Origin of the sequence: Burkholderia sp. Ac-20365, assembly GCF_017104715.1 — a bacterium.
In the GTDB taxonomy this organism is placed as follows: domain Bacteria; phylum Pseudomonadota; class Gammaproteobacteria; order Burkholderiales; family Burkholderiaceae; genus Paraburkholderia.
This window is the reverse complement of record NZ_JAAGPI010000018.1, coordinates 56896-112790: the sequence shown is the minus strand read 5'-3', so window position 1 is coordinate 112790 and position 55895 is coordinate 56896. Positions and strand designations below refer to the sequence as shown.

58 protein-coding genes and 1 riboswitch (2 of these 59 only partly in view) are annotated in these 55895 nt (G+C 61.0%); of the genes, 23 read left to right on the top strand and 35 right to left on the bottom strand.

The annotated features are described in order from the left end of the window. Positions 1–117 carry the end of a (2Fe-2S)-binding protein gene (locus G3O01_RS26745; protein WP_205809641.1) on the top strand. It extends 345 nt beyond the left edge of the window, so the window shows 117 of its 462 coding nt (coding positions 346–462); its start codon lies beyond the left edge, outside the window; it ends in the stop codon at positions 115–117. A gap of 25 nt (positions 118–142) precedes the next feature. On the opposite strand, the gene G3O01_RS26740 is transcribed toward G3O01_RS26745, so the two are convergent. Continuing rightward, complete coding sequence (locus tag G3O01_RS26740; RefSeq protein ID WP_205809640.1) at positions 143–499, bottom strand: BON domain-containing protein; 357 nt, start codon at positions 497–499, stop codon at positions 143–145. 232 nt (positions 500–731) lie between these two features. Between G3O01_RS26740 and G3O01_RS26735 the strand changes: the two genes are divergently transcribed. Next, the gene (locus G3O01_RS26735; RefSeq protein WP_205809639.1) at positions 732–1904 is read left to right on the top strand and encodes a 4-hydroxybenzoate 3-monooxygenase; all 1173 of its coding nucleotides are present in this window, start codon (positions 732–734) and stop codon (positions 1902–1904) included. A gap of 10 nt (positions 1905–1914) precedes the next feature. On the opposite strand, the gene G3O01_RS26730 is transcribed toward G3O01_RS26735, so the two are convergent. Then, complete coding sequence (locus G3O01_RS26730) at positions 1915–2808, bottom strand: helix-turn-helix domain-containing protein (protein WP_205809638.1); 894 nt, start codon at positions 2806–2808, stop codon at positions 1915–1917. A gap of 145 nt (positions 2809–2953) precedes the next feature. On the opposite strand from G3O01_RS26730, the gene G3O01_RS26725 reads away from it, so the two are divergent. The 4 genes from G3O01_RS26725 (at position 2954) to G3O01_RS26710 (ending at position 7348) form a co-directional block, all read left to right on the top strand. Next, positions 2954–3784, top strand: coding sequence for an SDR family oxidoreductase (locus G3O01_RS26725; protein ID WP_205809637.1), 831 nt, complete (start codon positions 2954–2956; stop codon positions 3782–3784). Positions 3785–3817: 33 nt separating this feature from the next. Then, positions 3818–5566 (top strand): FAD-dependent oxidoreductase, encoded by a 1749-nt coding sequence (locus G3O01_RS26720; RefSeq protein WP_205809636.1) that lies wholly within the window; start codon positions 3818–3820, stop codon positions 5564–5566. 11 nt (positions 5567–5577) lie between these two features. Continuing rightward, positions 5578–5916, top strand: coding sequence for an NIPSNAP family protein (locus G3O01_RS26715; protein ID WP_205809635.1), 339 nt, complete (start codon positions 5578–5580; stop codon positions 5914–5916). A gap of 67 nt (positions 5917–5983) precedes the next feature. Continuing rightward, complete coding sequence (locus G3O01_RS26710) at positions 5984–7348, top strand: aromatic acid/H+ symport family MFS transporter (RefSeq protein WP_205809634.1); 1365 nt, start codon at positions 5984–5986, stop codon at positions 7346–7348. 10 nt (positions 7349–7358) lie between these two features. On the opposite strand, the gene G3O01_RS26705 is transcribed toward G3O01_RS26710, so the two are convergent. The 7 genes from G3O01_RS26705 to G3O01_RS26675 are packed head-to-tail and all read right to left on the bottom strand — an operon-like array spanning position 7359 to position 14172. Continuing rightward, positions 7359–8126 (bottom strand): ABC transporter ATP-binding protein, encoded by a 768-nt coding sequence (locus G3O01_RS26705; RefSeq protein ID WP_205809633.1) that lies wholly within the window; start codon positions 8124–8126, stop codon positions 7359–7361. Then, the gene (locus tag G3O01_RS26700; RefSeq protein WP_205809632.1) at positions 8123–9004 is read right to left on the bottom strand and encodes an ABC transporter ATP-binding protein; all 882 of its coding nucleotides are present in this window, start codon (positions 9002–9004) and stop codon (positions 8123–8125) included. Before G3O01_RS26700 ends, G3O01_RS26705 begins: the two co-directional genes overlap by 4 nt. A 1-nt stretch (position 9005) precedes the next feature. Further along, positions 9006–9920, bottom strand: coding sequence for a nickel transporter permease (gene nikC / locus G3O01_RS26695; protein ID WP_205809631.1), 915 nt, complete (start codon positions 9918–9920; stop codon positions 9006–9008). 58 nt (positions 9921–9978) lie between these two features. After that, a complete protein-coding gene (locus G3O01_RS26690; protein ID WP_205809630.1) occupies positions 9979–11049 on the bottom strand; it encodes an ABC transporter permease in 1071 nt (356 codons plus the stop codon). Between the two features lie 8 nt (positions 11050–11057). Next, on the bottom strand, positions 11058–12665 hold the full coding sequence (locus G3O01_RS26685; protein ID WP_205809629.1) for an ABC transporter substrate-binding protein: 1608 nt from the start codon (positions 12663–12665) through the stop codon (positions 11058–11060). Between the two features lie 56 nt (positions 12666–12721). Then, positions 12722–13288 carry a D-alanyl-D-alanine dipeptidase gene (ddpX, locus tag G3O01_RS26680; RefSeq protein ID WP_205809628.1) on the bottom strand — a complete coding sequence of 189 codons (567 nt, stop codon included), beginning with the start codon at positions 13286–13288 and terminating at the stop codon, positions 12722–12724. Positions 13289–13293: 5 nt separating this feature from the next. After that, positions 13294–14172, bottom strand: coding sequence for a MurR/RpiR family transcriptional regulator (locus G3O01_RS26675; RefSeq protein WP_205809627.1), 879 nt, complete (start codon positions 14170–14172; stop codon positions 13294–13296). A gap of 373 nt (positions 14173–14545) precedes the next feature. Between G3O01_RS26675 and G3O01_RS26670 the strand changes: the two genes are divergently transcribed. Then, complete coding sequence (locus G3O01_RS26670) at positions 14546–15979, top strand: catalase (RefSeq protein ID WP_205809626.1); 1434 nt, start codon at positions 14546–14548, stop codon at positions 15977–15979. 694 nt (positions 15980–16673) lie between these two features. Here the strand turns inward: G3O01_RS26670 and G3O01_RS26665 are convergent. The 3 genes from G3O01_RS26665 to G3O01_RS26655 form a co-directional block, all read right to left on the bottom strand. Beyond that, positions 16674–16925, bottom strand: a complete 252-nt coding sequence (locus G3O01_RS26665) for a hypothetical protein (RefSeq protein ID WP_205809625.1) — start codon at positions 16923–16925, stop codon at positions 16674–16676. Further along, positions 16870–17796: a LysR family transcriptional regulator gene (locus G3O01_RS26660; RefSeq protein ID WP_205809624.1), complete on the bottom strand. Its 927-nt coding sequence runs from the start codon at positions 17794–17796 to the stop codon at positions 16870–16872. The genes G3O01_RS26665 and G3O01_RS26660 overlap by 56 nt, the downstream gene beginning before the upstream one ends. A gap of 94 nt (positions 17797–17890) precedes the next feature. After that, a complete protein-coding gene (locus G3O01_RS26655; RefSeq protein ID WP_205809623.1) occupies positions 17891–18379 on the bottom strand; it encodes a GAF domain-containing protein in 489 nt (162 codons plus the stop codon). Between the two features lie 187 nt (positions 18380–18566). Between G3O01_RS26655 and G3O01_RS26650 the strand changes: the two genes are divergently transcribed. Further along, on the top strand, positions 18567–19658 hold the full coding sequence (locus G3O01_RS26650) for a linear amide C-N hydrolase (protein ID WP_205809622.1): 1092 nt from the start codon (positions 18567–18569) through the stop codon (positions 19656–19658). Between the two features lie 17 nt (positions 19659–19675). On the opposite strand, the gene G3O01_RS26645 is transcribed toward G3O01_RS26650, so the two are convergent. Next, positions 19676–20347, bottom strand: a complete 672-nt coding sequence (locus tag G3O01_RS26645) for a nitroreductase (RefSeq protein WP_205809621.1) — start codon at positions 20345–20347, stop codon at positions 19676–19678. A 161-nt stretch (positions 20348–20508) separates the two neighbouring features. On the opposite strand from G3O01_RS26645, the gene G3O01_RS26640 reads away from it, so the two are divergent. Then, the gene (locus G3O01_RS26640) at positions 20509–21141 is read left to right on the top strand and encodes a hypothetical protein (protein ID WP_241024291.1); all 633 of its coding nucleotides are present in this window, start codon (positions 20509–20511) and stop codon (positions 21139–21141) included. An 839-nt stretch (positions 21142–21980) separates the two neighbouring features. Here the strand turns inward: G3O01_RS26640 and G3O01_RS26635 are convergent. Further along, on the bottom strand, positions 21981–22733 hold the full coding sequence (locus G3O01_RS26635; RefSeq protein ID WP_205809619.1) for a sulfite exporter TauE/SafE family protein: 753 nt from the start codon (positions 22731–22733) through the stop codon (positions 21981–21983). A gap of 75 nt (positions 22734–22808) precedes the next feature. Between G3O01_RS26635 and G3O01_RS26630 the strand changes: the two genes are divergently transcribed. Then, positions 22809–23711: a LysR family transcriptional regulator gene (locus tag G3O01_RS26630; protein WP_205809618.1), complete on the top strand. Its 903-nt coding sequence runs from the start codon at positions 22809–22811 to the stop codon at positions 23709–23711. On the opposite strand, the gene G3O01_RS26625 is transcribed toward G3O01_RS26630, so the two are convergent. From G3O01_RS26625 to G3O01_RS26615, 3 genes are all read right to left on the bottom strand, one after another. Then, positions 23708–24331, bottom strand: coding sequence for a lytic transglycosylase domain-containing protein (locus G3O01_RS26625; RefSeq protein WP_241024282.1), 624 nt, complete (start codon positions 24329–24331; stop codon positions 23708–23710). The genes G3O01_RS26630 and G3O01_RS26625 overlap by 4 nt on opposite strands. Before the next feature lie 117 nt (positions 24332–24448). Beyond that, positions 24449–26014 carry a phospholipase D family protein gene (locus G3O01_RS26620; RefSeq protein ID WP_205809617.1) on the bottom strand — a complete coding sequence of 522 codons (1566 nt, stop codon included), beginning with the start codon at positions 26012–26014 and terminating at the stop codon, positions 24449–24451. Between the two features lie 93 nt (positions 26015–26107). Beyond that, positions 26108–26578: a response regulator gene (locus tag G3O01_RS26615; protein ID WP_205809616.1), complete on the bottom strand. Its 471-nt coding sequence runs from the start codon at positions 26576–26578 to the stop codon at positions 26108–26110. Positions 26579–26879: 301 nt separating this feature from the next. Here G3O01_RS26615 and G3O01_RS26610 point away from each other — a divergent pair, with 301 nt between their 5' ends. Continuing rightward, positions 26880–27101 (top strand): hypothetical protein, encoded by a 222-nt coding sequence (locus G3O01_RS26610; RefSeq protein ID WP_205809615.1) that lies wholly within the window; start codon positions 26880–26882, stop codon positions 27099–27101. Positions 27102–27189: 88 nt separating this feature from the next. On the opposite strand, the gene G3O01_RS26605 is transcribed toward G3O01_RS26610, so the two are convergent. Then, positions 27190–27486 (bottom strand): hypothetical protein, encoded by a 297-nt coding sequence (locus G3O01_RS26605; RefSeq protein WP_205809676.1) that lies wholly within the window; start codon positions 27484–27486, stop codon positions 27190–27192. Here G3O01_RS26605 and G3O01_RS26600 point away from each other — a divergent pair. Continuing rightward, positions 27449–29011 carry a methyl-accepting chemotaxis protein gene (locus tag G3O01_RS26600; protein WP_205809614.1) on the top strand — a complete coding sequence of 521 codons (1563 nt, stop codon included), beginning with the start codon at positions 27449–27451 and terminating at the stop codon, positions 29009–29011. The genes G3O01_RS26605 and G3O01_RS26600 overlap by 38 nt on opposite strands. Positions 29012–29432: 421 nt before the next feature. After that, positions 29433–29687: a hypothetical protein gene (locus G3O01_RS26595; protein ID WP_205809613.1), complete on the top strand. Its 255-nt coding sequence runs from the start codon at positions 29433–29435 to the stop codon at positions 29685–29687. A 32-nt stretch (positions 29688–29719) separates the two neighbouring features. Here the strand turns inward: G3O01_RS26595 and G3O01_RS26590 are convergent, their stop codons facing one another. After that, on the bottom strand, positions 29720–30616 hold the full coding sequence (locus G3O01_RS26590; protein WP_205809612.1) for a hypothetical protein: 897 nt from the start codon (positions 30614–30616) through the stop codon (positions 29720–29722). A 212-nt stretch (positions 30617–30828) separates the two neighbouring features. Between G3O01_RS26590 and G3O01_RS26585 the strand changes: the two genes are divergently transcribed. The 3 genes from G3O01_RS26585 (at position 30829) to G3O01_RS26575 (ending at position 32763) form a co-directional block, all read left to right on the top strand. Continuing rightward, complete coding sequence (locus G3O01_RS26585; protein WP_205809611.1) at positions 30829–31362, top strand: carboxymuconolactone decarboxylase family protein; 534 nt, start codon at positions 30829–30831, stop codon at positions 31360–31362. A 199-nt stretch (positions 31363–31561) separates the two neighbouring features. Then, positions 31562–31966, top strand: coding sequence for an FKBP-type peptidyl-prolyl cis-trans isomerase (locus G3O01_RS26580; RefSeq protein ID WP_205809610.1), 405 nt, complete (start codon positions 31562–31564; stop codon positions 31964–31966). Positions 31967–32268: 302 nt separating this feature from the next. Continuing rightward, positions 32269–32763 carry a protein tyrosine phosphatase gene (locus G3O01_RS26575; protein WP_205809609.1) on the top strand — a complete coding sequence of 165 codons (495 nt, stop codon included), beginning with the start codon at positions 32269–32271 and terminating at the stop codon, positions 32761–32763. A 113-nt stretch (positions 32764–32876) separates the two neighbouring features. On the opposite strand, the gene G3O01_RS26570 is transcribed toward G3O01_RS26575, so the two are convergent. The 5 genes from G3O01_RS26570 to G3O01_RS26550 all read right to left on the bottom strand — a co-directional run bounded on the left by G3O01_RS26570 (position 32877) and on the right by G3O01_RS26550 (position 36474). After that, a complete protein-coding gene (locus tag G3O01_RS26570; RefSeq protein WP_205809608.1) occupies positions 32877–33077 on the bottom strand; it encodes a DUF3562 domain-containing protein in 201 nt (66 codons plus the stop codon). Positions 33078–33606: 529 nt separating this feature from the next. Next, a complete protein-coding gene (locus G3O01_RS26565) occupies positions 33607–34215 on the bottom strand; it encodes a T6SS effector amidase Tae4 family protein (RefSeq protein ID WP_205809607.1) in 609 nt (202 codons plus the stop codon). Continuing rightward, a complete protein-coding gene (locus G3O01_RS26560) occupies positions 34215–34742 on the bottom strand; it encodes a PAAR domain-containing protein (RefSeq protein ID WP_205809606.1) in 528 nt (175 codons plus the stop codon). Before G3O01_RS26560 ends, G3O01_RS26565 begins: the two co-directional genes overlap by 1 nt. A 927-nt stretch (positions 34743–35669) precedes the next feature. Then, entirely contained in the window at positions 35670–36002 is a 333-nt protein-coding gene (locus G3O01_RS26555) for a hypothetical protein (RefSeq protein WP_205809605.1), read from the bottom strand. 52 nt (positions 36003–36054) lie between these two features. Continuing rightward, positions 36055–36474 (bottom strand): secondary thiamine-phosphate synthase enzyme YjbQ, encoded by a 420-nt coding sequence (locus G3O01_RS26550; RefSeq protein WP_205809604.1) that lies wholly within the window; start codon positions 36472–36474, stop codon positions 36055–36057. A 139-nt stretch (positions 36475–36613) separates the two neighbouring features. On the opposite strand from G3O01_RS26550, the gene G3O01_RS26545 reads away from it, so the two are divergent. Beyond that, complete coding sequence (locus G3O01_RS26545) at positions 36614–36880, top strand: cupin (RefSeq protein ID WP_205809603.1); 267 nt, start codon at positions 36614–36616, stop codon at positions 36878–36880. A 122-nt stretch (positions 36881–37002) separates the two neighbouring features. Further along, on the top strand, positions 37003–37866 hold the full coding sequence (locus tag G3O01_RS26540) for an oxidoreductase (protein WP_205809602.1): 864 nt from the start codon (positions 37003–37005) through the stop codon (positions 37864–37866). Positions 37867–37869: 3 nt separating this feature from the next. Here G3O01_RS26540 and G3O01_RS26535 read toward each other — a convergent pair whose 3' ends face one another. Next, positions 37870–38544: an antibiotic biosynthesis monooxygenase gene (locus G3O01_RS26535; protein ID WP_205809601.1), complete on the bottom strand. Its 675-nt coding sequence runs from the start codon at positions 38542–38544 to the stop codon at positions 37870–37872. A 24-nt stretch (positions 38545–38568) separates the two neighbouring features. Continuing rightward, on the bottom strand, positions 38569–38961 hold the full coding sequence (locus G3O01_RS26530) for a Rid family hydrolase (RefSeq protein WP_205809600.1): 393 nt from the start codon (positions 38959–38961) through the stop codon (positions 38569–38571). A gap of 202 nt (positions 38962–39163) precedes the next feature. On the opposite strand from G3O01_RS26530, the gene G3O01_RS26525 reads away from it, so the two are divergent. Together G3O01_RS26525 and G3O01_RS26520 are read left to right on the top strand one after the other, a co-directional pair. Next, entirely contained in the window at positions 39164–39640 is a 477-nt protein-coding gene (locus tag G3O01_RS26525; protein ID WP_205809599.1) for a glycine zipper 2TM domain-containing protein, read from the top strand. A 42-nt stretch (positions 39641–39682) separates the two neighbouring features. Continuing rightward, positions 39683–40093 (top strand): hypothetical protein, encoded by a 411-nt coding sequence (locus tag G3O01_RS26520; RefSeq protein ID WP_205809598.1) that lies wholly within the window; start codon positions 39683–39685, stop codon positions 40091–40093. Between the two features lie 4 nt (positions 40094–40097). Here G3O01_RS26520 and atzF read toward each other — a convergent pair whose 3' ends face one another. The 8 genes from atzF to G3O01_RS26480 form a co-directional block, all read right to left on the bottom strand. Next, the gene (atzF, locus tag G3O01_RS26515) at positions 40098–41900 is read right to left on the bottom strand and encodes an allophanate hydrolase (RefSeq protein ID WP_205809597.1); all 1803 of its coding nucleotides are present in this window, start codon (positions 41898–41900) and stop codon (positions 40098–40100) included. A 37-nt stretch (positions 41901–41937) separates the two neighbouring features. Beyond that, positions 41938–45552: an urea carboxylase gene (gene uca, locus G3O01_RS26510; protein WP_205809596.1), complete on the bottom strand. Its 3615-nt coding sequence runs from the start codon at positions 45550–45552 to the stop codon at positions 41938–41940. Positions 45553–45732: 180 nt separating this feature from the next. Next, positions 45733–46377, bottom strand: a complete 645-nt coding sequence (locus G3O01_RS26505) for an urea amidolyase associated protein UAAP2 (protein ID WP_205809595.1) — start codon at positions 46375–46377, stop codon at positions 45733–45735. A 14-nt stretch (positions 46378–46391) separates the two neighbouring features. Further along, complete coding sequence (locus G3O01_RS26500) at positions 46392–47099, bottom strand: urea amidolyase associated protein UAAP1 (protein ID WP_205809594.1); 708 nt, start codon at positions 47097–47099, stop codon at positions 46392–46394. Positions 47100–47119: 20 nt separating this feature from the next. Continuing rightward, a complete protein-coding gene (locus G3O01_RS26495; protein ID WP_205809593.1) occupies positions 47120–47893 on the bottom strand; it encodes an ABC transporter ATP-binding protein in 774 nt (257 codons plus the stop codon). Continuing rightward, positions 47890–48705 (bottom strand): ABC transporter permease subunit, encoded by an 816-nt coding sequence (locus G3O01_RS26490; protein ID WP_109479632.1) that lies wholly within the window; start codon positions 48703–48705, stop codon positions 47890–47892. Before G3O01_RS26490 ends, G3O01_RS26495 begins: the two co-directional genes overlap by 4 nt. A 28-nt stretch (positions 48706–48733) precedes the next feature. Next, positions 48734–49801 carry a putative urea ABC transporter substrate-binding protein gene (locus tag G3O01_RS26485; protein WP_205809592.1) on the bottom strand — a complete coding sequence of 356 codons (1068 nt, stop codon included), beginning with the start codon at positions 49799–49801 and terminating at the stop codon, positions 48734–48736. 57 nt (positions 49802–49858) lie between these two features. Next, a riboswitch (guanidine-I (ykkC/yxkD leader) is annotated at positions 49859–49969 on the bottom strand. A 180-nt stretch (positions 49970–50149) separates the two neighbouring features. After that, complete coding sequence (locus G3O01_RS26480; RefSeq protein WP_205809591.1) at positions 50150–51106, bottom strand: LysR family transcriptional regulator; 957 nt, start codon at positions 51104–51106, stop codon at positions 50150–50152. Positions 51107–51294: 188 nt separating this feature from the next. Between G3O01_RS26480 and G3O01_RS26475 the strand changes: the two genes are divergently transcribed. From G3O01_RS26475 to G3O01_RS26465, 3 genes are read left to right on the top strand one after another with little or no spacing between them, the layout of a single operon-like run. Then, positions 51295–52602: an MFS transporter gene (locus G3O01_RS26475; RefSeq protein WP_205809590.1), complete on the top strand. Its 1308-nt coding sequence runs from the start codon at positions 51295–51297 to the stop codon at positions 52600–52602. A gap of 32 nt (positions 52603–52634) precedes the next feature. Beyond that, positions 52635–53891, top strand: coding sequence for a Zn-dependent hydrolase (locus G3O01_RS26470; protein WP_205809589.1), 1257 nt, complete (start codon positions 52635–52637; stop codon positions 53889–53891). 13 nt (positions 53892–53904) lie between these two features. Then, on the top strand, positions 53905–54927 hold the full coding sequence (locus G3O01_RS26465; protein WP_205809588.1) for a histone deacetylase family protein: 1023 nt from the start codon (positions 53905–53907) through the stop codon (positions 54925–54927). A gap of 70 nt (positions 54928–54997) precedes the next feature. On the opposite strand, the gene G3O01_RS26460 is transcribed toward G3O01_RS26465, so the two are convergent. After that, positions 54998–55895, bottom strand: partial view of a porin gene (locus tag G3O01_RS26460; RefSeq protein ID WP_205809587.1) — the 3' portion only. The gene runs 296 nt beyond the window's last position; the window shows 898 of its 1194 coding nt (coding positions 297–1194); its start codon lies off the right edge, out of view; the stop codon is at positions 54998–55000.

Genomic DNA, 55895 nt, shown 5'->3' with positions numbered 1-55895 from the left:
ACGCCGAGCGTGAAAGAAATAGACTGCGCGTTGCACGGCATCATTTGCCGCTGCGGCACGTATCCGCGTATCAGGCAGGCGATTCTCGAAGCGACGGGGCAAGTCAGACATACGTGAACTCACCCCGTCTCACGATCAACCGCTAGTTATTTCCATGCGAGTACAACGTCAGTTTGTTGCTGACGGAAGTCACGCCCGCCACGCCTTTCGCCACTTCCGTTGCCTGCGGAATCTGCGATCCGTCTGGGACACTGCCCGATAACACCACTGCGCCGCCGCGCGCTTTCACGAACACATTCGATACATTGAAGCCAGGCGCCTTCGACAAGGCCTTGCGCACATCGCGGCCGAGCTTCTTGTCGGCGGGTGTTGCTTTCTTCGAAGCCGGGGCGGGACTGGACGCCATCGACATCGAATCGCTGGCTTGCGCGTACACGTTCGACGTCAGCGTGACGCAGCCGATGACGGCGAGCAGCTTCAGGGCGTTGCGGATCTTCATGATGGCTTTTCTCCTTGTTTGCTAGCGAGGCCGCACCGGGACCGCTCAGTAAAGATAGCCAACATTCTGCTTCCACCAAAGTTGCGTTTGCTTTGTTAGGGAAAACCCGCAATCTTCTATTATCCAAAATCGAGATAACGCTTATTCACGTTATTGCGTTGCTCGATAGAGGCGCCGACGGCACACTTTGACCCACATCAAAGAAACGCACCACGCATTAATGGAGACACCTATGCGTACTCAAGTCGGCATCATTGGCGCCGGTCCTGCCGGACTGCTTCTTTCCCATCTTCTCCATCTGCAAGGTATCGATTCGGTCGTGCTCGAATCGCGCAGCCGCGAGCAGATCGAATCGACGATACGCGCCGGCGTGCTCGAACAGGGGACGATGGATCTGCTCACCGAAACGGGCGTGGGCGAGCGGATGAAAGCAGAAGGCGCGCTGCATCACGGGTTCGAACTCGCATTCGAAGGCAAGCGCCGCCGTATCGATCTCACCGACCTCACGGGTAAAGCGATCACTGTGTACGCGCAGCACGAAGTCATCAAGGATCTCGTTGCGGCGCGCGTGGCAGCGCAAGGTGCGTTGCATTTCGAAGTGTCGGATGTCTCGGTGCACGACGTTGACGGCACGACGCCGGCTATCCGCTATCGCCATCAAGGCGAGGCGCACGAATTGCAATGCGATTTCATCATTGGCTGCGACGGTTCTCAGGGCATTGCGCGCAATGCAATTCCTGAAGCACTGCGCCGCGATTATCAACGTGTCTATCCGTTTGGCTGGTTCGGCATTCTGGTGGAAGCGCCGCCTTCGTCGGATGAACTGATCTATGCGCGCCATGAGCGCGGCTTCGCGCTTGTCAGCACCCGTTCGCCGAATGTGCAGCGTATGTACTTCCAGTGCGATCCGAAGGACAACGTCGACAACTGGTCCGACGACCGTATCTGGGCGGAAATGCACGCACGTGTCGATTCGGATGACGGACACAAAGTCGTTGAAGGCAAGATCTTCCAGAAGAACATTGTCGGCATGCGCAGTGCCGTGTCGACAACCATGCAGCATGGCCGTCTGTTCCTGGCTGGCGACGCCGCGCACATCGTGCCGCCGACGGGTGCGAAAGGCCTGAATCTGGCCGTCTCCGACGTGCGGATTCTCTCCGAAGCATTGCGCGCGTTCTACAAGGAAGACCGCGACGATCTGCTCGCCAGCTATAGCGAAACGGCGCTCAAGCGCATCTGGCGCGCAGAACATTTCTCGTACTGGATGACGCGCATGATGCACCGTCTCGACGACGCATCGCGGTTCGAGCAGCAATTGCAGGTCGCGGAACTCGAGCATGTGACGACGTCGCGCAGCGCGGCGATTTCGATGGCCGAGAACTACGTCGGCGCTGTAGCGGTGTAATCAGCCGCGTTCAGTTCAAGGACAGATCGGTGTGCGCGGCGGCCTGAAATTCTTTCGGCGTCGCGCCCGTCTGCTTGCGAAAATAGCGGCTGAAATACGCCGCATCCTCGAAACCGAGCGCGTGCGCGATCTGCTTGATGGTCAAACCTGAATAGACGAGATCGCGCTGCGCTTCGCGTATCAGATGTTCATTCACTAGCGACATCGGCGAATGGCCGAGTTCGTCGCGGCAAATGCGGCTCAATTGGGCCGTCGTAATGCCGAGCTTTTCCGCGTAAAACTCGACTGGCCGATGCTCGCGGAAATGCGCGGCAACCAGTTCGCGAAAGCGCTTGATCTGTCCGCTGCGACGATCGGCAACGGCGCTCGTTGCGGGCATTGCCGCTGCGTCGCTTAATCTCGCCACTTGCACGAAAAGTGCAATCATCAACGACATGCCCGCGGCAATATGGCCGCGTGCATTGCCACGGTATTCCTGTTCGAGCAGCGCGAAGAGCGGCATCAATATGTCGTTGCCCGCTGATGCCTTCACGGGTATCACGGCGGCGCGCTGAAACACAGGCAAAAGACCCGGCGATATCGCCTTTGAAATCGTCTCCAGCGCCCGCTGCGCAGCCGTAATCACCAGCCCGTCGATATCGGGCGAAAACACGAATCCATGTACGGTTTGCGCGGGCAACACGACCACGCAGGGCGGTGAGAGCGTGTGCTTTTCGCTTTCGATCACCACATGCCCGCCGCCGCTGCGAATGTACAGGACCTGCAGCAGCGCATCGTGCCGGTGCGCTGCGATATGGAAGTCATTGGGCTGGCTGCGCTCGGCAATCCACTCGAAATTGAACGCGTCGAACCACGGCGGTCGCGCCGATTCGCCGTACAGATCGTAGTTAGGGATTTTCCTCATGCCGTTGCCTCCGCCGTGTACGAATTGTCCTGCGATGCGTGCCGTTTGTCCAATTTCAACGCACGGCGTGTCCCTATACTTTTCTCCATGAATCGTGCAGTCCGTTTCCGGGTGCACTGATAAAAATCGATACATGGAGATTGGGATGACTAAGCAATACAACGCTGAATGGCTTGCCTTGGATGGCAAGGTGTGCGTGGTGACAGGCGCAGCAGGCGGCATTGGCAGCGCAATCGCGAAAGTACTCGGCGAAGGCGGCGCGCGGGTCGCATTGCTCGACCGTGAAGCGGGAAAGTGTGAAGACCTCGCGCAGACACTCAGCGCAAACGGCATCGAAGCCTATGCATTCGCTTGCGATATCGGCGATCAGAAGAGTGTCGAGACGACAGCGGCGCGCGTTGAAGAAAAGTTCGGCGCGGTGGATGTGCTCGTCAACAACGCCGGTCTGCTGCGGCCTGGCGGCATCGAAGAGATTGCACTCGATGCATGGAACGCGATGCTGCAGGTCAATCTCACCGGCTACATGCTGTGCTCGCAGGCATTTGGCCGCGCGATGTTGCGCAAGGGCGCGGGCAGCATCGTGCATGTCGCGTCGGTGGCTGCGCATCATCCGCAGACCTGGAGCGGCGCGTACAGCCCAGGCAAGGCTGCCGTCACGATGCTGTCGAAGCAGATTGCGGCTGAATGGGGACCGCGCGGCGTGCGCAGTAACGCAGTGTGTCCAGGCATGATCCGCACGCCGTTGTCGGCATCGTTCTATGCACAAGGCGATGTCGAGCAGCGCCGCAGCGCGATGACGGCGAGCCGGCGTATTGGCGAACCCATCGATATCGCGGAAGTGGTCGCCTTTCTCGCAAGCCCGCGCGCAGGGTATGTGAACGGCACGGAAGTCGTCGTCGACGGCGGACTGGAATGCATGTTGATGGATCTCGTGCCGCGCCCCGGTTACGACGCAAAGACGAACCCGGCGCGCTGAAGACAAAACGACATCTGGCAGGAGACAAAGATCATGGATTCCAGAACGCATTCCCTCACATGCGATGTGCTTGTCATAGGCTCAGGGGCAGGCGGATTATCGACGGCCATCACTGCGCGCAAGCACGGTCTCGATGTCGTCGTGATCGAAAAGGAAGCGTATTTCGGCGGCACGACGGCCTATTCGGGCGGCGTGCTGTGGATTCCCGGCAACCGGCATGCGCGCGCGAACGGTGTAACCGATACGCGCGAAGCGGCGAAGACCTATATGCGCAACGAAACCGGCGCGTGCTTCGACGAAGCAGCGGTCGATGCATTTCTCGAAACCGGCCCGCATATGCTCGACTTCTTCGAGCGCGAAACGGAAGTGAAATTCGTGCCGACGCTGTATCCCGACTATCACCCTGACGCGCCAGGCGGTGTCGATATTGGCCGCTCTGTCGTCGCTGCGCCTTTTGACGCTCGCGCGCTTGGTGACGACATAACGCGTTTGCGTCCGCCGCTGAAGACGATCACGTTCATCGGCATGATGTTCAATTCGTCGAATGCCGACCTCAAGCATTTCTTCAACGCGACGCGCTCGGTAACGTCCGCTGTTTATGTGGCGAAGCGTCTCGCGAGCCATCTGAAGGATCTTGCGCTGTATAGACGCGGCGTGCAGATCACGAGCGGCAACGCGCTCGCCGCGCGGCTCGCGAAATCAGCGCTCTCGCTGGGTATTCCGATTCACACGAGTACGGCGGCGCGAGAACTCACTATGTCCGAAAAGCGCGTGACAGGCGCAATCGTTAATGGCCCGCAAGGCGAGACGCGCATTACCGCGCGACGAGGTGTGGTGCTTGCATGCGGCGGCTTCTCGCATGATGTCGCTCGCATCGCCAAAGCGTATCCCCATGTGAAGCGCGGCGGCGAGCATTGCTCACCGGTGCCGAAGGGCAATACGGGCGACGGCGCGCGCATGGCCGAAAGCGTCGGCGCTCAGGTGCCGATCCGTTATCCGCAGCCTGCCGCATGGATGCCCGTCTCGCGCGTGCCGATGCGCGACGGTACGACTGGCGTGTTTCCGCATCTGCTGGATCGCTACAAGCCAGGCATTATCGGCGTGACGCGCAAGGGCAAGCGCTTTACGAATGAAGCGAATTCATATCACGACGTCGGCGCGGCCATGATCGAAGCATGCCGCGATGAAAAAGAAACGGCGATGTGGCTGATCTGCGATCACGCGACCATCCGCAAATATGGGCTGGGGTACGCGAAGCCGGCGCCCGTGCCCTTAGGGCCTTTGCTGCGTAACGGCTATCTCGTCAAAGGGCGCACGCTTGCCGAACTCGCGCAGCGCGCGGGCATCGACGCGAATGCGCTCGAAGCCACCGTGCGCAACTACAACGAAGGTGCGGTACGTGGTGAAGATCGCGAGTTCGGACGCGGTTCGACATCGTTCAATCGCTATCTCGCCGATCCCGAACGCAAACCCAATCCGTGCGTCGCGCCTGTCGGCGACGGCCCTTACTACGCGCTCAAAGTCGTAATGGGCGATCTGGGCACCTTCGACGGCATCACGACGGCTGTCACGGGGGAAGTGCTGGATTCGAACGGTGGCTTTATCGACGGACTGTACGCAGTCGGCAACGACCGCGCGAGTGTGATGGGCGGGAACTACCCGGGCGCGGGCATTACGCTCGGCCCAATCATGACCTTCGGCTACATCACCGGCCAGCGGCTTGCGGGCATCGATGGTAATGCGGCAAGCGTGAATAACAGGCGTCAATCGGAAACGGTTTAAAGGAAAGCACCATGAGCAGCAGCAAGCTTTTTGTCGATCATCGTATCTATACGATCCGGCCGCGCGGTATGACCGAGTTCATCGAAGTATTCGATCGACTCGCGATGCCAATTCAATTGAAGTACCTCGGTGCGCCTGTCGGCTTCTATATGAGCGATATCGGCGCGTTGAATCAGGTCGTGCATCTGTGGGGCTACGAGAGCATTGGCGATTACGACCAGCGCCGCACCGCACGCGATGCGGACCCCGAATGGCCCGCGTATCTGCAGGCGTCGGCGCATCTGATTGTTGCGCAGGAAAGCAGGATCATCCGGCGCGTCGAATTCAGGAGCCTCACGGCGCTGCGATAACAAAACAACACGCGGCGACATCACAAACGTGCGCGAGAGGCAGCAGGCGCGCTCAAGGAGACATGCAATGCACCAGCCAGAATCGACAGTCGATGTGCAGGCGTTCATCGACAGTCAACGTTTTTCGCCTTTTCAATGGACGATCCTCGTCCTCTGTTTTCTGGTCGTCGCGGCCGATGGCTTCGACACGGCCGCAGTCGGTTTCATCGCGCCTTCGCTCGTGCAGGATTGGGGCGTGGCGCGCGCGGCGCTCGGGCCGGTGATGAGTGCGGCACTCGTCGGGCTCGGCATCGGTGCGTTGGGTGCGGGGCCGCTTGCCGACCGCGTCGGGCGCAAAGCGGTGCTGGTGCTGTCGGTGTTTTTCTTCGGGCTGTGGAGTCTGGCTGCCGCACGCGCGACGTCGATTGAATCGCTGACAGCGTTGCGCTTCATGACGGGACTTGGACTCGGCGCCGCAATGCCGAATGCCGTGACGTTGGTGTCGGAATATGCGCCGGCTCGCATTCGCGCTGTAGCGGTTAATGCGATGTTCTGCGGCTTTTCATGCGGACTTGCGATTGGTGGCTTTGCGTCGGCGTGGCTGATTCCGCACCTCGGCTGGCAAAGCGTGCTCGTTGCGGGTGGCGTCGGGCCGATTGTGCTGACGGCGGTGCTTATTCTTCTCTTGCCCGAGTCGGCGCAATTCATGGTGACGCGAAAGCGTGGCGATGCGCGTGTCGCACGAGTTCTTTCTCGCATTGAAAAAGACAAGAGCCTCGATGCGTGCAGGTTCGTGACGGCCGGGCAATCGGTCGAACATCGCGGGTCGGCGCTTCGTGTGGTGCTGTCAGCGCGGTATCGATTCGGCACGTTGATGTTGTGGCTCGCGTATTTCATGGGGCTGTTGATCTACTATCTGCTGACCAACTGGCTGCCTACGCTTTTCAAGGACACGGGTTTTTCAGGGCAGAACGCCGCGTTGATGACGTCACTGTTTCCGCTTGGCGGCGTGCTCGGCAATCTGAGCGTCGGCTGGCTGATGGACCGCTTCAAGGCGAATCGCGTGATTGCGTGCACGTATGTCGTCGCGGCTGCGCTGGTGATGCTCGTGGGTCGTGGGCTTGGTCATCAGGTGTGGCTCGGCACGCTGATCTTTCTGACGGGCACAGTTGTTACGTCGGCTGTCACGTCGATGTCCGCGCTGGCAGCAAGCTTCTATCCGACACAAGGACGCGCAACGGGCGTCGCATGGATGCTTGGCATTGGGCGTATCGGCGGCGTGGCGGGCGCGCTGGTCGGCGCTGCGTTGATGGGCTTGGGCTGGCAGTTTGGATCCGTGTTCAGCCTGCTCGCCGTGCCTGCGGTGATCGCAGCGGTCGGTGTCTTTGCAACGGCGAGACGTCCTCAAGCTTCAGTCATTGAAGGCGCTGAATGGTCGCCTGCAGTGGAGTGAAGCGCCATACTCACTGAGCGATATCGACGCCCATCGCATCAACCGCTTTGCGTCGATATCCACTCGTCGCGAGCAGCAGGCTGCGCGAATACTCATTCTCCACCTGCTGCGCGCGAATACGCTCGACATCGAGTTCTTCGACAATCTCGCCATTGCGCATGATCGCCACGCGCGAGCACAAAAATCCGACCACGGCGAGATTGTGGCTGACGAGAATCATCGTCAGATTGCGCTCCTGATGCAGGCGCTTCAACAGATTCAGTATTTCGGCCTGTACCGAGACGTCGAGTGCAGAGGTTGGCTCATCGAGCAGCAGTACCAGCGGTTCGACGATCAACGCGCGCGCAATCGCCACACGTTGCCGCTGCCCGCCCGATAGCTGGTGCGGATAACGAAAGCGAAACGATGCATTCAGTCCGACTTCGCGCAACGCATTGACGATGCGCTCTTCGTGTTCGTCGATACCGTTGATGCGCAAAGGCTCGCGCAAGGTTTGATCGACGGTGAAGCGCGGATGCAGCGAGCCATACGGATCCTGAAACACCATTTGCACATCGCGTCGTCGCGTCGATTCAGCTTGCTGCGCGATACGCATCGAACCTTGCGCAATCGGCGTGAGACCACTCAACGCACGCAAGATGGTCGACTTGCCGGAACCCGATTCGCCGACGAGTCCGAATACCTCGCCCTGCGCGACATGAAAACTTGCGTTGCGCACCGCGTCGACGGCGCCTGCTGCCGTCTTGAAGCGCACGGTAACTGCATCGACATCGATCATGCGGACGCTCCTTGCACCTCGTTGAGCCACGCGGGATCTCGCGATAGCACAGGCAATTCAGCCGGCGGATTGACGAGCGGCGGATTCGCAGCGAGCAACCCGCGCGTGTACGGATGCTGCGCATGAACCAGATCGCGCGCCGCACAGGTTTCGACCACGCGCCCCGCATACATCACCACGACGCGGTCGCAGAACGACATCACGAGCGGCAGATCGTGGCTGATAAAGATGAGGCCAGTATCATGTTTCGCGATCATCTCATCGAGCACGGCGAGCACCTGCATCGACACCAGTACGTCGAGCGCGCTGGTCGGTTCGTCGGCGATCAGGAGACGCGGCCCCGTCGATACCATCATCGCGATCATCACGCGTTGGCCCATGCCGCCGGAAAGCTCATGCGGATAGGAATCGGCGACGCGTTCGGGATTGCGGATGTGGACGGCTTCGAGCGCGGCGATGATCTTCTCGCGCATCGCACGCTTGCCCAGTTTCGGGTCGTGCAGCGCAAACGCTTCGCGCATCTGCTGCGCGACGGTCATCACCGGGTTCAGCGAGTATTTCGGGTCCTGCAGGATCATGCCCATCTGCTGGCCGCACAGACGCCGACGCCTGTCGGCGCGCATGGTAAGCAGATCGTTGCCGTCGAAGCGCATCGTCTTCGCGCTGCAATGCGCGGCAGGCGGCAACAGGCCGAGCAACGCGCGGCCCGTCAGCGATTTGCCCGATCCCGATTCGCCGACGATGCCAAGCCGCTCGCCCTTGTTCAGCGTCAGCGAGAGACCGCGCACCGCCTCGTTCATCGTGCCGTCGTGCGTGCGGAACGCAATACGCAGATCGTCGATCTCGCACAGTGCGGGTGTCGTATCGTGCGTGCTCATGTCAGTCTCCATGACGCGGATCGAAGACGTCGCGCAAGCCGTCGCCGAGCAGATTGAACGCGAGGCTCACGAGCAGAATCGCGATGCCCGGAATGGTGGCGACCCACCACGAGTCGAGCAGTACGTTGCGGCCCGATGCGACCATGAAGCCCCATTCGGGACTAGGTGGTTGTGCGCCGAGGCCGAGAAAACCCAGGCCCGCGACGGTCAGGATGATGCCCGCCATATCGAGCGTCGCGCGCACGATCACCGACGACGAACACAGCGGCACGATATAGCGCAGCAGAATGCGTGCGTTCGATGCGCCTTGCAGCCGCGCGACATGAATGAAGTCCGCCTGCACCAGTCGCAGCGTTTCTGCGCGCGCGAGTCGCGCATAGGCGGGCCATGCGGTGATCGAAATGGCGATTACCGCATTGAATACACCCGGGCCGAGCGCAGCGGCAAAGGCGAGCGCAAGCACGATCTTCGGAAACGCGAGCGCGATATCGGTGATGCGCATCAGCACATTGTCGATCCAGCCGCCGAAAAAGCCCGCCATCGTGCCGATCAACAGCCCGATCGGAACGACGACCACCACGACGAGTATCGCAATCGACAGCGTGAGTCGTGAACCATAGATGATGCGCGAGAGAATATCGCGGCCCAATTGATCGGTGCCGAGCCAATGCGATACCGAACCCGGCGGCAGCAGGCGATCCGACAGAACCTGCCGCAGCGGATCATGTGGCGCAATCCACGGCCCGATGATCGCGACGATCACCAGCAGCACGAGAATCAGAAAGCCGAACACCGACAGCGGATTGCCCTTGAAGCGCCGCCAGCGCCGATACGCGAGGCCAAGCGCCGCCTGCTTGCGCGATGCGGGCGTGTCGGTCAGCAGCCATTCCTTCCAGGTAGGACGCGGGGCGTTCATCGGCCAGTCCTGCGTCGAACGGTCAACAGGGTGTCGCACGTAGGAAGTCTCCGTTGCATCAGCGGGCGCGCGGATCGAACACGCGATAGAGCGCGTCGGTCAGCAGATTCAACGCAATGAAGGTGATGCCGATCACGAGCGTGCTGCCGAGCACGGCGTTCATATCGGCGTTCAACAAGGCACCCGTCAGATACGAGCCGATGCCGGGCCACGCGAAGACGATCTCCGTCAACACCGAGCCTTCGAGCAAAAAGCTGTACGACAGCGCGATCACGGTAAGCAACGGCACCGCGATATTGCCGAATGCATGCACCCAGATCACGCGCCGCTCGGACAAACCTTTCGCTCGCGCCGTGGTGATGTACTCCTGATTCAGCTGATCGAGCATGAACGAGCGCGTCATCCGGCTCAGATACGCAACCGAGTAGTAGCCGAGTATCGCGGCGGGCAACGCGATATGCGAGAACGCGTTGAAAAACACATCCCATTCACCCGCAATCAGCGAATCGATCAGCAGGCTGCCTGTTTTCGTATCGACCATCCCGTCGAATACGGGGTCGAGTCTTCCTGGTCCCGATACCCAATGCAGCTTCGCATAGAACAGCAGCAAGCCCATCAGCCCGAGCCAGAACACAGGCACCGAACTGCCGATCAAACCGATAAAGCGCGCGACGTGATCGATCCAGCGGTTGTGCTTCACCGCTGCGACCACGCCGAGCGGCACGCCGATCAATATGCCGATGATGGTCGACAGCGTGGCGAGTTCGAGCGTTGCAGGGAACACGCGCTTGATGTCGTCGATCACCGGGTTGGCGGTCAGCAGCGACACGCCGAGATCGCCATGCAACACCGCGCTCACATAGATGAAGAACTGCTCGGCGAGCGGCTTGTCGAGGCCGAGCTGGAGGCGCGCGGCCGCATATGCACTTGCCGATGCGCGGTCGCCGAGTATCGCGAGCACGGGATCGATGGGCACCTTGCGGCCGATCACGAAGGTCACGGCGAGCAGCCCCGTGAACGTGATCGCGAGCGTGAGCGCCCAGCGCAGCACGCGCAGCGTCCAGAGCACGCTCGCGCTGTGGGCCGACGCTGCGCGAACCCGGTCGATGGGAGTGAGCGGTGTCGACATGCCGGCCGTTATTGCTTCTTCACGTGCAGATACGACACGAGGTCATTGATCGGACCGACTTCGAGGCCCGACACACCCGGACGCATCGCCACTTGCGACACCTGCTGGAACATGATGACGAACGGCGACTTCGCGAGCATTTCCTTCTGCATGGTTTGATAGAGCTGCGCGCGTTTGGTCGGCGACGACTCGGCGAGAGCCGCGTTGGTCTCTTTCGTCAGCTCTGGAATGTCCCACGAATTACGCCATGCAAGCATCTTGTACGAAGACTTGTCGGAGTTGTCGGGATTCCACGCGTAACCTTGCGCATTGCTGTGCGGGTCGATGTAATCCGCCGACCATTCGCCGATATAGATATCGTGCTGGCGCGCGCGGTACTTCGCGAGCGTCTGCTTGTTGTCGCCCGGAATGATCTCGACCTTGATGCCGCCTTGCGCGAGATTGGCCTGCACCGCTTGCGCGATTTCGTTGTACGGATACGCGCTGCGCACATCCATCGTCACGTTGAAGCCGTTCGGCAAGCCAGCTTTGGCGAGCAGTGCTTTGGCCTTAGCGACATCCTGGTGATACGGATTGCTGTTCAGCGCGCCGAGAAAGCCTTCAGGCAGGAACGTCTGATGCACCTTGAAGGTGTTCTTCGTCACGTTCTTCTGAATGCCGTCGTAATCGATCAACCACTTCATCGCTTCCTGCACTTCAGGCTTCGCGAGATTCGGGTTCTTCACGTTGAGGCCGAGATAGAGCAGCGTCGCTTGCGGCACGGCCGTTACGCTCGCCTTGTTGCCCTTCGTGAGCGCGGTGAGATCGTCGGGGCTGAGATTGCGCGCGACGTCCGCGTCACCGTTTTCGAGCAGCAGGCGCTGGCTTGCGGCTTCGGGCACGTGGCGCATGACGATGCGCTTCATCGCGAGCGGCATGCGATAAGCGTCGTACTTTTGCAGAATGATGCTTTCGTTAGCGGTCCATTTGACGAGCTTGTATGCGCCGGAGCCGGCCTCGTTCGTACGCAGCCATTCGTTGCCGAAGTCATTGCCCTTTTGATGCGACATCAGCAGCGTCTTGTCGAGCACGGAAGCGGGCCACGCACCCAGCACGTTGAGCACGAAAGTCGGCGCGTACTTCTGGTCGGTCGTGATGCTGACGGTCGAATCGTCGATCTTCTTGACGTTCTGCAGCGCGTTGTCCTTCGTCAAGCCGATGCCTTGCAGCACGGCAGCCGCGCCCTTGTCGAGCAGCACGCAACGCTGGATGGACCACGCGACATCATCGGCCGTCAGCGAATTGCCGGAGTGGAACTTGAGGCCGGGGCGAATCTTGAACGTGAATGTGAGTCCATCGGGACTGACCGTCCACGATTGCGCGACGTCGCCGTTGAATTTCGACGGATCTTTCAGGTCGACGCGCACGAGACGGTCGTACGTGTTCGCCACGTATTCTTCGGGCACCAGTTCGTACACTTCGCCTGGATCGAGCGTCGAGAATTCGTCGAGCGTGGTGGCAATCACCAGCATGTCTTTCGGCGTGGCCGCCAATGCGGTGCTTGTTGTCGTCATCGTAAGCGTCAGGGCCGAAACCACGGCCACTGCCGCTAGCGCATTGCGCAAAACCAGATTCATACTCGCTCCGTATCGAGAGGGAACATGCGTGGAAAGGCTGCAAAAAAGGGGTGAAACTACATCAGCTTCAATGGACCACTGTCGTTGTTATCGATGACAGGCAATGCGCGCGAGCCGGGAATTTCGTAATGCCACCACTCGCTCGCGATATGCGTGAAGCCGGACGCGTGCATGATGCCGAGCAGCAGCAACCGGTTTCGCTGCACATGCTGCGGCAACCCTTGATGGAAGTGCTCCGACTCCTTGACCATTGCGTCGAAGCCCGTGCCCATGTCGAGTTCATCACCGTTGCTGTCGATCAAGGTCAGATCGATCGCCGTGCCGCGGCTGTGATTCGAGCCGCGCCCGAGTTCGGCGATAAAGGTCGGATCGGGCAGAAAGTCCCACAGTACCTTTTGCGCTTGCGGCGGGCGATACGCATCAAAAATGCGCAGCTTCATGCCGATGCTCGCCGCGAGTTCGACAGCCTTGCGCAGGCCTGCTTCGGCGGGTGCGAGCAGCAGGCAGTGCGCTTCCTTATAGATAGGCTTGCCGGTGAAGTTATTGGCAGTCGCATAGGCGAGATCGAGTTCGACGCCATGCGTTTGCGGAGTGATATGAATCAGTTGTGGGGTATCGGTCATGAGAATCAGAGGTCGAATTGATCGAGTTCGCGCTGCAACTCTCGGTTGCGCGCAACGCGTTCGTCGATGGCCGGACCCAGCCTTTCGACAATCGAAGTCAGCAAAAGATTGAACAGGCACGTGAGCGGCGCAAGCGAATCCCAGAACTGGCCCACATCCGTTTTCACCTGAATCAGGTCGCACGGGAATTCGCGCGCCCATGGGCAATAGAGATCGGTGACGAGTGCAAAAGGCAGGCCGCGCCGCGTCGCCGCTTCACAATAGCGCCGGGCAATGCGCGAATAGGCGCGCGTGTCGGTGACAATCAGATACGGCGACGCGAATTCCGAATTGAGCGAATCGACATACGAGCCGGACATGCCGTCAGAGTAGAACACGCGCGGGCGCAGGTACTCCAGATAGCTATAGAACGCATTGGAAATGCCGCGCGTGGATTGAATGCCGAGAATGAAGACGGCATCCGCTTCGGCAATGCGTTGCGCAATGCGCGCGAAGGTCTCGCCTTGCGCCAGTTGATACACGTAACGGATTGCATCGACTTCGAGATCGAGCGAACTGGCAGCGGGCGGTTCGCACGCATCGGCGCCATTGGCTGTGTCGTCTTCGCGTTCGCTGCGATAGGCATCGAGCCGGTCGGTGATAAACCACGGACGCGATTGCGCACCGCGCAACTCGCGCTTCAGATCGTCGAGATTGCGATAACCGACGCTGCGCAGAAAGCGCCCCACCGAAATGCCGCTCGTGCCCGTCTGCTGCGCGATCTGGTCCGCCGTTTCCAGCCCGAGGCGCTCGAGATTCGCCAGCATATAGCTGGCGATGCGCTTCGCCGTGGGCGTGAGCGTCGCAAAGCTTGCTTCGACTGTGTGGGCGAACGCGGTGGACATCGAATGTCGTTCCGAATCTTCTTCGTTAGTTATCTGTCATTGGCCGGCAATCTGGTATGTATATGACAAGGACAATAAAGCAGGCGCTAACTTAATTTTTTTATCGGATTTGGCAAATCCATAGTGCGTAAGTAAGCGCCTCCCCCTTGTCTGCTCGCTTCTACGAATGGCGCTAAGATCGCCTGCGCAGTAGCCGGACCGCGCGCGTGGGTCACCGCGCGGCCTTTCATTTCGACGGCATCCCCGTCCCGATTTCGCCTCTGGCGATAGCGGTGGCACCCGATATTGGTTGCTGCCGCAATCGCTGGAAATCCCACAGTACGAATCCGGCGGCGCGTCCCCGGAGCTTCCCCTAAGTGTTGGAGGGCTAGACGTGAACAAACTGACGACTGCTTTTGGCGCACCCGTTGTAGACAATCAGAACATCCAGACGGCAGGCCCGCGCGGTCCCGCGTTGTTGCAGGACGTGTGGTTCCTCGAGAAGCTCGCGCACTTCGACCGCGAAGTGATTCCCGAGCGCCGCATGCACGCGAAAGGCTCGGGCGCCTTCGGCACGTTCACGGTCACGCATGACATTTCGAAGTACACGCGCGCGAAGATCTTTTCGCAGATCGGCAAGAAGACGGAACTGTTCGCGCGGTTCTCGACGGTGGCGGGCGAGCGCGGTGCAGCCGATGCCGAGCGCGACATTCGCGGCTTCGCGGTCAAGTTCTATACGGACGAAGGCAACTGGGATCTCGTCGGCAACAATACGCCGGTGTTCTTCCTGCGCGATCCGCTGAAGTTCCCGGACCTGAACCACGCGATCAAGCGCGACCCGCGTTCGGGCCTGCGCAGCGCCGAGAGCAACTGGGACTTCTGGACGCAACTGCCTGAAGCGCTGCATCAGGTGACGATCGTGATGAGCGATCGCGGCATTCCGAAGTCATTCCGTCATATGCACGGTTTCGGCAGCCATACGTTCAGCTTTATCAATGCAGATAAGGAACGCTTCTGGGTGAAGTTCCATCTGCACACGCAGCAGGGCATCGAGAACCTGAGCGATGCGGAAGCCACGGCGCTCGTCGGTGTGGATCGCGAGAGTTCGCACCGCGACCTGTACGAATCGATCGAGCGTACCGAGTTCCCGAAGTGGACGATGTTCGTGCAGGTGATGCCGGAGGCGGACGCGTCGAAGACGCCGTACAACCCGTTCGATCTGACCAAGGTGTGGCCGAAGAAGGACTATCCGCTTATCGAAGTGGGTGTGATGGAGTTGAACCGCAACGCGGATAATCATTTTGCCGATGTCGAGCAGTCTGCGTTCAATCCCGCCAATGTGGTGCCGGGCATCAGCTTTTCGCCGGACAAGATGCTGCAAGGCCGGCTGTTCTCGTATGGCGATGCGCAGCGCTACCGTTTGGGTGTGAATCACAGCCTGATTCCTGTGAATGCACCGCGGTGCCCGACACACAGCTATCATCGCGATGGCTTTATGCGTGTGGATGGCAATATGGGCGGTGCGACGCCTTACAACCCCAATACGCGGGGCGAATGGCTTGATCAGCCGGATTTCAGTGAGCCGCCGCTGTCGGTTGAAGGTGCTGCGGATCACTGGAATCATCGTGTCGATGATGATTACTTTTCGCAGCCTGGGGCGTTGTTCCGGTTGATGTCGCCGGCGCAGCAGCAGACGCTGTTCGATAATACCGCCCGTGCTTTGGCGGGGGTGTCGGAGCCGATTCGCAAGCTGCATATCGAGCATTGTGGTAAGGCTGATCCTGCATATGGGAAAGGTGTTGCGGCGGCGCTGGAGTCCATCCGCTGAGGGTGTTTTGATTGGCTGACGCCGGTGTGGGTGAGCCCCGAGGGCTCGGGTTTTTATGGTCTTCGGGGTTTTTTGCTTTTTGCTTTTTGCTTTTTGCTTTTTGCTTTTTGCTTTTTTGGTTTTGCTTTCGCTGGCATCCGCGTGATGTTTTGCCTGATTCACGCGTCGCCCCTGTGCGGGGCGGCACTTACTTTCTTTGCCGCCGCAAAGAAAGTAAGCAAAGAAAGCGGGCTAACACCGCCCGCTCTCGACCACCGCCTGAGGGCCCCCAACGGTTCCTCCACTTCAAACGGCGCACTGCTTTTCACTGCCCGTTGCCAACGCCTTAAATAGGCGCCTCACCCACTTCAATCACCCGTAGCGCAGCCAGCGGCAGCGACTGGTTACGGCCGCCCAGGTGGCAAACTGTGTGTAGGTCGTAGTGCTTCCCACCTCAGCGCTCTTACGACACCGATCGTGCTTTTCAGTCCGGAGTGAAGTGCATACGCCGCGACAGGCTACACACAGTTTGCCGCTATAGAACGTGGGAGAGTTGGTCGCGCGTGTGGCGACGCGGGCGTGCGACGCGGGTGAGGCGTTCAATAAGAGCGTTGGCAACGGGCAGTAAAGGGCAGGTTGCCGTTTGAAGTGGAGGACCCGTTGGGGGCCCTCAGGCGGAAACAAGAACTGGCGGTGTTCAGCGGCTTTCTTTTGCCTACTTTTCTTTGCCGCGGCAAAGAAAAGTAGGTGCCGCCCCGCACAGGGGCGACGCCTGAAGCACCAGTAACAAAACGCGGATGCCGGCACAAACCAAAAACCCAAAACCAAAACCAAAACCAAAACCAAAACCAAAACCAAAACCAAAACCAAAACCAAAACCAAAACCAAAACCAAAACCAAAACCAAAACGGCTATTCAGACCGCGCCAGCGAAGAATCAAACTGCGCCCAATCAATAGCGCATTCATCAACAAACCACGCTATCCGTGCCTGACAAAAATCCAGATAAGCCCTCACAATCGCGGAAGGATGCCGATGCGACGGATACAGCAAATTCACCTGTTGATCCGGCAACGGATACGCCGCCAGCAACGGCACGAGCCGCCCTTGCCGTATCGGCTGCGCCGCAAGAAAAGGCGGAATCTCGGTAACGAACTCGCCTTTCAGCGCGCGATAACGCAGTTGCGTATAGTCGTTAGTCGTCAACACGACGGGCGGTTCGACGGTAGTCTTGCCAAGCTGCCATGTGCCACCGTCGTTGGGCGCGCGGGTCCAGAGCGCACACGGAAAGCGCGTCAGATCGGCCGGCTCCTGCGGCACGCCGAACCGCTTGATCAATTGCGGACTCGCAACCAGCACATGACGGTACGTCAACATGCGCCGTGCAACCATCGCTTCGTGCGCGATCGCGCCCACACGCAATGCCACGTCGATACCTTCTTCGATCAGATCAACGCGACGCTCCGTCGTGTACACATGCACGCGGATGTCCGGATAGAGACGCTGGAAATCGTGCAGCAGATCCCACCAGGTTTCGAATGCTGGCGGCAGCGACAGCCGTAGCCGGCCTTTGAGCATCGCCTGATCGCTGACGACGGCTTCTTCGCCCTTCTCCAGTATCTCGACGCCGAGACTCGCGTGCTCGTAAAGCCGCGTGCCGGCGTCGGTGAGACGCGTGCCGCGCGCGGAGCGCTCCAGCAGTTGCACGTTGAGCTGCTTTTCCAGCTCGCGAATGCGCCGGCTGACGGTGGCGAGCGGGACGCCCATCCGGCTCGCCGCATTCACGAGGCTGCCCGTCTGGACGACGCTGACAAAGATGCGGACATCGTTGAGATCCAACGCGTTTCACCCGCTAAAGACGATGTGATCGCGATCATAGACCAAACGCCTGCCACTGTGGAGGCGGGCGGAACCCGATAGGGTCAGTCTGCGCTCAGCCCAGCGACGCGATAAACACCCTGGCGACTTCTTCCAGCCCGACACGGTCTTCGTCGTCGAAACGCGCCAGCACCGGGCTGTCGATATCGAGTACGCCGACCAGTTCGCCATTCGCCTTTTGCAGCGGAATCACGATCTCCGAGCGCGATGCCGAATCGCATGCGATATGACCGGGGAATGCGTCGACGTCGGGCACGACCTGCGTTTCGCGTGTTTCAGCGGCGCGTCCGCACACGCCGCGGCCCAATGCGATGCGCACGCACGCGGGCTTGCCCTGAAACGGACCGACGACGAGTTCGCCGTCGAGCGCGAAGTAGAAGCCCGCCCAGTTCAGTTGCGGCAGGCTGTGATAGATCAGCGCCGACAGGTTGGCCGCATTGGCGATCTGATTCGATTCGCCTTCGAGAAGCGAGCGCGCCTGCGACGCCAGTTCCTGATAGAACTCTGCCTTGGGCAGCGCGGTATTGATGGTGGCTTCGAACATCGGTTGCACTCACATGAGCTTCGGGGAAACCACGATTTTCGCATCAATGCGCAAAACGCGGCGGCAGCCTGCTTTTATGCATGCGCTTTCATTCATCGCGGTACAGAATACGAAGGCTGCATGTTCGATCGTCGTAACAGTCGTATTGGCAACATGAACGGCCCGGCGCGGGCCAAAAGGAAAGCTGATGCGTACACCGTTTGCGAAGTTCTCCATCGCGCTCGTCGCTTTTACCGCGCTTTTCATTGCGCTGACAGCCGATGCGTGCACGCGCGCGCTCTATGTCGGCGACGGCAATCTGGTCATTACGGGCCGTTCGATGGATTGGTCCGAAGACATGATGTCGAACCTGTGGGTGTTTCCCGCAGGCATCGAGCGCGATGGGCGCGCGGGGCCGCGCTCGCCGCGCTGGAAGGCGAAGTACGGCAGCGTGATCGTGTCGGGCTATGAAATTGGCAGCGTCGACGGCATGAACGAGCGCGGACTGGTGGCGAACGCGCTGTATCTGGCGGAAACGGATTACGGCAAGCCCGACGCCGCCCGGCCGCCGATGTCGATCAGCCTCTGGGCGCAATACGCGCTCGACAACTTCGCGACGGTCGCAGAAGCCGTCGACGTGTTCGGCAAGGAGCCGTTCCAGATCATTGCGCCGCCATTGCCGAACGGCAAGCCGCTGACCATCCACCTGTCGCTTTCCGACTCGACCGGCGACTCCGCCATTCTCGAGTATCTGGACGGCAAGCTCGTGATCCATCACGGCAAGTCGTACAGGATCATGACCAACTCGCCCATCTACAGCGAGCAGCTTGCGCTGGATACGTACTGGCGCGGCGTCGGCGGCCTGACCTTTTTGCCCGGCACCAATCGCGCGGCCGACCGCTTCGTGCGTGCGTCGTTCCTGCTCGACGCGATTCCGAAGCAGCTCGATCCGAACTACATTGTCGGCGTGCCGAACCGGTCGTATGCGTATCAGGCCGTGGCGGGCGTGATGAGCGTGATGCGCTCCGTCAGCGTGCCGCTCGGCATCAGCACGCCCGACCAGCCGAATCTTTCATCGACGATCTGGCGCACGGTCTCCGATCAGAAGAACCTGATCTACTACTTCGATTCGTCGACGCGTCCCGACACGTTCTGGATCGACCTGCACAAGCTGAATCTGAAACCGGGGGCGCCCGTGCTCAAGCTCACCATCGACAAAGGCCAGGTCTATTCCGGCGAAGTGTCGGGCCAGTTCGTGCCGACGCCGTCGTTCAAATTCATGCCGGCAATGGCGCCGTGAGCGCGTTGCGCTGGCGCCTAGATGCCGATGAACTCCGCGAAGTCGTCCAGTGGCGTGCGCTGCGCGCGCCACTGGTTGATCGCGGCATTCCTGTCTTCGTAGCCGATCGCCATGCCGCTGAACAGCATGCGTTCGTCGGGCAGATCGAGAAACGTGCTGACGGTTTGCGGATATTGCGCCCAGCATTCCTGCGCGCAGCTATGCAGGCCTTCTTCGCGCAACAGCAGCATGACCGTCTGCATGAACATGCCGAGATCGGCCCATTGCGGCGGGCCCATGCGCCGGTCGACAGTGCAAAAGAGCGCGAGCGGCGCGTCGAAGAACGTGAAGTTGCGCGCGAACTGCGCGAGGCGTGCGGGCCGGTTCTCACGCGCAATGCCGATGCTGCGGTAGAGATCCTCGCCGACCTGAAAGCGCCGCTCGCGATATGGCGAATGCAGGCTGGGCGGATAGACGTTGTACTCCATCTCTTCGCCGTCCGGAGCGGCCTCGATGCGTTCGCTCATCAGGTGCTTGAGACGCGCGAGCGCGTCGCCGCCCACAACGTGGATATGCCACGGTTGCAGATTGCCGCCCGAGGGCGAGCGCGCGGCTGTGGCGAGCACACGGCGGATCGCGTCGGGCGGGACGGGCGTGGGCAGAAACTGACGGACGGATTTGCGGCTCGAGACGGCTTCACTGACGTTCACGCGGTGCTCCTCGAAGGCGTTGCGCTGTGTGTGCGCAGAGTCGTGCGTATATCGGCAAAAGCCGATGATACAGTCGGCGCGCTAAAGCTTCTGTAAGACTTGCCGTTAATGCGGGCGAAATCAGAACGACCACATAAAACGGGGAGCCGCATTTGAATACGATGAAGCTGGCCACATCTCTCGCGGCGTTTGCCGCGTTTGCAGCGCTATCCGGCTGCGTTACCAGCGAGCAGCAGATTTCCGCTGCGCCTACGAGGCCGAGGCCGCAGCCCGCCGTGGTCGCGGTGCAACCGCCGCCGCCTGCCGTGGTCGTGCGCACGCCTGCGCCGCCGCCCGCACCACCTGTCTATGTGTCTGCACCGAGCGATGTCTACATCGCGGGCGTGGTGGATCGCGACGTGGTGTTCGTTGGCGGCAGCACGTATCTCTGGGTGGTTGGCCCGGACGGGAAGCGTCATCGTCACTTTTACGCGCGTGGCGACCGCCGCGCCGAAGTGTTCCGCCGACGCGAGCATTTGCGCGCCGAGATGGCGCATCGTGGGGGGCATCCGCCCGTTCATGCGATGGTGCCGCCGCGGCGCGATGAGCATCGGCCGCCACCGCATGGCGGGCGTCCTGCGTACGCGCGTGATGTGCATCGGCCGGAGCATCATGATGGGCCGCCTGCGCGGCACGCGGAACGGCCGGCGCGCGTTGCCGAACAGCGTGGGCATATGTCAGCGCCGCACGATCAGCGGCATCCGCCGCGGGTTAATGAGGCGCAGCAGCCGCAGGGGGGGCACGCTGGCGCGTGAGGTTTGGTTTTTGGTTTTTGGTTTTGGGTTTTGGGTTTTGGGTTTTGGTTTTGGTTTTGGTTTGTCTTGCGACGCTGGTTTGGTTTGCTAGTGTTTTCGCAGGCATCCGCGCTTTGCTTTCGTGATTCAAGCGTCGCCCCTGTGCGGGGCGGCACCTACTTTTCTTTGCCGCGGCAAAGAAAAGTAGGCAAAAGAAAGCCGCTGAACACCGCCAGTTCTTGACCACCGCCTGAGGGCCCCCAACGGTTCCTCCACTTCACACGGCAACCTGCCTTTCCCTGCCCGTTGCCAACGCTCTTATTGAGCGCCTCACCCGCTCCACACACGCGCGTCGCCACGTGCGCGATCAAATCTCCCACGTTCTATAGCGGCAAACTGTGTGTAGCCTGTCGCGGCGTATGCACTTCACTCCGGACTGAAAAGCACGATCGGTGTCGTAGGAACGCTGAGGTGTGGAGCACTACGACCTACACACAGTTTGCCACCTGGGCGGCATAAACCATTCGCTGCCGCTAGCTGCGCTACGGATGATTGAAGTGGGTGAGGCACCGGTTCAACGCGTTGGCAACGGGCATCAAACGGAGCGGTTGCCATGTGAAGGAGAGGAACTGTTGGGGGCCCTCAGGCGGTGGTCGAGAGCGGGCGGTGCTAGCCCGCTTTCTTTGCTTACTTTCTTTGCGGCGGCAAAGAAAGTAAGTGCCGCCCCGCACAGGGGCGACGCTTGAACAACGAAAACATCACGCGGATGCCAGCGACAACACAAGCAATCCAAACCAAGCGTCGCAAGACAAAACCAAAACCAAAACCAAAACCAAAGAAAGCGCCACAAAAACACATCCCTACCGCATATACGCCCGCCAAAAAAACGCAACCGTGATACAGGCGGTCACAAACAACGTGCCGTAACGAATCACAGGCGCAGGCATCCGCCGCCCCAACACCGCACCACCATACCCACCAAGCGTCGCACCGACCAGCATCACAACCGTCTCAGGCCAATGCACCGCATGTGCAACCACAAAAGTCACAACGGCCATCGTATTAGCCGCACTCACCAGCAGCGTGCGCGGCGCATTGAGCAGTTTCAGCTCGCGGCTGTCGAGCAATCCCCACACCGCCATCATCATGATGCCGACCGCGCCGCCGAAATAACCGCCATACACGCCGAGTCCGAACTGCACGATAAGCACAGCCGCCTGCCCAATATGCCAGCGCTGGCGCATCCATTCGCCAAAGCGGCGGCCAAACGCAAGCGCGAGCGTGGCGATCAGCAGCAGCCAGGGCACCACGATATCGAAGGTCTTCGACGGCGTGAGCAACAACAAAAACGCGCCGCATACGCCGCCAATGAGCGTCGTAACCAGCAGCGCGCGCAACGACACCGCACCGATCGGCCCGAGCCCGTCGCGGTACGCCCACGCGCTCGCCAGCCCGCCCGGATACAGCGCGACCGTGCTCGACGCGTTCGCCTGCACCGAAGGCACACCGGCCGCGATCAGCGCGGGCAGCGTGACGAACGAGCCGCCGCCCGCCAGCGCGTTCATCCCGCCTGCGACCAGCCCGGCGCCTGCCACGAGGAATAGAGGGTTCATCCGACGCATCATAGCGGTGCAGACTTCGCGGATACAATCGGGATTCTCCGATGCCAGCGTTCGCCCCAACCGAAGATGACCACGACGTCGCGTTTCGACCTTACTGACCTGCGGCTATTCCTGATGGTCGTCGAGCATGGCAGCCTCACGCGTGGCGCGCAGGCGATGCATCTCGCGCTTGCGTCCGCGAGCGAGCGTATCTCCGGCATGGAAGCCGCGCTCGGCACCCCGCTGCTCGAACGCATGCGGCGCGGCGTGCGCGCGACGCCTGCGGGCGAAGCGCTGGTGCGTCACGCACGGCTGATCGTCGGGCAGATCGAACAGATGCGCGGCGAATTGCGCAGCTACGCGAAAGGTCTCAAAGGCCGCGTGCATCTGATGTCGAATACGGCTGCGCTTGCATCGTTTCTGCCTGAACAGATTTGCCGTTTTCTCATTGCGCATCCCGATCTTTCCGTCGATATCGACGAGCGTCCAAGCGCGGACATCGTGCGCGCCGTTGCGGAAGGACGCGCGGATCTCGGCATCGTCGCCGATACAGCCGATCTCGCCGCGCTGCAAACGCACATGATCGCCGACGACCAACTGGTGGTCGTGACGAACCGCATGCATCGCGTGGCGAAAGAGGCGCGCGTCGCATTCGCCGATATCGTCGACGAGGCGTTCGTGGGCTTGTCGGATGCGGCGCTGGAGCGTCACCTGACGGATCACGCGTCACGGTTGGGACGTCAGATGCAGTATCGCGTGCGCTTGCGCAATGTAGGGGATCTGGGCCGGCTGATCGAAGCAGGCGTGGGCGTCGCCATTCTGCCGGCGGCCTGCACGCAGCCACTGCGCGATGCGGATGTCGTCGTGCTGCCGTTGTCGGAGGCGTGGACGACGCGCCATCTGCATCTGTGCGCACGGGATTTTTCCGCGCTGACGCCGCATGCACACGCGCTTGCGCAGCAGTTGATGATGTTGAAGGGCGAAGGTTAGGGAAGCGTACCCGACGATATCCGCACGACGGTCTCGCGGTTGCCACCCAACACCTCGCTAAACCTTCGCATATGCACCGCAACGCGGCGTGCATAGCCCTTACCGCCACCGCTATACCGCCACAACGCGGCATCGACATCACCGCCTTCCGCATCGAGGTAACCGCGCAGAATCGATGAACCGATGCGCACGTTGATTGCGGGATCGTCGAGTTCTTTCACGTTCGAGAACGCGCGCGGATGCGCGGCGGGCAGCACCTGCATCAGCCCGCGCGCGCCGAGCGTGCTCACTGCGCGCGGATCGAAGCCCGATTCGACCGCCATCACCGATAACAGCAATACGGGCGACATCGAATAGCGGTTGGCTTCGGTGAGAACGGCTTGCGCGATCGTCAGCGCATCGGTGGCGGAAACGCGGAACTGCGTACGCAGCGTGGCGACGATATCGGCGGGAGAGGGAAGTATGGATGCGTCGTTGACGGGCGATGCCTGAGGCGCAGTCTGCGCCTGTGCATGAGAGAAGGGCAACGCGCTGCATAGCGCGAGACTCGCAGCCATCAACACGAGTCGAATAACAGAGTAGGTGCGCTTTACTTTGGCCAAGCCGTGGAGTTCTTGCATATCGTCTGGTACGAGCCCGGATGCAAGCACTCTACGGACGTCGCCGTCGAGATTTTCAAAAGAATTGCACGTCGCGCGTAAAGACCGCGTAAAAAAGGCGTGCGTTCAAAGCCCGCGCTAAAGCTGTGATTCGATCGGCAGAATACCGAGAAACCAGATGCCAGCCTTGCGTAACCCCGACACATCGGGCTCGCTGGTGAGTACCTTGACCGTGCCGTCCGGCGCGGTATCGACCCACACGATACTGCTCGTGCCGTTCGGATTCGGGCGCAATTCGAGCCGCCATGCGATGCGATCGAGATTCGGCTCCAGCGTATCGACGACCTGCGCGGCAGCGGCCGCGCTCTCGCAATACACGCCAATTTCCGTATTGAGTTCGACGGAACGCGGATCGAGATTCATCGAGCCGATAAAGATACTGCTGCGATCGAACACATAAGTCTTCGCATGCAGCGACGCCTTCGACGAACCAAACAGATGCTTCTTGTCCTCTGTCTTGTCCCCCGTCTTGTCGTCGGTGGCGGGCTTCAGTTCATAAAGACGCACGCCCGCTTCGAGCAGCGCCTTGCGATAACGTTCATAGCCCGCATGCACGGCGGCGACGTCGGTGGCGGCAAGCGAGTTGGTCAGCACGGTGACGCGCACGTGCTTTTGCGTCAGATCCGATAACCACGCGACGCCTTCTTTTCCAGGCACGAAGTACGGCGAGACCACGAGCATCTGTTGTGTGGGCTGCAGTTCGAGCGCCTTGAACTGCGTCATCAGATGGCCTTGCGAATCGCCCGGTGCGCGCGTGATTTTCGCGGGATCGTCATAGAGCAACGTGGCTTTGCCCCATGAAAACACGGCGTCCTGAGAGTGGACGACCTGTGTGAGCCTTGCACGCGCATTCACGACGTACGGGTTGTTTTCCTCGGATGCGATATACGCATCGAGCTGCTTGCGGACTTCGGTCAGCGCTGCGGGATCGGCCTTGCGGCCCATCAGACTGTCGATCGGATACGCCGCCTGCGAGTTCCAGAAAAGATCGAATGCCGTTGACACTTCATGCACGACGGGCCCATGCACGAGCACATCGAGATCGCCGAACGCGACGTCGCTCGAAGCGCCGAAGTACTCGTCGCCGATATTGCGTCCGCCGAGTATCGCGCCCTGGTTGTCCGCGATCATTGCCTTGTTGTGCATGCGACGGTTCACGCGAAAGAATTCCGCGGCCATGCCGAGCTTCTTGAAGGTTCGATTCGCAACAGGATTGAACAGGCGGATCTGTACATTCGGATGCGAGTTAAGCGCGAGCAGCAGATTGTCGTCGGCATTGGTGCCCAGATCGTCGAGCAGGATGCGCACGCGCACGCCGCGATCAGCCGCGCGCAGCACGGCCGACGCGAGGCCGCGGCCCGTCAGGTCGTCGTGCCAGATGTAGTACTGCAGGTCGAGCGTGCGGTCCGCGGCTTCCGCGAGCACGAGGCGCGCAACGAGCGCATCGACGGCATCGGGCAACAGATGGAACGCGGTTTCGTCGGGATGGCGCTGTTCCTGCGGCGTGAACGCAATGGCGAGCCGCGTGTCCTGCGTGCCTGTGACCGCGTGCGTGGCGACGCGATCCGTCTGCGGCGGCAGGCTCGCGCACGAAGTCAGCAAGGCGACGGTGAAGGCCGCAAGAAGACTTCGTAGGCTGGTCATGGGCGCGCTCCGCAACGGCGATGCGCGTCAGATTAACGGGGCGGAACGTTCGTTACAAGTACAGCCGCATTCCAGCCGCATTCGCCGCCTCGATCACGACCCGTAGTACTTCGCCCGATTCCGGACGGCAGTGCCCAGCAACGTAGTGAGAATCTCGACTACCAGAAGCGGGTCGATCGGCTTCTCGCATACGCCATTGAAGCCGCTTTCGCGCAACTCGGCGTAGTCGTCGCTGGTTTCACAAGCTGTGTAGGCGAGTAGCGGGACGTTAGCCGTCGCGGGCGACTCGCGCAGCGTGCGGGCAACCGCAAGACCCGACACGCCCGGCATGGCAATGTCGAGCACGATGCTATCGGGCGGCCATTCGTTGGCGATCTTCAGTGCGTCGCAGCCGTTATAGGCGACGCGCGTGTCGAAGCCGGTGTTGGCGAGAAACGCGGCGAGCGCGTCGGCTGAATCGATGAAGTCATCTACGACGAGCACGCGCGGCGGCAATGCATGCGCGATGAAGCGCGCGGCCGTCCATACCCGACTTCGTGGTGGAGTGAAGATTCTGTTATGCATGGTTTGCCCCCTGAGCTTTCTGGCGCTGGTTTTCGCTGACTTATAAGCGAATGCAGCAACGGGTATTCCAGGGCGGCGATCGAAAGCGAGGTACGCCAGTCAGCGGCAAGCCTTTCATGCACCATGCAGCTTTTTCATGACACTGCGACTATTTCTGCACCTGAAACGGCGCGCACAGATGTGCGATGCAGCGCAAAAGGAACGCCCGGCGCAACGATTTGCCATGCTACGATTGATTCATCCGCCGGGAGAAACCCAAGCCCGCATTGCATCGCACTTTGTTCGCTAGTGGAGGCATGCCATGCAGCATTTCGACTACAAGGGATTTCACATCGACTGCCGCGCCAGGCACGACGAAGACGGTCACTACGTCGCCCAGGCCAAGCTCACGCGTGCGGCAACGGCGAGTTCGCCAGCAGAAGTCCATCAATCAGGCGACATCGATTCATTCGTCGACGAATCCGATGCCATGTCGTGCGCCCGCACGTGGGCAATCGAATGGATCGACGAGAACTGGGACTGATCGAACCCTTTCACTTAACGCCATGCGGCGGCTCTTTACCTTGATATCGCGCGGCCAATCGCGTTGGCGCGCGCGGCCGTCATTCTTTTCAAACTGAAAACATTGGCCCGGAAATCTCCGGGATTGTGAGCGTTCTCTCAGCGAATACCTCGTGAAAACCCGCAAATGTTAAATATCTGGGATGGAACAGCCGATATCCAGTGAGTTGAAGGAAATCCGTGCGCAGAGCTGAAGACAGTGCGGAGCTTTCAAACAGCGCCTGAAGAAAGACCTGAGAGCAGGCGTCATTCCGCATAAAAACATTCATATCCGAAGCAGATTTCTTGGGGCAAACCCGGGGGCCAGCAATGAAGAAGACCTTGACCATCAGAACGAGGCTGTTCATCGGTTTCATATCGATGGCGGTGATCGCAGTCGTGATTTCGGGGGTTGCGCTATTCAGCCTCGCCAGTACGACACACGCGTTCAGCCAGTATGTGCACGGCATCGATGCGCGGGCTCAAGTGGCGGCCGAAGTGCGCGCAGCCGTGGATCGGCGCGCGATCGCCGCGCGCAATCTCGTGCTCGTCACGACTCAGGCAGACCTCGATCTCGAGACGGCTGCCGTCAAACAGGCGCACGAGGACGTCGGCGTCAAGCTCAAACAGCTCAACGACATGATCAACAACGCAAGCGATACGAGTGAAACCGCTCGCTCGCTGGTCGCGGAGATGAATCGTGTCGAAGCGTTATATGGTCCCGTTGCGCTGAACATCGTCGGCTTGGCGCTCAACAATCACCATGACGAAGCGATCCGGGAGATGGACGACAAATGTCGCCCGCTGCTGGCCGCGCTCGTGAAGGCAACGGACGACTACGCAAAATTCACAAGGACGCGTCAGGGCGAGATCGTGCAGAACTTCGAGGCGCGCTACGAGATGCTGCGCAACGCGATTATCGGCGTGAGCGCACTGGCGATACTTGCATCGCTCGTGCTGGCCGTGCGCATGGTGCGCTCGATCACGCGACCGATCACACGCGCGGTCGAAGTCGCGCGCACCGTCGCGAACGGCGATCTGACGAGCCATATCGTCGTCGATCGGGACGACGAAGCGGGTGAGTTGCTCAAGGCTTTGCGCGACATGAACGACCGCCTCACGGAAACGGTTGGCCGCGTGCGCTCGAGCAGCGCGAACGTGTCGACTGCGACGAATGAAATCGCCACGGGCAATAGCGATCTGAGCCGCCGCACGGAAGCGCAGGCTGCGTCATTGCAGGAAACGGCTGCGAGCATGGAGCAACTGACGTCGACCGTGAAGCAGAATGCCGATAGCGCGCAGCATGCAAAAACGCTGGCATCGAATGCTTCGGACATTTCGCAGCGCGGCAGTCATACCGTCGAACGCGTGGTGACGACGATGGAAGCGATCAGCGCGAGTTCGGGGAAGATCGCCGAGATCACCGGGATCATCGAAGGCATCTCGTTTCAAACGAACATTCTCGCGTTGAATGCCGCAGTCGAGGCGGCGCGTGCGGGCGAAGAAGGCCGCGGCTTTGCGGTGGTTGCGGGCGAAGTGCGCAGTCTCGCGCAACGCTCGGCGCAGGCGGCGAAGGAGATCAAGGAACTGATTGCCCGCTCGGTGCAGGAGATCCAGAGCGGCGCTTCACTCGCCGACGATGCGGGCCGCACGATGACGGACATGAAGCAGGCGGTCGCACGCGTGGCAGAGATCGTCGATGAGATCGCAGCGGCTTCCGAAGAACAGGGCCGAGGCATCGAACAGATCAACGTGGCGATCACGCAGATGGACACCGTGACGCAGCAGAACGCGGCTCTGGTCGAACAGGCTGCGGCGGCATCGCAATCGCTGCGGCATCAGGGCGTCGAACTCGACGATACGGTTTCCGCATTCAAACTCGCCGCGGCCTGAACCGGGAGCATTGCGAGCGGCGTGTTCGACTCTACGCCGCTCGCATGTGTTTTTCAGCATCGCCAGGCAACGCACGTTTTGCCGGATCGAATGCGTGTCAATGCGATAAACCGGTAATTCATCAATTCATCTATGCACTGCGCTTGAGTTTGATATCAAGGCGAAACGCCCGCGGTAAACGGGTTCCAAACGGGTTCCAAACAGGTTGCAGTGCCGCATAAACCTACTATGATAGGAACAACAAGTAATTTGAGAACGCGTGATGAATTGATGAACTCAATGCAATTGCGCTGAATAGATGTGCGTGGATGCACCTGCCTGAATTGCAATTGAGGTGCAATCCAGTTGCACGCGGAACCTGAGAGAGCGAACGTCGCAGCGGCATAGTCGGGTCGCGCGCGCTCGAAGCGGAGAGGGCACGATGAACGCGGCTTTGACCATTGCATCGTTCTGGAAGGCATTTTGCGCGCGTCAGATATCGCGAGGCATGTCGCCAGGACAGCTCGACGATTCGGAAGCGGCGTTTTATTCAGGCGCGGTGGCCATGTATGACATCATGATGATGGTCACCGATCCCAATCTCGATCCCATCGACGCACGCACGATACTCGCTGCGCTTTACGACGAGCGGGAAGACTTTCTGCGCATTCAGGATATGGCGGCGATCGACCGCTAAACGTCGCGCAGTACTTCTGGTAAAGAGAAGCACTACTGCGCCGTTTGCTGGCGTTGGTATTCGTTCTTCTTCATTTGCAAGTACTCTTGACGGTCGAGTTCGTGCAACTGACGCGGATACTGTTCCGTCGCATCGAACCATGTGGCGAAGCGCTGATCGACGCGTTTGTCGGCGGGAAGCGCAAGTGAAGCGAGGTATGCATCGATGGCAAGGTAGTAGCGCATCGTATTGCGTTCCACGAGTCCGCGCACACCGCCTATATAGTCGCCCGACGCTTTAGTGAATCCCACTTTTGCACTGCCTATTGTCGCGAGATAGGTCTTCATCGCGATGCGTCCTGCCGTGCCGAATCCATACGAGTACGTGAGATGCAGGAATGTGCGTCCCTTGCCGATATCGACAGCTTCGAGGACGATGCGATAGTCCTTCGTACTGAGCGGTCCTGTCGCCGCGCTCAAATCGACCTGGAAGTAATCCGGGTTCGTGGCCACCGAGCGGTAATTGAATTGCACGCGGTAGGTGTCGCCGAGTTCCTGTTCGGTCTTCTTGCCCACGTTCATGCTGATGGTCGCGCCATTGCCGCCCACCGATGCATGACAGTACTTGGTATTCAGATGCAGGATCAGCACGTCGCACCAGTTGGCCGGGCCTTGCTGCGGATCGTTGAATGCGCGGTTGACGGTTGCGAACGGATAGTCGACCACCGCGTAGATATCGCCCTTCAGCGAGTTCTGCGTCTCTTCCGAATCCAGATAGAGCGGCCGGTTGAACGCATTCGACTTGAGCTGCGGCGCGAGCGCGTCGTACTTGTCCTTGAGCGACGCGGCGTTGTCGTCGGCCCATGACAGCGCGCCGAGCGAGAGGCCCAATAGCGCGAGCGCTACCAGCACGAATCGTTTTGTTATACGCATGACTCCATGAGTGCTCATGGCAGGCGCTCCCGCTGACGACGCATTGATTGGGCCGAAGGTCGCACGAATATAGCAGAGACGGCGCACTAGGCCGGCAAGCCGATGAGCCGTTCGAGCATAAACGTGATTTGAACCAGCATTCACGGTAGCAACGCACGTTCCTAGAATGACTTCCATGCGCTGACCCAGTCGCGCAAGGCAAACAACCTGATCAACATATGGAGAACATCATGGAACGTCTGAATCGCCAACCCGTCAGTGAAGCCACCGGCCAGGCAGCGGATCTTTTTGCAGGCATCAAGCGCGCCGTCGGCATGGTGCCGAACGCCTACGCAGGCATCGGCACGAACAGCCCGGCAGCGCTGCAGATCGTGCTCGCCACCGGTGATGCACTCGCCAAAGGCGCGCTGTCGAAGAAGGAAATCGAGGCGATCAAGCTTGCCGTCAGCGGCGCCGTGGATTGTGACTACTGTCTCGCCGCGCACTCGCTGGCGGCCAGGAAGTTCGGCATTGCGGTGGACGACGTCGTCGCGCTGCGTGAAGGACGCGATTCGGCCGATGCCCATCTGAACGCCATCGCTACCTTTGCACGCACGGTGTTCACCTCGCGCGGCACGGTGCCGGCGGATGTGGTCGACGCCGTGAAGGCCGCCGGTTATAGCGATCAGCAGATCACCGAAGCGCTGCTCGCGATCGCCGACATCACGTTCACCAACCTGTACAACCGGGTCAACGACACCGCCGTCGACTTCCCGAAGATCTGACGCGATCGACATGCGCGGCGCCGCCGGGAAGGCGGCGTCAGACCGCGACGGGTACGCGCCCGTCGCGGGTATTGCGTTTTCGGGCGCACAGCGGCTCGTGCCGCGCAACGGCGTATTTGTAGCAAGTTGATTCAGGTCTCCTGCCGCGAAGGAGCGATCCGCTAGAATGAGGCTCGCTTTTCAAACCAAGGAGATACGCGTGAAATCAGTTGTTGCCCTGCTCGCCGCGGCCGCGCTCGCATCGGTGGCGTTCAACGCCAATGCAGCATCGACGGAGAAGCTGCCGTCCGGCGTCGTCGTCGAACATCTGTCGCAGGGAAGCGGCCCGCAGCCCACGGCCGCCGACGTCGTGCGCGTCAACTACCGTGGCACGCTCGCGAACGGCACCGAGTTCGACAGCTCGGCCAAGCATGGCGGCCCCGCGGAGTTTCCGCTCGGCCGCGTGATCCCCTGCTGGACCCAAGGCGTCGCGACCATGAAAGTGGGCGAGAAAGCCAAACTGACCTGTCCGGCCGCGACGGCGTACGGTTCGCGCGGTGTCGGCGTGATTCCGCCGAACAGCGACCTGACCTTCGAAGTCGAACTGCTTGCAATCGTCAAGTAAATGGCTTGAGTAACCCTTCGACCGACCTGACCATCGACTGGACGGATCGGTCCACGCGCAACGCCCGTCGCGGCGTTGCGCGCCCTTGAAGCGCCTTGCATCCGGCGCGCTCGCCCTGTGCGCGAATCGGCATTCGTGTTCCTTGATTATCGTTAACGCTGGCTGGCCGAACTCAAATTGGCGTGATACCTAAACGATCTTGCGGACAAATCAGTCGGACGATTGGGATTCTGTCACCAATATGAAAAACTGCGCGCTCAGAATCCCGCAAAAAATAAAGTCGCATCACGACGGGGTGTAGGGTGACCAGAAAACAAAGAGTGCTGTTCCTTTGCAGGGACAACGCGGCGCTTAGCATTTTGGCTGAAGCCTTGCTACGCGAGCTGGACGGTTTGCATTTCGACGCATTCAGCGCGGGTCTCGAACCCGCCGACAAGGTTCACGCGGCTGCGATGGGCGAGCTGCGGCATGGCTTTTCGAGCCTCGAGCTGCTCAATCCCAAGAGCTGGCTGGAATTCACGAGCGAGTGGGCGCCGCAGATGGATTACGTAGTGACGCTGTGTGACGAGTCGGCGCGCGTCGACATGCGCGCCTTCCACGGCATCCCGAAGTGGTGTCACTGGACGCTGACGCCGTCCGCCTACGCTGCCGCGGGCGCGGTCGAAAACGCGTTCTGGCAGATTCTGAAACGCGTCGAAGACTTCATCGCGGCAGAGCGCCGTCCGTGGCCTTCGCTGAAGCTGCCGGTGGCGAGCTGCACGTCGGATGCGTGCGATCTGCTGCTGAGCGGCCAGTAAGAGTAAGCGAACCCACGCCGTGCGTTGCCGCACGACGGCACCGCGCAAGCGCTGCCTGCGCGCGGCCGTGAAGCTGGTGTGACTCGAGAGTTAAGGAACGACGCTACGGCCGCTTACCGACCGCGTGAAGCCGTCCGCGCGCGCAAGGTTTCGCGCACGCGCTTGGCCGCGAACAGCGGCACATAGTCGAGAATGCGTGCGTCGCGTTGATACGCTTGCACGGCGTCGGTGTACATCTGCGATACGACTTCTTCGGGGGCGTCGGTGGATTCTGCGATTTCGTGCACGATCTTCTGCGAATCTTCCGTCTTCATGCATGCCTCCGTTAGTTCAGTCGGTGATCGGAATCCTGAATTGAAGGACATGCAATGCGCGTGCGCCAATAGAACTTCGCAATCGGCGGGCCACGCTGCTGCAACAAGAAGGTCTCGCGGGAAGAAAGCCTGATTGATCAGACAGATAGCGCACGGGCCCCGGACTTTTCCACAGGTCTCTCCACAAAAACTGTGGAGAACTTTTTCCCGCAATGCTGTTGCTGGGATGTGCGCTTCTCATTGGCCCTCCCGGTCACGAGGGTGAGGAAACGCCTTCACCTGTTGCTCCGATTTAGCACGCACACTCAGTTGTTACCCTTGTTCCGGCGTCTGGATCGAAGGATGGTATGTCCGACAACAGGAAAGGCGATTGCGCCCGCTACAGCGCTCCAGAGCGCAGTAACCAGGGCGCGCCCGCCACATTCATCCCCGCACGGGATGGAGCTATCGGGCAGGACAATGACCAGGCTCACGAAAGCGGCCAGGATGGCACCGGCGACAAGCAGGCCGCCGTAGACGAGCGCAATTCTCACAGCACTTCCCAGAACAGGATGGTTTTCGCTTCGGACAGGTCAGAGTAGAAATTTTCGGGACCTATCCCGACAGCCGAAAGAGGGTTCCATATTTTTGACACGCCGAGGCTGAACCGAAATGTTGTCTCTGCACTCGGCGTGAGGCGGTCGCCGTCCCACAAGTCTATGTGATCTCCGCTGGGCTGCTTCTCCTTGAGACTACGACGCCAGTAGCTTCCAAAGAACGCAATGCCTGAACGTCCTGTGATTCTGTCTTTCCAGTCGCTGCCTGTGACCATTTCGGGCTTTGGGCATCCGGCGAATGGCTGTAACTGCAACCACTGTGCAACTTCCTTGGCACGAAGCATATGGCTCCGTGGATGCCCGTGGAACCAGCACGTTCCCCCCTTGAATGAATTGTTTGTGATACCGACGCCTGCGAGGCAAGTGCCAAAACGAATTGCGCACTCGTCTTCAAACGCAGGCTTTCCCGTTGCTGGATCGATGCACGGTGCGGAATGGGGATAGGCTGCCCACAATTCAGAAAACGATACGGCCTTGAGATGTACTTCTTTTATCGAACCGCGCCTGTCGTTTGTATGTACAACGGTTTTCCTGTTCGGCATTAGTGCCACCCTTCATGTGCGAGGGCGTCATCGCCCCAATGGATTGTGTACTCTGTAGCGCTTTCGGTATGGATGCGGGGCAAGCGACCAGAACCATCAACGCGACCACAGAGCGTTTGCCCGTCCGCCTTCTCAATGAGATATGGATACCCGTGCAGCGCTGTATGACGTGTTTGTGCTTCTACCTGCTCGTCGTAGACTGGTGATGGGAATTGCGCGGGTTTGCTGCTGGTCGTTGCCTTTTCGCGGCTTTCCGAATAGAAGGCATTCGAACCGCCGTATGCAAAGACGACGTTTTTTCCGCATGGGCATAGAACGCGGTCGCCGTCCTTGACCATTGGAAAACCATCGTCCATCCAGTTGCCCGCCGTGCCGTAAATCTCCCATGCACCCTTGCAGGTTCCGCACGTCGCCTTACTCCCCTTGCGGGCGTACATCTTGCCCCGTTCGTCATACATACTGCTACGGCCAATGACTTCACCGCCTGTCGATGTACGGTCTCCATCGGCGGCCAATCGGTCAAACATTGTTCTTCCTCCTGGTGAGTAGACCCGGCATTACGAATTCGTCTGGCGGGCAAGCGCTTCGTCGCCCCGGTAGACCGGGTAGCTGTCGGCCATATCTGTATCGATGCGTGGCAGCAATGCAGTACTGTCTAGCCTTCCCGATCTCGTTCTGGCGTCTTGAGTTTCAATGAAGCACGGATAACCCGGAGTAGCGCCGTAACCCGTGGCGTGTATCTGCCTGGCTGGTCATTGCAGTGCCAGAAGCACCGCTGCAGATATCGCCTTCCAGCGCCTCCTGTTTGACCATCATCGGTGTGCCGTGATGTGTACAACCGTCGATGCCTTCAATGACCACACCGCCGTTGATGGACTTCGCCCAGCAAAAGGATCGCTCTACTCATGCAGAACCCTCCACGTTGCATTGCTGCTTTCGAGGCATTGCAGTATCTCCGCGAAGCAAGTGGAAACAGCTGGTCCGGTACTTCTGAACCGGCCATGCGGCGGGCGAACGCGCGCCCGCATACGCGATGCTGCGGCTTCGGCCCCGAAGGAGAAATGAGATAAGTCCGATTTGGGGCGTGATCAATGCACGGCGCATCGCCGCGCGTTCGCGTCTTGCACCGTAGCGTGCACAACCAACCCGTCAGCATTCTTGTTCAGCAAGTGACTTGACGAACGACGCCCGAATCGATGTCAAATATGCGGCGCCTTTCCCGTGATGGGGACGGCGGCTTCCCCGCACGCAGCGTGTGAGGGAAGCGTGGGGGAACAATGTCTGGCGACGTGCGGGGAATGCCTAATTTCCTCGCACATGGCCCGCAAAGCCTTATTGTGTGGGGTTCAGCGCTGTGGGCGAAGACTTATCCACGGACTTGTCACCAGAAATTGTGGATAACTTGGGCGCAAATCGCATGCGTCCCGCAGTTGGCCACTGTTGGCCTCAGCTGGCTATTCAAGCCACTTGCGTACGTCTTTCTCCCATTCGGGGTCGCCGCAGCCCTTCGGATTCTCCGGGCCGAGCACGGTGATATAGCCCTTGCTCTTCATGCACGACTCGTACGCGCGCACCTTCGTGCATTGCCCCGGCCCCGCGTTGCGCGACACCGTTTTGCACTGCGCGACGGTCCGGTCCATCGGGCCGAAGTCGAGGTCGCCCGCATTGGTCTGTGTCGACGTGTCCGCGCCCGTCAGCGAAAACTCGACAGGGCCGGTGTGAGTGCAAGCTGTCGTCAGCATCGCGAGCGAGGCCGCCGCGACAAGAATAGACGCACGCAAGATCATGATTCGCTTCCTTGTTGATGTTGTTGGTTATCCGCCTGATGCTGTTGCGGCTTCATTCGCCGATCAGATGCAGCACGATATCGCGTGTTTGCGGCCGCGCGCGATGCTCGAACAGATAAATGCCCTGCCACGTGCCGAGCGTCATGCGCCCGTGTTCGACGGGTACTGACAGTTGCACCTGCGTGAGCGCAGTGCGCAGATGCGCGGGCATGTCGTCGGGGCCTTCCGTGTCGTGCTCGTAGCGCTTGATATCTTCGGGCGCGAGCTGCGCGAAGTAACGTTCGATATCGCGTTGCACGGAAGGGTCGGCGTTCTCCTGAATCAATAGCGACGCCGACGTGTGCCGGCAGAACACGGTGAGAATGCCCGTTTCGATCGACGTATCGTGCACGAATGCGGCGACCTCGGATGTGAAATCGAACAGTCCGCGAGTGCGCGCCCGCACGTCCAGATGGCGAATGGCCTGGCGCATGAATCGTTCTCCGTTGTGCGATATGAAATGATGTCTTCCGCCGAGTTTACCGCGAGCCGCGCGGGCCTTCGCGGCATGCGCAAAAGGGCTATTCTGATAGCTCAGCATCATGGCAGACGTAAAAAGGGAGACGGCCATCATGGAACGCGACGAATTCATCGATGCATTGAAGCGCGAAGGCTACGCCGAAATCGTGACGGTCACGCGCGACGCGAACGGCGCGCTCGACGCGCATGTCCACCCGTTCGAAGCGAAGGCGCTGATCCTGCATGGCGAACTGACGATCCGCATCGGCGCAACGGACCACGCATACAGAGCGGGCGACGTATTCCATTTGCAAGCGAACGAAAGCCATTCGGAAAGCTATGGCGCAGAAGGCGTGCAATATCTGGTCGGCCGCAAATGATTGCGACTGCAACAGTCAAACCGCCTGCAAGCTTTGCGATGAGCCGCTAAGATTTTCTGCTGAGCATCGACGCGATGCGTGTCGGTGCCTGATCGCTCATTCCATCATCGAGGAGGTTCTACATGCCCACGTCCACGACACCTGTCTGGTTCATCACTGGCTGTTCAACCGGCTTCGGCAAGGAACTGGCCCGCGCGGTACTCGAACGGGGCTGGCGCTGCGTGGCGACGGCGCGTAACGCTGCGTCGCTTGCCGATCTCGCCGAACCGGGCAGCGACGCCGACGCTCGCCTCGCACGCGTGCAGCTCGACGTGACGGATGCCGCGCAGATCGCCGCCGCCGTCGAGACCGCGCAGCAGCGTTTCGGCGGGATCGACGTGCTGGTGAACAATGCGGGCTATGGCTATCAGTCGTCGGTCGAAGAAGGCGAGGAAGTGGAAATCCGCGCGCAGTTCGACGCGAACGTGTTCGGCCTCTTCGCGATGACACGCGCGGTGCTGCCCGGCATGCGCGAACGTCGCAAGGGACACGTAGTGAACATCACGTCGGTGGCGGGTCTTGCGGGCTTTCCGGGTTCGGGCTACTACGCGGCGAGCAAGCATGCTGTGGAAGGCTGGTCCGATTCGCTGGCGACGGAAGCCGCGCCGCTCGGCATCCACGTGACCTGCGTGGAGCCGGGCCCGTTCCGCACCGACTGGGCGGGCCGCTCGCTGAAGCAGACGCCCAACCGTATTGCCGACTACGCGGAGACTGCCGGCAAACGCATGCAGACGACGGCGCAGAACAGCGGCCATCAGGCCGGCGACCCCAAGCGCGCCGCACAGGCGATGATCCGCATCACGGAAACGGACAAGCCGCCGCGCCATCTGGTGCTGGGCGCGTTCGGCGTCGATGCCGTGTCGAAGCGCCTGCATGCAGCACTCGCCGATATCGAAGCGTGGCGCGAAACGAGTATCGGCGCAGACTTTCCCGATAGCGAGCGCTAACCTTCACGCTGGCCGCGCAGCCTCGGGATAGTATTGCGGCGCTTCGCGGCGCTCGAACATGCCGTAGTCGCGCACCACGCGCACGGTGCGCAGGCGTGCGCCGTCAGGCAGTGCAAGGGTGCTCGCAAAGTCATCGGCGGCTCGAGCGTCGCGCCACGCGGTGAGCAGGATGACGTCGCCAGGCGTCAGCACCGCGTCGAACACGTCCCACGAAACAAGACCCGCCGCATCCTCCCGCAAGCCCAGTGCGCGTGCGACTTCAGGCGCGCCAGCGCTTTTCACCCATTCGGCGTCGCGGCGCGCGTCGATCAGTACGATCGTGGTCGCGTCGCCCGTTTCAGTTTCGTCGAGTCGTTGCTCGTGCAACGTTTGGCCGGTGGGCAGGCGCGTATCGCGCGTCAACTGCCCGACGCGCAGCCGGTAATCGCGAAACGTCTGCGAACGGCCTTTTTCCTGCACGCCGTGATGCGTGGCCTGCGTGCGCCATCGCACCAGCGCCTTTTCATCGCGCCAGCCCGACAGCGACAGCAGCACGCCGTCGCGCGTCAGGCTCGCATAGCGCACGTTGTCGACGAAACCGTCGATCTGCTCCAGTTCCGGCTTCAGCATCTTCGCGTAGCCGAGGTAGGTGTCCCATCGGTCGGCGCGCGGCTCTACTTCGAACAGCACTGAAAACATCGCGTTCTCCGGAAAGCGGCGCACTCAAACGGCCGCAATGCAATCGATTTCAATGTCGAACCGCCCCGGCCACGCGGGCACGCAGACGAAGATGCGCGCGGGCGGATCTTTCGGGAAATAACGCGCGTAAATCGCGTTGACGGCCGCAAACTGCTCGACCGACGTGCAGTAGACATTGCACTTGAGCACATTGTCGAGCGACGAACCGGCCGTCTCGACGCACAGCTTCAGTTGCTCCAGCACCCGTTCCGTCTGCCGTTCCAGCGGCGCATCCACGACTTCGCCCGTTTCAGGATCGAACGGCGGCAGGCCGGACACGTAGATCGTGTCGCCATGCCGCGTGACGACGGAAGTCGGCGCCTTCCAGCGCTCGAGCCAGCCCGACAACGGTTCGACCCGGATGATTTCGCGTTTCATTGCTGCACTCCATTCGCATGTTCTGGCAGCTATCGTAGCGCCGGACAGCGCGCCGACGTTTCAGGCTGGAACGAAATGACGGATGCGAATGCGCAAATGCGCTGCTCATTTTCCACTCATTCTGGGCGCTTACGATTCATACATCGAAAGAACCTGCAGCGCGACCGACACCGCGGCGCGCTGCTTACAGAGGGGAAATATCATGAACAGGTCATTCGTTACAGCATGTGCTTCGGCACTCGTCGTATCGGTCGCTCTGAGCGGCTGCGCAACGTTCGACGGCTCGCCCAACGTCTACAGCGCGTCGCAGGCGCAGCGCGAAGAATCGGTGCGTTTTGGCACCGTCGAAAGCGTGCGTCCCGTGACGATCGATACCAGCAACGGCCAGCCCGGCTTTCTCGGCGCACTCGGCGGCGGCGCGATTGGCGGCATTGCCGGCAGCGCGATCGGTGGCGGACGCGGCTCGATCCTGACGGGCATCATCGGCGGCATTGCGGGTGCGGTGGCGGGCAACGAGGTGCAGAACCACTTCGAGAAGAAGAACGGCGTCGAAATCACCGTGCGCCTGGACGACGGTTCGCTGCGCGCGATCACGCAAAGCACGGATGGCCCGATGTTCTACGCGGGCGAACGCGTGCGGCTGCTGTCGGAAGGCGGCGTGACGCGTGTGACGCTGTAAGCGCTACAACAGCAGCAACGTAAGGAATAGAAGGAGGCCATCATGTTCATGCGCGACGACGTAATTTACGAGTTTCATCACATCGGCATTCCGACCAGCGAAGTGCGCGAAGGCGAGCGCTATAGCCCGCAGTACCGGATGTACACGAGCGACAGCGACTGCAAGCTCGCGCACATCCAGTACCACCGCTTCGAAGCCGATAGCCCGCTACACGAACTGATGCGCCGCATGCCGCATCTGGCGTTCAAGGTCGACGATCTCGACCGGGCCATCGAAGGCAAAGAGGTCGTGCTCGGGCCGTATGAGCCGCTCGACGGCTTTCGCGTAGCGGCGATCATCGACGGCGGCATGCCCGTCGAGCTGATCCAGACCGTGCTCGACGACGAAGAAATCTGGAGCCGCGTGGTGACGGGGCGCCACGCGCGGCTGTATTGCGCCCAGTACGAGGCCTGACGAACTACACGGCGCGTTGCAGCCACGCGCGCCAGCCGCCGTATTGCGTGATGTCGACGGCGCCTTCGATGCCGTACGCTTCGCAGACAAAGCCCGTTTCCCAGCGTCCGTCGGCAAGTTCGACCTTGCCCAACGCCAGTGGTGCCGGAATGCCCGCGAGGAACGAGCCGGCTTCGCTGCCAGGCAAGTCCCATACTTCGACTTCGATTGCCGCGCCGTTTGCCGTGTCGCGCATCATGCCGGGCCGCTGCGTCGTGCCGCTGGACGCCAGCGCATAGAGCCGGTAGTGCGGCGCGCTGGTGGTCTTCGCGATGAGCCGGGCGCCACGCGCGGTCAACTGCCCGTTGAGCGGTAAACCCTCCAGATGCGCACCGCACACGACGAGCTTCATCCTGTCGCTGCGGGCCTCGTTGGATGGCACGTCCACATCCTGTTGCGCACCGCCGATCAACCGCACAGCGAGCTTGCGATGCAGCGCATCGGCAACGCTCAGCAGGTATTGATCGGTGAATGCGCGGCCGAACAGCGTCACGCCCCACGGCAGACCATTCCGCATGAAACCCGCAGGCAGCGCGATGGCCGCGTAATCGAGCAGGTTCATGAAGTTCGTGTAATGCCCGAGCAGCGAATTCGCGCCGACAGGATCGCGCTCGAGTTCGTCGAGCGTGACGGCGCGTGGAATCGAAGGCGTCAGCACGCAATCGAGTTCGGCAAGCACGGCATCGCAACGCTGCTTGAGCGCCTGAAGCTTGTACTGCGCGCGAAATGCTTCGACGGCGCTTGCGCCCGGTGCCTTCGCGAGCACGTCGCGGATCACGGGCAACACGGCCTCAGGCTGCGACTCCATCAGCGCGCCCGCCACACTGTAGCGCTCGGCAACCCACGGTCCTTCATACAGCAGGCGCGCCGCTTCGACGAACGGCTCGAAGTCGATCTCGACAGCCTCGCCGCCGATCGCTTCAAGCGCCGCGCGCGCTTGCGCGAACAGCGCGGGACTTTCTTCGCAACCCGCGAACTCAAGCTGACGCGGTACGCCGAAGCGAAAGCGCTTGATCGTGCCGAACGCCGTTGCATCGTTCCATTGCGGATTTGCGCGACTGTACGCATCGGCTGGATCGTGGCGCGCGGTGAGCGCGAGCAGTTCGCTCGCTTCGCTGGCCGTCGCGGTGAAGTAGGTGACGCAGTCCAACGTGCGGCACGCAGGCACGACACCCGCCGTCGACAGCAACCCCTTCGTCCCTTTCGTGCCGACAAGGTTGTTCAGCGCGGCAGGCACGCGGCCCGAGCCGGCCGTGTCGGTGCCGAGCGCGAAGCTCGCGACGCCGAGCGCGACCGCCAGCGACGACCCCGCGCTCGAACCGCCCGAAGGATACGCAGCGTGAACGCTGTTGCGGCATTTGCCATACGGCGAGCGCGTGCCGTTCAGGCCCGTTGCGAACTGATCGAGATTGGCCTTGCCGATCGGCACGGCGCCGAGCGCGATCAACTGCGCGACGAGCGTCGCGGTTTCGTCCGGCGTGTAGGCGAAAGCAGGGCATGCCGCCGTGGTCGGAATGCCCGCGAGATCGATGTTGTCCTTCATCGCGAACGGCACGCCGTAGAGCGGCAAAGAATCCGCAGCGCGGCCGTCGAGCGCGGCGAAATAAGGCTCGATTTCCGCGTCCGACAGCAGATGAATGAACAGATGATAGTCAGGGTTCAGCGCCGCAGCGCGCTTGCGCAATGCGCCAATCAACGCGCGCGGCGTAGTGCGGCCTTCGCGATACGCCGCGCGCACGGCGGGAAGACGCAGATCGAATGAATCCATGTCGGGTAGTTCCTTGAATGCGTTGGTACGAAGTGCGTTAAGCGTGCTGTTCGATGACGACCACACGTTGGCCCGCGCGGACGGGCGAGCCCGGCGCCACGTGAATCTCGCCGACGGTGCCCGCGCAGGGCGCGATCACGGAGATCTCCATCTTCATCGATTCGATCACGAGCAGCACGTCGCCCGCTTCGACGCTTGCGCCCGGTTCGACGCGCACTTGCCACAGATTACCCGCGATCTCACTGTCGACGGCAATCTGGCCGTCGGTGAGCGGCGCGACGTCGGCGTCCGTGGTAACGGGCGCTTCCAGCGTCTCTTCGTTGCTGCCCGCTTCGTGCCAGCGCTGCCGCTCGGCCTGAAATGCGGCCTGCTGACGCGCGCGGAACTGCGCGATGTCATCGGCCTCGCGGTCGAGAAAGCCCTGATAGTCGGCGAGCGACAACTCCGTCTCTTCGATCTTCAGCGGATAACGTCCGAGCGGAAACGCTTCGCGGATGCGCAGCAGTTCGTCGGCGGAGACTTCATAGAAACGGATCTGATCGAAAAAGCGCAGCAGATAAGGACGTCCCGCGAAATCCGCGACTTCGCGATAGCGATTCCACATCTGCAATGTGCGACCGACGAACTGATAACCGCCAGGCCCTTCCATCCCATACACACACAGATACGCGCCGCCGATACCGACCGAGTTCTCCGCCGTCCATGTGCGCGCCGGGTTGTACTTCGTCGTCACGAGCCGATGGCGCGGGTCGAGCGGCGTCGCGACGGGCGCGCCGAGATAGACGTCGCCGAGTCCCATCACCAGATAGCTCGCGTCGAACACGACGCGCTTCACGGCATCGATCGAATCGAGGTCGTTGATGCGGCGGATGAACTCCAGGTTGCTCGGACACCACGGCGCATCCTTGCGCACGGTGGTCATGTATTTGTCGATGGCGAGCTGGCACGCGGGATCGTCCCACGACAACGGCAGATGCACGACGCGCGACGGCGCACGCAGATCCTTTTGCAGCAGCACGCGTTGCCAGGTTTCGGCGACGTGATCGAGCAGCGTTGCGAGCGGCAATTGCTCGGGCTGATAGTGGACCTGCAGCGAACGTATGCCGGGCGTCAGATCGATCACGCCGGGCAACTGCAATGCTTCGAGCGATTGCATCAGCGCGTGGCCGCGAAAGCGCAGCACGAGATCGAGTTCGGGCGGCCCGATTTCAAGCAGCAGATGCGTGTCGCCGGAAAGACGTGCGACGAGTTGCTCGTGTCCATCGCCGACGTTCAGCACGATCGGCGATTGCAGTTCCGCGCGTGTTTCGGCGTTCGGCGTTGCCACGCTCGCCGCAGCGAGCGACGCCACTTCTTCCGCACTCGCAAGTGCCGCCGCGCGTGCAGTGGCGACATCAACGGGCACGAAGCGCACCTTGTCGCCTGCTTTCAGTTGCCCGATCTGCCAGAGATCCGCTTCGATCACCGTGACGGGACACACGAAGCCGCCGAGGCTCGGACCATCCGGGCCGAGAATCACAGGCATATCGCCGGTGAAATCGATTGCGCCGACCGCATACGGATTGTCGTGAATGTTCGACGGATGCAGGCCCGCTTCGCCGCCGTCCGCGCGCGTCCATTCAGGCTTCGGACCGATCAGGCGCACACCTGTGCGGCTCGAATTGAAATGAATCTCCCAGTCGGTATCGAGAAACTGTTCGATATAGCGTGCGCTGAAGTACTCGGGCGCGCCATGCGGGCCGTAGATCACGCGCAGCACGCGTACATCGTCTAACCGATGCGCAAGCGTGGCGGGCAATGAAACGCCTGCCTCGTTACTGGACAACGCATGCAGATGCAGCACATCGCCCGCACGCAGCGCGCGTCCGCCGTGGCCGCCGAATTGTCCAAGCGTGAAGGTGCTGCGGCTGCCGAGATACTGCGCGACGTCCAGCCCGCCGCGCACGCACAGGTAAGCGCGTGCGCCTGCGCCGCGTATCGTGCCGAGCGCGAGCGTCGAGCCGGCCGTGATGGCAAACGTCGTGTTCATCGGCTGCGGGATGTCGTCGAGCATCACGGGCAGCGTTGCGCCCGTCACGGTGACGACAGCATCGGCGTTGAAGCGCAGCGTGGGCCCGCTCATCGTGATTTCGAGCGCGGCCGCTTGCGCGTCGTTGCCAAGCAGGCGATTGCCAAGACGCAGCGCGCGGTCGTCCATCGGTCCCGATGGCGGCACACCAACGGCCCAGTAACCCGGACGTCCTGGATAATCCTGTACAGTCGTCTGCGTGCCGCCGCTGATCACTTCGAATGTCGATGCGCGGTAACGCAGACCTTCGAGGCAACGCGTCCACGGATTGCCGCTTGCGAACGGCGCATCGGCAAGAATCTGCCGCAAGTAATCGCGATTCGTTTCGACGCCATAGATACGCGACGCGTCGAGCGCGGCGTCGAGCGCTTCACGTGCTTCATCGCGAGTCGGCTGCCATGCGATCAGCTTCGCGAGCATCGGATCGAACCACGGTGGCACTTCGCAACCGGCTTCGATCCATGTGTCGATACGCAGTGCACGGCCATCGGCGGCGGGGAATGACACATCGGTCAACAGTCCCGGACAGGGCTTGAAATCGCGACCCGGATCTTCCGCGTAGAGACGCGCCTGAATCGCGTGGCCTTGCGGTTTCAGATCGCGCGTCAACTCATCGAGCGGCGCGAGCTTGCCCGCTGCCAGTTCGATCATCCAGCGCACGAGGTCCACGCCCCACACCTGTTCAGTGACGCCGTGCTCGACCTGCAGGCGCGTATTCACTTCGAGAAAATAGAAGCGCGCAGCATCGCTGTCATAGACAAATTCGACCGTGCCTGCCGAACGATACGACACCGCTTGCGCAAGGCGAATCGCCGCATCGCACAGCGCGGCATCGACGCCATCGGGCAGATTTGGCGCAGGCGTTTCTTCGAGCACCTTCTGATTGCGCCGCTGCACCGAGCAGTCACGCACGCCAAGCGCGATAGCCGCGCCTTTGCCGTCGCCGAACACCTGCACTTCGAGATGCCGCGCTTTCTCGATGTACTTTTCGAGGAACACGCCGGCATCGCTGAAATTGTTCTGCCCGAGGCGCTTCACATTGTCGAACTGCGCCGCGAGTTCTTCCGCCGAGCGGCACACACGCATGCCGATGCCGCCGCCGCCCGCCGTGCTCTTCAGCATCACGGGATAACCAATACGCGTTGCCGCTTCGAGCGCAGTGTCGAGATCGTCGAGCAGACCTGTGCCTTCGAGCATCGGCACACCCTGTCCGGCGGCGATGGCGCGCGCCGTGTGCTTGAGACCGAACGCGCGTAACTGCGCAGGCGTCGGCCCGATGAACGCGACGCCCGCGGCTTCGCATGCTTCGGCGAATGCCGCGTTCTCCGACAGAAAGCCGTAGCCCGGATGAATCGCCTGCGCGCCCTGCGCACGTGCGATCTCCAGAATCTTCGCGATGTCGAGATAGGTGACGCTGGCCGCGCCGTCGCCGAGGCTGCATGCCGTATCGGCGAGACTGACGTGACGGCTCGCGCGGTCCGCTTCGCTGTAGACGGCGACGCCTTCTACGTGGAGTTCGCGCAGCGTGCGCAGAATGCGGCAGGCAATCGCGCCGCGATTCGCAATGAGGACTTTATCGAACATGAGTGGATGTTCAATGCGTGGGCGGGTCGTCCCGCCACGTGGGCATGCATGCCGAGGTCGTCCACGGCAGATCGCTTCGTGTTCTGAAAGCGTGCGACGTCTAGCGCTTTGTGCTGTCGAAGCGCATCAACCGCTCAGCGCGCACTTTCATCACCGTGTACAGCCATACGCGCAGTGTGCTCAGTTCCATATCGTCAGCTCCGCGGGAGTCGGGTTGTAGGCGTTGCACGGATTGTTCAGTTGCGGACAGTTCGAGATCAGCACGATCACATCCATTTCCGCGCGCAGTTCGACGTATTTGCCGGGCGCAGAGATACCGTCTTCGAACGTGAGGCCGCCCTCGGATGTGACGGGCACGTTCATGAAGAAATTGATGTTGGCGGCGATGTCGTGTTTCGACAGACGGCCATCATGCGCACAGGCGCGCAGATAGTTATCGCGGCAGCTGTGCATGTAACGCTTTTCGAGCGCGTAACGCACGGTGTTGCTTTCCTGCGCGCATGCGCCGCCGAGCGTGTCGTGACGTCCGCATGTATCGGCGACGATGGTCAGCATCGGGTTGCCGAGGTTCGAATAGAGAACGGTGCCGGTCGTCAGATAGAGGCTTTGCTGACGGCGCAATGTGCGTTGCGCGTCATAGCGTTCGCGCGGATCAGCGAGGCTGTAGAACAGCGTGTCGATAGCCTGATTGCCTTCTACATCGCGAATGCGCAACGTCTGGCCGGCTTTCAGTTCCTTGAGCCACGGTTCGCCCGCGGGCAGGGTCTCCTGAAAGACCGCGTCGGCGGGATTGAGCGTGCTGGTCGTGAGGGTGGATGTCGTCATGGCGCGCGTCCCGCTCAGAGAAAGAATCGTTCGGTATTGATGAAGCCGCGCGTGTTTTCATCGCATGACGTGCGGCAGATTTCGGCGACCTGGCTGTCGGCGGCGGCGAGTGTCAGCTTGACGGGCTTCGGCGCGTATTCCGGGTTCGGATCGAGCGGATGCTGGATCGCCGTCAGCACGACGAGTGTGTTCATCGGTGCATAGAGTTCGATGTAGTCGCCCGTTTTCGAATTGCCCGGGACGAAGCTGAGCGCGCCTGCATCGGTGACATCGACGCGGCTGAACAGATTCAGCGTCATCAATAGGTCGGAAATGCCGAGTCCCCATTTGCCGAGTTCGACGAGCAGGTTGTCGGTGCCATTGCGATAGAACGCGTTGCGCAGTTCCTGATAGCGGCCTTGTCCGTACTTCTCGAACACTTCGGCCGCATCCGACACGCCCGCGAGACTGTCATGCCAGCCGCACGTATCCGCGACGATCGCGGCGAGCACGCGGCCCATATCGGAGTAAAGGCAATGGCCTTTGGTCAGCTTTGCCGTGTGCTGGCACTTGAGTGTGTCGGGCAGATTCAGGCGTTCGCTTTTTTCGGCGGCGTTGAACAGCAGCATCGCGACGTTGGCGCCGCCGCGCGGATCGGTGATGCGCAGCAGTTGCCCGCGCTTGACGATCAGCGACGCATGGCCGCCGCCAGGCACGGTTTCTTCGAGCAATATGTCGTTCATGTCCTTGTCCTTTCTTTCGGTCATGCGGGCACGGCAAGCAGCGGCGGAATGGCCGTTGCCGCGTGCGCGTCGCGCACACCGTTGCGTTCGAGCGGAATGTCGTAAGTGATGCGCGCGCCGTAGGCCTGCGGCGCTTGCGGATCGATGCGCACCTTGTCGAAGACGAGCACGCGGCTGCCGAGCGTGAAGCCTTCTTTCAGATCGTGCGTCACCATGAAAACCGTCAGCTTCGCTTCGCGCCACAGCGCGGTCAGCAGTTCGTGCATGTCGCGGCGGATGCCGGGATCGAGCGCGCCGAACGGCTCGTCGAGCAGCAGCACGCGCGGCTTCATCACCAATGCCTGCGCCAGCGCGAGACGTTGCTGCATGCCGCCCGACAGCTGATGCGGATACTTGTCGAGCGAATCGGCGAGACCGACGCGCGTGAGCATTGCCACGGCTTCATCTTTTGCGCGCTGGCGGCGCGCACCGAACAGACGTCCGGTGAAGCGCGCATGCGGCAACTCGAGTCCGAGCATCACGTTGCGCAGCACGGTCAGATGCGGAAACACCGAATAGCGCTGAAACACGACGCCGCGATGCGGGTCCGGTTCCGGCGGCAGCGGTTCGCCGTCGAGAAGAATCTGGCCGCGTGTCGGGCGTTCCTGGCCGAGCAGCATGCGCAGAAACGTCGACTTGCCGCAGCCCGACGCGCCGACCATCGAGCAGAATTCGCCTTCCGCGATGCGCAGATTGAGCCGCTCCAGTACGACCTGATCGTCGTATTGCTTCCACAGGTTGCGGATTTCGATCATGCGCGGCCTCCGTTGTACCAGGGGAAAGCCCACTGCGTGAGACGGCGCAGCGCTTCATCGATCAGCCACGCAAGCAGCGTGATCCACGCGACGTACGGCAGGATCACATCCATCGCGAGATAACGGCGCACGAGAAAGATGCGATAACCCAGCCCATCCGTCGATGCAATCGCTTCCGCCGCGATCAGGAACAGCCACGCCGACGTCAGCGCGAGACGCAGCGCAATCAGCAGACGCGGCAGCAGTTGCGGCACGATCACGCGCAGAATCAGCGTCCAGCTCGATGCACCGAGCGTTTGCGCCTTGATCCACAGCTCTTCGGGGATCTCGCGCGTGCGCTGCTGAAGATCGCGAATCATCATCGGCGTGATGCCGATTACGATCAGCACGACCTTCGACAACTCGTCGAGACCGAACACGATGAAGAGAATCGGCAACACCGCGAGCGGCGGAATCATCGATATCACCGTGATGAACGGCGACAGCGTCGCGCCCGCGAGCGGCAGGCTGCCCGTCGCGATGCCGAACACCAGTGCAATCGCCGCGCTCGCAACGAGGCCGATGCCGAGCCGCTTCATGCTCGACACCGTGTCGTCCCACATCATGTATTCGCCCGTGCGCTTGTCTTCACTGAACGCGTATTCGTGCAGCGCGTCCTTCATCTGCGTGGCGCTAGGCAGCAGCTTGTCGTCGGGATTGGCCTGCAGCCGCAACGACGAGCCGGTGAAGTACACCGCGATCAGCACGATGAAGGGCAGCAGCAACAGCATCAGACTGCCGGTGCGGCCGGGATGTCGGTTGATGAGCCGCATGGGCCTCTCCTTCAGAACGACGCGGCGCTTAGAGCTTGCCTTGCGCGGCCATGCGCACGTAGGTCGGATCGAAACGCAGCTTCAGGTTGCTCTTGCTGCCCACCACCACGTTGTTGTCGAATGCCATGCCCACTGCACCCGCGTTCGGCGCGCCCTTGCCGAGCAGACCGTGATCGAACGAGAACTGCGCGACGCGCGTCATGATCTTCGGCATGTTCGGGCTGGTGGCGAAATCGAGTGCCTGTTGCGGCGTGTAGAAGAGGGCCGTGGTCGAGAGTTGCGCCTTGTAGCCGGCGAGGTCGGTGCCCGACGCTTTTGCCATCGACGTGAGCGCGGTTTCCGTATCCGGCGAGCCGCCGTGCATCGTCTGCATGATCTCGAACCATGCGCCCGTCAGTGCCTTGCCGAGCGCCGGGTTGTCATGCAGCGTCTTCGTGTTGACGACCATCATGTCCATGATTTCGCCCGGAATGCGGCTCGAATCGAACACTTCCGTGACGTTCGGCTTCGCCTTCAGATCGGCGAGCATCGGGTTCCATGTGACGGCGTTGTGGACCGCGGGCGTCGCGAATGCGCCTGAAATATCGGCGTCGGACGTGTTGACGGTCTTGATGTCGCGCTCGCTCATGCCTGCCGATTCAAGTGCGCGTGCCAGCAGATAGTGCGAAACGGAGAGTTCGACCAGATTGACGGACTGGCCTTTGAGGTCCGCGACCTTCTTGCCCGCGCCCTTGATGAGCACGCCGTCGTTGCCGTTCGAGTAGTCGCTGACGATCAATGCCGTGCTGTCCACGCCGCCGGTGGCGGGAATGGTCAGCGCGTCCATGTTGGTCATCGCGCAGCCGTCGAACTTGCCGGCCGTGTACTGATTGATCGATTCGATGTAGTCGTTCAGTTGCACGACATCGACGTTGATGCCGTACTTCTTCGCCCATTTGGACATGATGCCTTGCGTCTTCGCATAGCCCCACGGCATCCAGCCGGCGTAGATGGTCCAGCAGACCTTGAAGTCCTTACGGGCTTGAGCGAACGACGGAGTGGAGACGCACAGGGAGAGAGCGACGGCGGCAGCGGCGAAAAAACGGAGCTTGCGCATGAGGTTGACCTCGCAGGGACGGTTATCGACGGCAGGAGCGGCGCGACGCATCGCGTTCTCTCCCGGGCTTTTATCCCGCCGTGTAACCTCATCGAGGTCGACAACTCTCGGACCAGCGTCGTGCATCGAATGTCTCGATGCGCGACCGGAACCCTAGTCGTCCATTTGCCAGATTGTGACTACTAAACCGGATGCTGCACCGGCTCCTGCGTCTTACTAAGCGATAAGCATGCCATTGCCGTTTTTACGTGGAATCGACGGTTGTCGCGACCATCTTGTGCACAAGATTGAAGCCGGATCGCGATATGCGCGCGCGCGTTCGCACCAGTCGGGTGCGTTCAATGCGCGTTATTTGCCGAGCCGTTCTGCGAGCGCATAGCGGCGCATGCAGCGCTCCATGCTGTCGAGAAACGCGTGATCCGCTGCGTTCATCTTGCGCTCGCGATGCCACAGCAGATGCACGTCGACATCGACGAGTCCTTCTTCGGGCGGCAGGCGCCACAAGCGTTGTTGCGCGATGTCGTCGCGCACGATGTGCTCTGGCAAACAGCCGATGCCAAAGCCCGCGAAGATCAGCCGCCGCACTTCATCCAGCGATGGCGACGACGCGACGATGCGCCCCGTGAAGCCCTTCTGATCGCGAAACACGGTAAGCGGCGAAAGACTGTCGCCGATCTGGTCGCTGGTGAACGACACGAAGTTTTCGGCGAGCAGATCTTGCGTTGTCAGCGGCGATTTGCCGTACAGCCTGTGATGACGCCCGCAAAAAATCGCATAGCGTTGCCGCAGGAAGCAGCGCATTTCCAGCTTGTCGTGGGGTGTGCGGCACAAGCCGAGACCCGCTGTCGCCGTCTTTTGCAACAGCGACGAGATGATGTCCGACGAGCGCATCACTTCGATCTGCAAGTCGATACGCGGATACGCGCGATGAAAGTCCGCGAGAAACTCGTCGTACACCGGCGATTCGATCCGGCTGATCGTCAACAGACGAATCGAGCCGCTGATGTCTTCCGTGCGGTCGTCGATTTCGGTTTCGAGCCGCGAGATATTGCCGTAGATATCGCTCGCAATGCGATAGACCTCTTCGCCTGCCTGGGTCGGCGCGAAGTACGGGCCGCGCCGCTCGATCAGCTTGCGCTCCAGCGTTTCTTCGAGCCTTCTGAGCGCCTGGCTCACGGCGGGCTGCGTGACGTGCAGGCGTGCGGCGGCGCGGCTGAGACTGCGTTCCTGCATGATCACGAGGTACGTGCGCAACAGGTTCCAGTCGAGCCGGTCGTTCAGAAAGCGGGCGATGTCGGAGCGCATCTCAGGCGAACTATAAGTTGAATTTATGCGGCGAATAATAACTCGAAATTTGACTAATGTTTTCTGGACGCCGATAAATGACACATTCGTGAAGCGCGCCCGCCCGGAGAGAAGGGCGGAATATCGATCCCAACACCGCGCGCGAAACCACGGGTTCAACCCACGTCAGACGTGCATCAGGAGCCAGCATGACCCAAGCCATCAGTACCCGTCAGCCGGGACGCGCCGCAACGGCCGCGTTCATCGGCACGATGATCGAGTGGTACGACTTCTATATCTACGCGACCGCTGCCGCGCTCGTGTTCGGCGAGCTGTACTTTCCGTCCAGTGACCGCTTCATCAGCACGATGGCGTCGTTTGCGACCTTCGCCGTGGGCTTTTTCGCACGGCCGCTGGGCGGCATCGTGTTCGGGCACCTCGGCGACCGTATCGGCCGCAAGAAGGCGCTGATGACCACGCTGATGATGATGGGCGTCGCGACCGTGTGCGTCGGCCTGCTGCCCGATTATTCGAAGGTCGGCGTGCTGGCGCCCGTGTTGCTGGTGCTGCTGCGCGTGGTGCAGGGCGTGGCGGTCGGCGGCGAATGGGGCGGCGCGGTGCTGATGGCGGGCGAACATGCGCCGCAAGGGCGCCGCACGTTCTTCGCGTCGTTCGCGCAGCTTGGCAGCCCGGCGGGTTTGATTTTGTCGCTGATCGCGTTTCGCGCGGTCACGTCGATGGATAAAGCGGACTTCATGTCGTGGGGCTGGCGTCTGCCGTTTCTCGCGAGTTCCGTGCTGCTGATCGTCGGTATCGTGATTCGTTTGGGCGTGAATGAATCGCCGGAATTCCAGCGCGTGAAGGAAACGAACCGCACCGCGAAGCTGCCGATCGCCGAAGTGTTCAGCTCGGCCTGGGGTCTCGTGCTGCTGTGCATCGGCGCGAACACGATCGGCATTGCAGGTGTGTACTTCACCAACACGTTCATGATCGCGTACACGACGCAGTATGTCGGCGTGACGCGTTCGATGATTCTCGACTGCCTGTTCGCCGTCGCGATCATCCAGTTTCTGTCGCAGCCGATTGCTGCGTGGCTCGCTGAGCGGATTGGCGGCGCGCGCTTCCTGAAGATTGCCGCGCTGCTCGCGATGATCTCGCCGTATCCGATGTTCATGCTCGTGCAAAGCGGCTCGGTCGTGCCGATGGTGATCGGCATCGCGATTGCCGTGGTCTGCATGGCGAGCTTCTATTCGGTGATCGCGGGCTTTGTCAGCGGCATCTTCCCGACGCGTGTGCGCTACTCGGGCATCTCGCTCGCGTATCAGGTATGCGGCGCGATTGCGGGCGGTCTGACGCCGCTGGTCGGCACCTGGCTCGCTCATCGCTATACGGGCCAATGGTGGCCGCTCGCGGTGTTCTATACGTGCCTCGCGGGCATCTCGCTGCTGTGCATCGTTGCGCTCGACGCGCGGCGTGCCGCGCATGCCGACCAGGCTGAAGCCGTCGGCGCGCATTGAACCGAACTCACGTTGAACGACCCGGAAGACTCATGAAAGACCTGTTGCAAATCGATGGCGCGCGCCTGTGGCAAAGCCTGATGGACATGGCGCAGATCGGCGCGACGCCGAAAGGCGGCGTGCGGCGTTTGGCGCTGACCGAAGACGACGTACGTGGCCGCGATCTGTTCGCGAAGTGGTGCCGTGATGCGGGCATGACGGTGAGCGTCGATGAGATCGGCAATCTGTTTGCGCGGCGCGAAGGTGCGCGTAAAGATGCGGCGCCTGTGCTGATCGGCAGCCATCTCGACACGCAGCCCGAAGGCGGACGCTTCGACGGCGTGTATGGCGTGCTTGCCGCGCTCGAACTGGTGCGCGCGCTGAACGACGCGAATATCGTCACCGAAAAGCCGATCGAAATCGTTTCGTGGACCAACGAAGAAGGCGCTCGCTTCACGCCAGCGATGCTTGGCTCGGCGGTGTTCACGGGCATCACGTCGCTGGATGAAGCGCTGGCGAAGGAAGACGCAGGCCACATCACGCTTGCCGATGCGTTGACACAGAGCGGTTATCGCGGCGCGCGCGCCGTTAAGGGCCAGTCTGTCGATGCCTATTTCGAAGCGCATATCGAACAAGGTCCCGTGCTCGAAGCAAACGGCACGACGATCGGTGTCGTGACAGGCGGCCAGGCAATCCGCTGGCTCGACATCAACGTGACGGGCATGGCCGCGCACGCGGGCACGACGCCGATGCCGTATCGCAAGGACGCGTACTTCGCGAGCGCGCAGATGGCGATGGAACTGGAACGTATCGTTGCCGGTTACGCGCCACGTGGACTCGTGACGATCGGACAGATCGGTATAAAGAACGCGTCGCGCAATACGATTGCAGGCGACGTCTCTTTCACCGTCGATCTGCGTCATCACGAAGACAGCGAAGTCGATGCGATGGAACGCGATCTGCGCGCCGCATTCGAGCGCGTGGCGCAAGCACGCGGCGTGAAGCTTTCCGTGGAAACGTACTGGCGCAGCCCCGCGACACCGTTCGACAGCGAATGTGTCGCGCTGGTGGCGCATGCCGTGGAAGCGCTCGGTTATTCGAACGAACGCATCGTCAGCGGTGCGGGGCACGATGCGATTCATCTCGCGCGCTATTGCCCGACGGCGATGGTGTTCATTCCGTGCGTCGATGGCCTGTCGCACAACGAAGCCGAAGACGCGGTGCCTGAAGACGTGACGCGCGGCACCAACGTGCTGCTCAACGCAGTGCTCGCGCGTGCGGGCGTGATGACGACAGCGGACGTGCAATAAGAAAGGACCTGCAATGAAGACGTTTTTTCACCCTGAACAACTGTTGCATCATCCGCGTTCGTATCTGTCGCGTGGCCAGATGCGTGAGCCGCAGGAAGTGCCCGAGCGTGCGGCACGTCTCGTCGCAGCGGCGAAATCGCTGGACTTCGATGTCGTCGAACCGGCCGATCATGGCACGGCTGCCATTGCCGCCGTGCACGACATGAACTATCTGCGCTTCCTGGAAGAAGCGCATCGCGACTGGAAGAAGATGCCCGACGACTGGGGCGACGAAGTGATGTCGAACATCTATGTGCGCGATCCGAACCCGTTGCGCGGCGTGCTCGCGAAGGCGGCGCGTTATCTCGCCGATGGCAGTTGCCCTGTCGGCGCGAATACCTATCGCGCTGCTTACTGGTCGGCGCAAAGTGCGTTGGCTGCGGCATCGGCTGTTAACGACGGCGCGCGCGAAACATACGCACTGTGCAGGCCGCCCGGCCATCATGCGCGTGCCGATGCAGCGGGCGGCTTTTGCTATCTGAACAATGCGGCGATTGCCGCGCAGTCATTGCGCAGCCGCTTCAAGCGCGTCGCGATTCTCGATACCGACATGCATCACGGTCAGGGCGTGCAGGAGATTTTCTACGGACGCGATGACGTGCTGTACATCTCCATTCACGGCGATCCGACCAATTTTTATCCCGTAGTTGCAGGTTACGAAGAAGAGCGCGGCGCAGGCGAAGGCGATGGCTTCAACGTCAATCTGCCGATGCCGCATGGCTCGTCCGAAGCAGTGTTCTTCGACAAGCTCGACGATGCGTTGAGCGTGCTGAAGCGCTTCGAACCCGATGCGCTCGTGCTTGCGCTTGGCTTCGACATCTATAAGGACGATCCGCAATCGCAAGTGGCAGTGACGACGGAAGGCTTCGCACAACTCGGTGCGAAGATCGGCGCGTTGCAACTGCCATCCGTGATCGTGCAGGAAGGCGGTTATCACCTGGAAAGCCTCGAAGCGAATGCGCATGCGTTCTTCGGCGGCTTCATGGAGAAGCGCTAAAGCTTAAGCGTGATGTAAAAGCGGCCTCGCATTGCTGCGAGGCCGTTTTCATTGCATCAGATAAAGCCGCTTAGAAACGATGACGCAAGCCAACCGCCACGATGGTCTGCGACTGTGCCGCCGACGAGTGACCATTGCCCTTGTCCGAAGCAGAAGCCGTCGCTTCGACAGGATTGCCCGCTGCATCGAGCGTCATGCCTGACGCGTGCTGGTACGCGCCGAGCAGATACACAGTCGAGCGCTTCGACAGATCGTAGGTCGCGCCGAGCGTCACGTTGTGATACTGCGCGCGATCCGTCACACCGTCGACTTCGCTGCCGCGCGTGTAGCTGTAGCCCGCAAACAGATGGGTATTCGGACGCAGCGTGTACTGACCGAACACGCCCGCGATATTGAACGTCGCATTACCCGTGAACAATGAATTTGCGCCCGCGCGATACTGCACGTTGCTGTAGTTCACGCCGATCAGCGCCGGACCGAAGTCATACGTTGCGCCTGCCGCGACGATCTGCTGTGTCTGCGCGCTCGCGTAGCCTTCGCTGATCGACGAGTTGAACGTGCCGTCGTCCGAGCCGTGCCACTTGCCGAAGGTCGAATCGGTGACGCCCGTCTTGCTGTTGTCCGCGCGCTCGTAGCCGACGCCTACGTGCAGTGGACCGTTCGCGTACGCCGCGCCCACGCTCCACGTATTCTGCTGTTTCATGCTGCCCGGCTGGCCGCCAAAGCCGTAGAGCGCGCCGAACGTGAAGCCCGCGTAGTTCGCGCTCGTGTACTTGACCGAATTGTCGACGCGAGTGGTCTGGTCGAGATCGTCGATATCGCCCGGATGCGCGCCGAAGCCGCCGATGTACGCAACGGGCGACACCGGCCCGACGAAGTCCGTCAGCGACGTGTACTGACGGCCCATCGTCAGCGCGCCGTATTGCGTGTTCGCGAGACCCACGAACGCCTGACGGCCGAACAGACGG

Coding starts and splice junctions, on each gene's coding strand:
- G3O01_RS26740 (WP_205809640.1), bottom strand. CDS start 499: ATGAAGATCCGCAACGCCCTGAAGCTGCTCGCCGTCATCGGCTGCGTC.
- G3O01_RS26735 (WP_205809639.1), top strand. CDS start 732: ATGCGTACTCAAGTCGGCATCATTGGCGCCGGTCCTGCCGGACTGCTT.
- G3O01_RS26730 (WP_205809638.1), bottom strand. CDS start 2,808: ATGAGGAAAATCCCTAACTACGATCTGTACGGCGAATCGGCGCGACCG.
- G3O01_RS26725 (WP_205809637.1), top strand. CDS start 2,954: ATGACTAAGCAATACAACGCTGAATGGCTTGCCTTGGATGGCAAGGTG.
- G3O01_RS26720 (WP_205809636.1), top strand. CDS start 3,818: ATGGATTCCAGAACGCATTCCCTCACATGCGATGTGCTTGTCATAGGC.
- G3O01_RS26715 (WP_205809635.1), top strand. CDS start 5,578: ATGAGCAGCAGCAAGCTTTTTGTCGATCATCGTATCTATACGATCCGG.
- G3O01_RS26710 (WP_205809634.1), top strand. CDS start 5,984: ATGCACCAGCCAGAATCGACAGTCGATGTGCAGGCGTTCATCGACAGT.
- G3O01_RS26705 (WP_205809633.1), bottom strand. CDS start 8,126: ATGATCGATGTCGATGCAGTTACCGTGCGCTTCAAGACGGCAGCAGGC.
- G3O01_RS26700 (WP_205809632.1), bottom strand. CDS start 9,004: ATGAGCACGCACGATACGACACCCGCACTGTGCGAGATCGACGATCTG.
- nikC (WP_205809631.1), bottom strand. CDS start 9,920: ATGAACGCCCCGCGTCCTACCTGGAAGGAATGGCTGCTGACCGACACG.
- G3O01_RS26690 (WP_205809630.1), bottom strand. CDS start 11,049: ATGTCGACACCGCTCACTCCCATCGACCGGGTTCGCGCAGCGTCGGCC.
- G3O01_RS26685 (WP_205809629.1), bottom strand. CDS start 12,665: ATGAATCTGGTTTTGCGCAATGCGCTAGCGGCAGTGGCCGTGGTTTCG.
- ddpX (WP_205809628.1), bottom strand. CDS start 13,288: ATGACCGATACCCCACAACTGATTCATATCACTCCGCAAACGCATGGC.
- G3O01_RS26675 (WP_205809627.1), bottom strand. CDS start 14,172: ATGTCCACCGCGTTCGCCCACACAGTCGAAGCAAGCTTTGCGACGCTC.
- G3O01_RS26665 (WP_205809625.1), bottom strand. CDS start 16,925: ATGAATGCGCTATTGATTGGGCGCAGTTTGATTCTTCGCTGGCGCGGT.
- G3O01_RS26655 (WP_205809623.1), bottom strand. CDS start 18,379: ATGTTCGAAGCCACCATCAATACCGCGCTGCCCAAGGCAGAGTTCTAT.
- G3O01_RS26650 (WP_205809622.1), top strand. CDS start 18,567: ATGCGTACACCGTTTGCGAAGTTCTCCATCGCGCTCGTCGCTTTTACC.
- G3O01_RS26640 (WP_241024291.1), top strand. CDS start 20,509: ATGAAGCTGGCCACATCTCTCGCGGCGTTTGCCGCGTTTGCAGCGCTA.
- G3O01_RS26635 (WP_205809619.1), bottom strand. CDS start 22,733: ATGAACCCTCTATTCCTCGTGGCAGGCGCCGGGCTGGTCGCAGGCGGG.
- G3O01_RS26630 (WP_205809618.1), top strand. CDS start 22,809: ATGACCACGACGTCGCGTTTCGACCTTACTGACCTGCGGCTATTCCTG.
- G3O01_RS26625 (WP_241024282.1), bottom strand. CDS start 24,331: ATGCAAGAACTCCACGGCTTGGCCAAAGTAAAGCGCACCTACTCTGTT.
- G3O01_RS26620 (WP_205809617.1), bottom strand. CDS start 26,014: ATGACCAGCCTACGAAGTCTTCTTGCGGCCTTCACCGTCGCCTTGCTG.
- G3O01_RS26615 (WP_205809616.1), bottom strand. CDS start 26,578: ATGCATAACAGAATCTTCACTCCACCACGAAGTCGGGTATGGACGGCC.
- G3O01_RS26610 (WP_205809615.1), top strand. CDS start 26,880: ATGCAGCATTTCGACTACAAGGGATTTCACATCGACTGCCGCGCCAGG.
- G3O01_RS26600 (WP_205809614.1), top strand. CDS start 27,449: ATGAAGAAGACCTTGACCATCAGAACGAGGCTGTTCATCGGTTTCATA.
- G3O01_RS26605 (WP_205809676.1), bottom strand. CDS start 27,486: ATGAACAGCCTCGTTCTGATGGTCAAGGTCTTCTTCATTGCTGGCCCC.
- G3O01_RS26595 (WP_205809613.1), top strand. CDS start 29,433: ATGAACGCGGCTTTGACCATTGCATCGTTCTGGAAGGCATTTTGCGCG.
- G3O01_RS26590 (WP_205809612.1), bottom strand. CDS start 30,616: ATGAGCACTCATGGAGTCATGCGTATAACAAAACGATTCGTGCTGGTA.
- G3O01_RS26585 (WP_205809611.1), top strand. CDS start 30,829: ATGGAACGTCTGAATCGCCAACCCGTCAGTGAAGCCACCGGCCAGGCA.
- G3O01_RS26570 (WP_205809608.1), bottom strand. CDS start 33,077: ATGAAGACGGAAGATTCGCAGAAGATCGTGCACGAAATCGCAGAATCC.
- G3O01_RS26565 (WP_205809607.1), bottom strand. CDS start 34,215: ATGCCGAACAGGAAAACCGTTGTACATACAAACGACAGGCGCGGTTCG.
- G3O01_RS26560 (WP_205809606.1), bottom strand. CDS start 34,742: ATGTTTGACCGATTGGCCGCCGATGGAGACCGTACATCGACAGGCGGT.
- G3O01_RS26555 (WP_205809605.1), bottom strand. CDS start 36,002: ATGATCTTGCGTGCGTCTATTCTTGTCGCGGCGGCCTCGCTCGCGATG.
- G3O01_RS26550 (WP_205809604.1), bottom strand. CDS start 36,474: ATGCGCCAGGCCATTCGCCATCTGGACGTGCGGGCGCGCACTCGCGGA.
- G3O01_RS26545 (WP_205809603.1), top strand. CDS start 36,614: ATGGAACGCGACGAATTCATCGATGCATTGAAGCGCGAAGGCTACGCC.
- G3O01_RS26540 (WP_205809602.1), top strand. CDS start 37,003: ATGCCCACGTCCACGACACCTGTCTGGTTCATCACTGGCTGTTCAACC.
- G3O01_RS26535 (WP_205809601.1), bottom strand. CDS start 38,544: ATGTTTTCAGTGCTGTTCGAAGTAGAGCCGCGCGCCGACCGATGGGAC.
- G3O01_RS26530 (WP_205809600.1), bottom strand. CDS start 38,961: ATGAAACGCGAAATCATCCGGGTCGAACCGTTGTCGGGCTGGCTCGAG.
- G3O01_RS26525 (WP_205809599.1), top strand. CDS start 39,164: ATGAACAGGTCATTCGTTACAGCATGTGCTTCGGCACTCGTCGTATCG.
- G3O01_RS26520 (WP_205809598.1), top strand. CDS start 39,683: ATGTTCATGCGCGACGACGTAATTTACGAGTTTCATCACATCGGCATT.
- atzF (WP_205809597.1), bottom strand. CDS start 41,900: ATGGATTCATTCGATCTGCGTCTTCCCGCCGTGCGCGCGGCGTATCGC.
- uca (WP_205809596.1), bottom strand. CDS start 45,552: ATGTTCGATAAAGTCCTCATTGCGAATCGCGGCGCGATTGCCTGCCGC.
- G3O01_RS26505 (WP_205809595.1), bottom strand. CDS start 46,377: ATGACGACATCCACCCTCACGACCAGCACGCTCAATCCCGCCGACGCG.
- G3O01_RS26500 (WP_205809594.1), bottom strand. CDS start 47,099: ATGAACGACATATTGCTCGAAGAAACCGTGCCTGGCGGCGGCCATGCG.
- G3O01_RS26495 (WP_205809593.1), bottom strand. CDS start 47,893: ATGATCGAAATCCGCAACCTGTGGAAGCAATACGACGATCAGGTCGTA.
- G3O01_RS26490 (WP_109479632.1), bottom strand. CDS start 48,705: ATGCGGCTCATCAACCGACATCCCGGCCGCACCGGCAGTCTGATGCTG.
- G3O01_RS26485 (WP_205809592.1), bottom strand. CDS start 49,801: ATGCGCAAGCTCCGTTTTTTCGCCGCTGCCGCCGTCGCTCTCTCCCTG.
- G3O01_RS26480 (WP_205809591.1), bottom strand. CDS start 51,106: ATGCGCTCCGACATCGCCCGCTTTCTGAACGACCGGCTCGACTGGAAC.
- G3O01_RS26475 (WP_205809590.1), top strand. CDS start 51,295: ATGACCCAAGCCATCAGTACCCGTCAGCCGGGACGCGCCGCAACGGCC.
- G3O01_RS26470 (WP_205809589.1), top strand. CDS start 52,635: ATGAAAGACCTGTTGCAAATCGATGGCGCGCGCCTGTGGCAAAGCCTG.
- G3O01_RS26465 (WP_205809588.1), top strand. CDS start 53,905: ATGAAGACGTTTTTTCACCCTGAACAACTGTTGCATCATCCGCGTTCG.